The following is a 56,308-nucleotide window of genomic DNA, read 5'->3' as shown; positions in this document are numbered from 1 at the left end:
TTTCTTTGATTATGCCGACTGGATGCAGCACCTGTCGGAACTGGGCTTTAATATGCTGCTGAATGGCCATGCGGTCATTACAAGGGGAGAGACCGGACTGGTCATTGCTGGCGTCACCGACCGGTCAGCACCCGGTCATGGGCAGGCTGGCCCGGATCTGGCGGCAGCCCTTGCAGGCTGTCCCGCCGGGGTGCCGGTCATACTGCTCGATCATCAACCCGGTGAGGCGCGTGCCGCTGCAGCACAGGGTGTCGCCCTTCAACTATCGGGGCATACACATGGCGGGATGATTTCAGGCCTCGACCGTCTCGTTGCACGTGGCAATAGCGGATTTGTCTCCGGGCGCTACGATGTGGGGAGCATGACGCTTTACGTCAGTAATGGCACCGGGCTATGGCCGGGCTTCGCACTCCGGTTGGGCAGGCCGTCCGAAATCACCCGTTTCAGCCTGCGTGCGGGATAAGACCAGTGTCTTACCCTGATCCGGGACATTTCAATATTCCGATGCGTTTTCAACATGCAAGGTACCGGCCAGTTGCGCTGGCTTTCCCGTCTCTTTCGGGTGATTGCTCCCATCCAGACAGGCCACGTTTACGGTATGTCGGTTCAGGTCAGCACGATGTTGGTGATGCGTATGTAACGGCCCGGGTTCGTTATGGTTCAGGATATCCGCTATATCCTATTTTCTGTCCAATGGCCGACCGCGCACCAGCCCGCCGAGTACGAGATTTAATAATTACCTCCAGCAGAAGCATTTACCATTGTTAGGGCATTATCGGGCAGGGGACGTTGCAGTTGAAGGGCTTCCTCCAAGGGCGCCTTCATCCACAGTTCCAGTTCTTCCGGCCGGATCAGGATGACTGGCATGGCTTTCGGGTGAAGGGCACCTACTTCCTGATTGGCGGAGGTGGTCAGGAAGCCGAACAGATCATCCGTGGTCTCACCATCCGCCAGCTTCCGCACCGATGTCCACTGGCACCAGATTCCTGCAAAGAAAGCCAGCGGCTCACCATCGCTACGGGCAAACCAAACGGGCCTGCTGGTGCCATCCGGCAGGCGCTCCGGTTCGGAAAAAGCCGTAAGTGGCACCAGACAGCGATGCGCCACATCTTCCCAGCGTTTCCACCACGTCGAGGTCGGATTGCGGATATTGGTCACGCCCCGATCGACCCTGTGGCCTTTCAGGTATCCCGGCGGCGTGGGCATGCCCCAACGCGCCATGACCAGTTCCCGTCCATCCGGCACGTTCCGTACGATGGGCGCCATGGTGTTGGGCCAGATCTCGGGTAGCGGCCGGAGATTGCCGGTGCGGTCTATCATGACCCTAGCCGCCTCCCAGATCGCCTGCTGGCTACTGGTCATCGCATAGAGGTTGCACATCACATCTTCCTGTCGCAAGTCCAGATATGGGTTCCATGCCTGATGGTATCTACCTTGTAGGAAAATAACGATTAAACCCCTCGAATTCAGAGGTTTTCTACCCTGCGCTGAAGACGCTGAAAGCGCTGCCCGGCCAAATCGAAGAACAAACCGTCGCGGGTGGACGCTGGAACAAGGAGTAGCAACCGACTTGCTCCACACGAGCAGCACCACGGGCAGGCCGTTCGCCAATTTCTCATCCAACCACATCCAGATCATGCGGCGCTTCAAGGTGCATGGCCTGCGGCATGCCTTTGCGGTGCGCTGGCTGAAGGAAGGGGGGAATATCTATCGTCTGTCCCGGCATCTCGGACACAGTTCCGTGAAGGTGACCGAGCAGAACTATCTGGGCTTCCTGATCGTGGAGGAACAGGAGCGTGTCCAGTTCCAGGCAGAGCAGATTTTCGAGGCAGGTACCACAATTTCTACCACACCAGCCTGAAAAACCATCCCAAAACGACCAAAGCGCCCCGTAGGGGGCTTAGTAATTTCTTCTTATTTTTCAATAAGTTCTGGCGGAAGAGGAAGGCATAAATCGCTCATCCGAGATGACGAACGGCCACGAACGCACGCGGACATAAAAAATTGATTTGGGGCTGTGTCTGGGGCCAGAAATACCTCTGCCCAATAAGTTATAGTTAAAACAATAACTTATTTGGTTTAATTGGCGGAGGGGAAGAGATTCGAACTCTCGATACGACTTGACATCGTATAACGGTTTAGCAATTCCCCCTAAGCTACGGATTTCCTGTATTTGTTGTCTTTTTTTTTGTATTTGTTGTTAGAATGTTAATTATAGGGGCAACAACAACCAAAAACAGGCGGATTCCATGAAACAGATTCAGAAACGCGGGAAAGTAGGAGCCTGGAAATATACGGGGACCGTCAGGCTTAATGGTCATTCAGTTTCGCTTACGTTCCCAGTTAGGTCGCAGGCGAAGGAATGGACGGAACGAGTTGAACGCGCAATTAAGGACGAACTGGCAACGGGCAAGCCGTTTGATAAATACGACTACATTCCGAAAAAGACCGCACCCGCAAAATCTAAGAAGGCACAGCGTGAAGACGAACGACTGCAAGACGCAACGCCGTCAATCGACTGGACGCTATCACGCGCAATCCAAGAATATAAGCTAACTGAACTGGATAAGCTGAAAGGTTTCAAGCAAGCATTATTAAGATTGAACGCATGGCAACAATCAAGATTTTCAGAAATGAAACTTTGCGAAATAACACCGCACATGATAGCCGAATGGGTTAAAGAACGGTCAAGAACAAAGTCACCGTCAACCGTCAGAAATGATATATATAGGATTTCAGCAATCTATGAAATTGCTGGAAAACCAGTGACAAAACACGGCTGGGGGCTTGATATTTCAAACCCCGTCAAAGACGTTGCGTTACCCGCAGTTCACGGAAACAGACAAAGACGACTTAACAAATATGAAGAAGAAGTTTTAATGGATGCCATCGCAGACGGTATGTATGCCGACCAGATGACGCCATTTATGACATTATCCATCGAAACAGGAATGCGAAAATCCGAAATCCTTAGCATCACAAAAGACGAAATCAGCCGAACAAAGCGAGGCTGGTCAGTCACGAAAAAAGACACGAAAAACGGGCACAGACGCGTCGTATATCTATCATCACGGGCAGTTCAAGCAGTCCAGCCATTATATGATGGCATCAAGGCAAAACCAGACAACACACCGCTGTTTTCGATTTCATCACATACGGTCGAAAACTGGTTTGTCAGGGCGCGTGACAAAGCAGGACTGAAAGACCTACGCCTTCATGATTTGCGTCACGAAGCAGTCAGCAGGCTTGCAGACAAAGGGCTATCGGTCGGGGCTATCGCAAACCAGTCAGGTCACAAATCGATGCAAACGCTGTTGCGGTATGTGAACGCCAGCGAAAAAGACATCCGCGCCAAATTGGAACAAGACATATAAAATCGTTGATTTTTTGTGATATAACACATATTTTTTTGGGGAAATATATTCCCTTCAATAAGGCACATTTTTATGGCTAAACCGCGTATTTTTGTTAGTTCTACTTTTTATGATTTACGGCTGGCTCGTGGGGAACTCGAACACTTTATAAGAGATATGGGTTATGAGCCAGTATTAAACGAAAGAGGACAAATACCCTACGGAAAAGAATCTGCCCTGGAAGATTACTGCTACAATGAAATTAATAAAGTACATATCTTAATATCAATTATTGGGGGACGGTTTGGTTCACAATCCAAAGCATCAGATAAATATTCCATATCAAATATAGAATTAAAAACTGCACAAAAGCAGGGTAAGCAGGTTTATATATTTATAGAATCTGGTGTCATGTCTGAGTATTTTACATACGTAAAAAACAAGGATGTCAAGGGCATACAATATTCACATGTTGATGATGTTAGAGTATATAAATTCATAGATGAAATATATGCCATGAGCGCGAATAATCAAATATTCCCGTTTGATAGCATGCCACAACTTATTACGTACTTAAGAGAACAATGGGCTGGATTATTTGAAAGATTTCTTGACGGAGAAGCGCAGGTTCGACTTGTTGATATGATGAATAAAATGGAACAGGTCACATCCACTTTAGAAGGATTAGCAGAACTTTACCGCACAACATCAACAAGTGGCGATTCAGACGATAAGAACCGCATGATGGATGAAATCCTTATCCAAAATCATCCTTTATTTTCAGCAATGCGGAAACTTTTACGTGTGAGATATCGACTATTTTTTACCAACGAACATGAAATGGACGAATGGCTTCGCTATGCTCGCGCAGGCAAAAAATTAGTTTCTTCACCCAAATTATGGGATGAAGAAGATAGAGACGATTTTACCGTTTACAATGTCAGTATGGGTAAAGATACACATTATATATTCCAAGTGTCAAAATCACTATTTGATGAAAATAAATCTTTAAAGCCGATGCTTCCCGGCGACTGGGATGATTCTTTAATAAGTTTAGTAGAATTAAATACGCCTGGCGACGATGATGAAATACCGTTCTAAATATATAAAATAATAAATGACATCAGTCGTACTTTTGAAATCCATTTAGAAGGTGGGTGGCATCAAACACAAGCATCACGCTTGACGTGATGCTTGTCGTGGCGCTTCGGGACATAGTTGATTTTTCACAAAATCAACGTGCCACACCATGATGCCGAAAGAATTACATTTTAAGGGCGTTTATGCTAATGACCTGAACATAAAGGTCAATAATTTTCTTTGCTTTTTCATAAAAATCTGGTTTCATAATAGAAAAGGCACCACCATAAAATGGTGATGCCCCAAACTAATTAACCCGTTCCCGCAATCCCCCCAGACAAAAGGAACATTCGCACCAAAATAGCACGAGGTCTATAACTATGAATGTAATAAACAAATGTGAAAACATCAAGAAAAAAAATCAATCACATGCAAAAAAGTTTAAGCCCGTCAGCATGTGGCAGATGGCTGAACAGGAATCAAAACCCGTCATCAAGCCACCAGCCCCGTCATATACGCCGTTATCAATGTGGCAAATGGCAAAGGCACAGCCCGTTATCAAACAACAGGTCACACGGCTAAGACGCGAACACATACCAAACATATCAATGTTATCCGATACCGACCCTGTGGACGTAATCAGGGATGACGGAACACCTGAAAGGTGGACAATCGGGGAACTGAAGGCATGCCTGATTTCACACCTGAATGAATACAAAAAACAAGGAAACGACTGGGCTTCACGTGTCTTGTCACAGTTTCCTGATTTCAATGAAATCGAACCGATAACAGGCCAGGAACCGATAACAGATGATGACAGCAAACAGCCCACCAACTGGTATCATTTTGGAAAAAATGAATACGGAAAACAGGAAACCATTAAGCCAATATATGACCTATCCGATAACGACCGCGCCAAGCGTTCCAGATTGTACAGAAATCGCGCATTGCTTGGTGGCTTGGAAGAGTTCGCACAACGTCACGACTACAAGGGCACGTTCCTAACAATAACATGCGACCGCAATAACATCAGACAATCAAAGCAATGCATCACAGACATATGGAACGGATTGCAGAAAGCCCTACATGACCGAAATATCAAAAACTTCGGCATGAAATCCATGGAACAACGGCCATCTGGAATATGGCACATGCATGCCATCATATTTACACCATCAGACATAATCGATGAAATGGAACTTAACTTATACAAAAAGTACGCAAATCATCCTTTTGGTGAAGGAAAATGCATCCAACGAATAACCGAAGGAACAGCAAAACACGTGGCACGATACATCACCAAAGTTGATGTCATCAATGACCACCACAAACAGGAATCAAAGTTCGTCGTGTCATCAGAAACCCGCTTTTTCGGAATACCAAAGGGCGTCATCAAATCATACGACCGAATGTTCAGAATCCCGCACGAAGTGAATGTTTTCGATAATAACAAGTTGTCAAAGGCTGGACGCAAAAGGCTTGCATCAATCAAAGCAGGGATGACAACGGAACAAAAAAAACAATTCAACAGGGAACGATATATCAAGCTTCACATAGAGCGAAGAAACATGATGACCGTTCTTGATAACCTTGGCGCTTTCAAAGATTTAAAAAAATGTTGTTGTTCGTGGTTGTCGTCAGAAACGTCGAAGATTCAAGCCGTCAGTTTTTGTATTCCAAGTGGTCATTCCAAAAATGGCGGAAACTGTAGTGTAGTCGATAAGGTATACAATATTAATAAAAAAGAACGGGTGCGCGTAAGAGGTCCAACAATAGCACAAATACAAAAATACGCAATCATGTCAATAGAAAAAAGGAGTCAAAATATGGAAACAAACACGTCACACAAACACATAACGGGGATACCGCCACCATGCAGACAGCACCAGTATGCCCGATACGTCACAGATGCCCGTAGAAGGCTGTGAAGGCACCGGAAGGGGACGCCCTTCCTTCGCCTTTCCATGAGCAAAAAGCAGGCGCACACGGCAAAATATCGGCGGTCATCAGGATGACGATGAGCAATCGTCAGGCGTAGCCCGCGCAGCGTCATGATGCTGATGAAAAGGGGTTCAACAGGGGATTTTATCCCCTTTGCCAGTTGGTGAATGTGTTAACATTCGCCATGCCTGGCAATATAGACAACAATACACGATTTTCTTGAGTATTAAGAATATATCTGTTTACATAGATGTATGAAGTTCATGAATACACATGAATAAATTGCAAGGAGATACATCAATGTCAAACACGTCAATATTAATCAACAAGTTAAATGAAATTATCAATATTTTTGAAAATGCCGAACTGAACAATCAGGGCAACCGCTACACAATAACACACATCAATAGTTTGCAGAAAATTAAAACAGACTTGATGAAAATACACAAATCAGAAAACAAAAAAGAAGAAATCAAGACCGATGAAGAAGTAAAGAAACCAGAAATCAAAACACCTGAAAAACCTAATTTCACACAAAATATTAACGAAAGAAACAAGATATAAAAGGGGAAAAGATATGATTGATTACAATTATTTAGCATCAATGACGGAAACCGTCGGTATGCCTATCATCGGTGGCAAATCTTTGTTTTCAGTCTATCAAATACATAAAACGCCGACGCAATTTATTACGAAAGACATGATATTTTTTGATGATATAAAACTGAAAAAGATAGCACAGGAGACGGTTAATTTTTCTATAAAAATAAGACCGTTTGAAAAACAAGGAAGAAATGCAAAAATAAACGCAATTATGAAATCAGTAAATCAATATTATGGTTTCAAAATGTTCGGTGTCACAATGTCTGGAAAATGTTACAGCACAACATTATCAAAAGAAATGAAAGAATATATATGTGAAAAATGGAAAGAATTACAACCAAACTATGTATATATGTCAAAAGGATGGTGGTCTGCTTTTTCAAGAACATTGCAGACAAAAAAAACGACACGAATAGCAAAAAATACAATTCTAAAAAAGTTAGCAGAATATAATAAATAAGGGGGAATGATAATGAAAAAGGAAAATAATACATCACATGATGACATAACATATTTTGATATGAGGGTATCACATTTATCAAGACAAGAAAAAAAAGAATTATTGAAATATATTGAATTCAATAAAGATGACGCAAGCAATATAGACGTGTGGCTTGCACATTATACGCACGGCATAAAACTGTGATTTGCAAAAATGATACGCGAATCAACATTGCATATCCGTATGACCGACAACGAAAAAGCAAAAGCGCAGTCATACGCAAAATCAATAAAAAAAAGCCTTTCTGTTCTTGTCCGTGAGCATATTACGCAAGCCATTGTAACCAACACAAAAGGCGACGAAATACGCACGGAATTACAAGCGATTAGGCGCGAATTATCAGCACAGGGCAACAATCTGAATCAGATTGCAAAGCGCGTGAACGGTGGCGAACAAATAGGAAACATAAACGACGAATTGAAAGAAATAACACGCTTACGCAAGCAGTTAGCAAAACTAACGGCATCAATGCGGGGGCGGTTGTCATGATTATAAAAGGCGGGCAAATATTGGCATCAGCGGGGCACCAAAAGACCGCAAAACACATATTCAGCGGACCCGCAAACGAACAAATTACACCATTGCAGGGTTGTCCCGAAACAATGGAAGACATGATGCAAGATGCACACAATGCGGGGCTAAAGTATGGCTTTCATCATTTTAAGATTTCCCCCGATAAAGAAATATCAAGAGAGCAAGCGCAAGAAGATTTTAAAGCGATATCAAAAGAGTATGGCTTTGAATTAAATGATTGCGTGATTGTTGAACACCGCAAAAAACGCGCAACCGCAAGCAACAGCCCGATACATTGGCATTTAATTGCCCCGCATCTAAACCCGCAGACAGGCAAAGCCTTAAATATGCGGAATAATTACAAAAGAAACGAGAAACTTAGCCGTTTGTCCGAAATCCGAACAGGTCAGAAAATCTTAACAGGCAAGCACAACAAAGCCGTTTTTAAACAGTTGCTTGATGAGGGGAAAACAGCACAAGCGAAAGCCATACAGCACACAACAAGCGCACCGTTACCGCACGCATCATATGGTGAAGAAACCCGCAGAATAGCAGAGCGCCAGGGCTTATCACTACCAGATGAGAAGGCCCGCATATCAGCGATATGGAAACAATGCGACGGCATAAAAGCGTTTATCAGCGCATTAAATGAAAACGGATTTTTACTAAAAAAAGGAATCAAAAAGGACACGTTCATAATTGAGCGGGACGGTGTCTTGGTTGGTTCAGCCAGCCGACTTTTGAAAATTAAGAAACAAGATTTTGCAAAAATGTTTAATGATTACAAGGAGCAGACCAATGAAATTATGGCCGAACAAAACGAAAACGGAAGAAAAAAAGAAACCGACACCAACACCAAAAAAGCCGATTCAGCAAAAACCAAAAACGACCACACGACCACAAGAAAACCCGACATTGATGAAGGTGAAAGCGGACACAGGACAGATTTTGGATTTGCTAACAGACAAACCAGAAAACGACCAGCCAGACCCGATTCAGCAGATTTTAGACCTGTTGAACACGATAGCGGAACAGAACAACGAGATTATAAAAAACCAGTCGCACATTCTAAAAATGTCATCGCATCAGCAAAAATAAGAAAGCGCGGGGATTTCAAAAAAAGGGAAAAGTTTGCGATTATCACGCCTGAATATTTACAAAATATAAAAGATAAATTAGCAAAAGAAAAAACGGGCAATCGTGATTTTTATAGAGAACAATACAAAAATATAAAAGACCAAGAGTATCATATAGATACATATAATAAATCTATAGATGCAAATGTATCTTTGTTACTTGTTGATATGTTCCTGCGCTTATTCGGATATTCAATAAGAAAAAATAAGCCAACACCTATTATTAAAAAACCAGATGTTCAGCCACCCGTGTCACGTGAAGACTTTGATTTAATGACCGAACAAGAAAAGAAAACGGTGACATATAAAGCACTTGGTTTATATCGTTCGGCATATATGACATATTCGAATTTATGCAAAAAACATGACGTGCCACATGCAGGATTTCAGGAATGGTTAAACGACCTTGGAAACGACTACATGAGTGAACAAATAGCGAATCTGTTCCCTGAGTTATATATGAAGGAATTAGATAAATCGGCAAACGAATACGACAAATTGACATTAATTGAATTAAGGAAGATTTGGAACGGTGAAACATCAAAATATGAGTCACAATTCGCAGATATAGACGGGTTAAAAACGCATATCACGCACGCGCACGGTGAAATCCGCGAACACATACGCATTGAAGATGAAAACAAGACGCTGGATAAACTGATTGCACAACAAGCGCAGGAATATCATCAGCAGGTTTCAGGCCATCAGACAGACCAAAATCAGACGCCTGAACAAGATGCATCCGAAGGCTTGCGAATCAGGTGACAACACGACGAATCCACCAACAGCAGGGCAGGGGGATTCTGTTGTTGTTGTTGAATTGTTGTTAGATATCAGGTGATTTTTTTGGCTTGACAGCACGCTAAAAAAATGCAGAAAAACCGCCGATTATTTCGGGTTTTTTACAACATTGTTCATTGGTGTCAATAGATTAGGCTTGTTGGCGGAGGGGAAGGGATTCGAACCCTCGATACGACTTGACATCGTATAACGGTTTAGCAAACCGCCGCCTTCAGCCACTCGGCCACCCCTCCGCCGAAGAGCGCGCATTATAAGTAACACGGCGTTTGCAGGGCTGCTTCTAGCGTGTTGCGGCAACCCTGCAAAGCCCTAAAATGCGTTAAAGCCCGTTTTTACAAAACTTTTTTCAGGGCTTCGTTCACCATGGCCGGATTGGCCTTGCCCGCCATGGCTTTCATCACCTGACCAACGAAAAAGCCAAACAGCCGATCCTTGCCGCCACGGTATTCTTCCACCTTGTCAGCATTACGGGCCATCACATCGGCCACAGCAGCATCGATCGCGCCCGTATCCGTTACCTGCTTCAGGCCCTTGCGGTCGACAATGGCGGCAGCGCTGTCGCCTGTCTCGAGCATGTCCTCGAACACTTCCTTGGCAATCTTGCCATTGATGGTCTTGTCCGACACCAGATCGAGCATGCCGCCAAGTGCAGCGGCCGAAATGGGGCTGTCGGCAATGGTGCGACCGGTGCGGTTGAGCGCGCCAAACAGGTCGCCCGTCACCCAGTTGGCGGCAAGGCGGGCATCGCGGCCTTTGGCCACTTCCTCATAATAATCGGCAATGGCCTGCTCGGCCACCAGCACGCTGGCATCATAGCGGGGGATGCCATATTCCTTGACGAAGCGGTCGCGCTTGTCATCCGGCAGTTCGGGCAGGCCACGCTCCAGTTCGTCCACCCATGCCTGTTCCACTACCAGCGGCAGCAGGTCAGGGTCGGGGAAGTAACGGTAATCGTGGGCATCTTCCTTGCTGCGCAGCGAGCGGGTCTCGTTGCGGGCAGGGTCGAACAGGCGGGTTTCCTGATCCACCTCGCCACCGTCTTCCCACACCTCGATCTGGCGCGTGGCCTCGACCTCGATGGCGTGCATGACATAGCGGATCGAGTTGACGTTCTTGATCTCGCAGCGCGTGCGAAACGGCTCACCCGCCTTGCGCACCGACACGTTCACGTCGGCACGCATGGAGCCTTCTTCCATGTTGCCATCGCATGTGCCCAGATAACGCAGGATCTGGCGCAGCTTGCGCAGGTAGGCGCCTGCTTCCTCCGGGCAGCGGATATCGGGTTCGCTCACGATCTCCATCAGTGCCACGCCGGCGCGATTGAGGTCGATGAAGGAGCGGGCAGGGTCCTGGTCATGCAGGGACTTGCCCGCATCCTGCTCCATGTGCAGGCGCGTGATGCCGATATGGCGCACGGTGCCATCGCTCAGTTCGATCTCGACCGTGCCTTCACCCACGATCGGATGGGTAAACTGGCTGATCTGGTAACCCGTGGGCAGATCGGCATAGAAGTAGTTCTTGCGGTCGAACCGGCTTTCCAGATTGATGCGCGCACGCAGGCCAAGCCCCGTGCGGATGGCCTGGGCCACGCATTCCTGGTTCAGCACCGGCAGCATGCCCGGAAAGCCTGCATCGACCAGGCTCACATGCGTGTTCGGCTCACCGCCATAGGAGGCCGATGCACCGGAAAACAGCTTGGAATGGCTGATGACCTGGGCATGGACCTCAAGACCCACCACGATTTCCCACGCGCCGGTCTTGCCTTCGATCGTGTAGGTCATTTCGCGGCCTCCGCACGGATGGCAGGACGGTGAGTGAAGCCTGCGGCCTGTTCCAGCGCGCTGCCGGTGGCCAGCAGGGTTTCCTCGTCAAACGGGCGGCCAATAAGCTGCAGGCCCAGCGGCAGGCCGGTTGCACCTAGCCCCACAGGCACGGACATGGCGGGCATGCCGGCCATGGAGGCAGGCACGGTGAAAATATCGTTCAGGTACATCTGGACCGGATCATCACTCTGTTCACCCTGCGCGAAGGCAGGAGTGGGCGCGGTGGGGGTGAGCAGGACATCCACCTTCTGGAAAGCTTCGGTAAAGTCACGACGGATGAGGGTGCGGACCTTCTGGGCCTTCAGGTAATAGGCATCGTAATAGCCCGCCGAGAGCACATAGGTGCCCATCATGATACGGCGGCGCACCTCGGGGCCGAAGCCCGCGCGGCGCGTTGCTTCATACATGGCATCGAGTGTGTCGCCCGGCACGCGCTCGCCAAAGCGCAGGCCATCGTAGCGGGCAAGGTTGGACGAACACTCGGCGGGCGCCACGATATAGTAGGTGGCAAGGCCATATTTGGTGTGCGGCAGGGACACATCCACAATCTCGCAGCCTGCCGCCTTGAGCCAGTCGATACCCTGCTGCCATGCCGCCGCAATCTCGGCGGAGAGACCCTCGGCGCGGTATTCGGCCGGGATGCCAACCTTAAGCCCCTTCAGGCTGCGGCCTATGGCTGCGGAATAATCCGGCACGTCGCAGTTGACGCTGGTGCTGTCACGCTCGTCAAAACCGGCCATGGACTGGAGCATGATGGCGCAGTCACGCACGCTGCGCGCCATCGGCCCTGCCTGATCGAGCGACGAGGCATAGGCAATGGTGCCAAACCGGCTGCACCTTCCATAGGTCGGCTTGAGCCCCACAATGCCGCAATAGGCGGCAGGCTGGCGGATGGACCCGCCGGTATCGGTGCCGGTCGCCCCCATGGCCAGCCCTGCCGCCACGGCGGCAGCCGACCCGCCCGATGAGCCACCGGGCACCAGCGCCACATCATCGCCATTGCGCTTCCACGGGTTTTCAACCGGACCGAAGGCAGAGGTGATATTGGCCGACCCCATGGCGAATTCATCAAGGTTGGTCTTGCCCACGAACACCGCGCCATCGCGCAGCAGGTTGGCCGTGACCGTGCTTTCATAGGGGGGCACGAAATTCCTGAGGATATTGCTCGCGGCCGTGGTCCGCACGCCATTGGTGCAGAACAGGTCCTTGATGCCCAGCGGGATGCCGGTCAGGCTGCGGGCCTCACCTTTTGCCAGCGCTTCATCCGCCTGCTGCGCCGCCTTGAGCGCTGCATCCTTGGTGGGGGTGATGTAGGCGTTCAGGCGCGGGTTCAGGGCATCGATGGCGTCGGTATGCGCGCGCACCAGCTCCACGGCGCTGAATTTGCGCGCACGCAGGCCTTGGGCGGCATCGGCGATTGTCAGTTCGGTCAGGCTCATCTTATTCAACAACCTTGGGCACGGTATAGAAGGGGCCAACGCCGTCAGGCGCGTTGGACAGCACGGCATCGCGGCAGTTGCCATCGGTCACCACGTCCGGGCGCGTGCGCAGGGCGGCATGGCCCGTGCCGACCATGGGGGTCACCCCCTCGACATCGACCTCATTCAACTGCTCGACCCAGCCGAGGATCCCGTTAAGCTCCCCTTGCAGGGCGGGAACATCAGACTCGTCAATACCAATCCGTGCCAGTCTGGCAATGCGGCGGACGGTCGCGGGATCAAGCGACATGAAGCAATAACTTTCCATCAGAACAGGGGCAGAATATCCTGCAACGCAGGACCGCTGAGGAACATACCCCCGACCATGCCCCTGTTCAACATATCCGATCTCCGCGCAGGCCTGCGCCGCGACCAGCGCCTGCTTGGCCTTGACCCCGGCAAAAAAACGATCGGCATCGCCCTGTCCGATGTCGGCCTGATGCTCGCCTCCCCGCACATGGCGCTCAGGCGCGCAAAACTGTCGGTCAATGCGGCCGAAATCGGCAAGATCGCCCGCGCGCAGGATGTGGGCGGCCTGGTGGTAGGCCTGCCGCTGTCGCTTGATGGCAGCTTTGGCCCCGCCGCCCAGGCGGCGCGGGACTGGACAATGAACCTGTCTGCCATGACCGGCCTGCCTGCGGCGATGTGGGATGAACGGCTTTCTTCCTCCGCCGTAAACCGCTTCCTGATTTCCGAGGCGGACATGACGCGCCAGCGCCGGGGCGAGGTGGTGGACCAGATGGCGGCGGCCTACATATTACAGGCCGCCCTTGATGCCTCGATCCCGCAAGGGTAGGGGCGCTTTCGAATTCGTGATGGCATGACTGGATTGTGCCAAAACCGGACCCCGGTGGTGCGGGGGCTGCTATGGTGGCCTCCACCACCGGCGCGCACCGGGACGTGACCCCTCCCACACGCTTCTTTCGCCGGACCCATGTTGCATAAACAAGGATGCCCGGCCATGCGCCTGCCACACCTGCCGTACCTTCACATCCACGTGCATGACCGCCCGCTGGCAGGCGACCCGCACCCGCACAACCTGTTTCACTGGAAGCTGTATTTCTGCGAGGCGATCGCCACCGCCATCCTCATGATCCTCGGCCTGAGCGCGGTCATCCTGCTGACCGCGCCCGGCAGCCCGTTCTCGGCCCCGCTCATGCATCACCCCTATGTCCAGACCGCGCTGTGCGGCCTGTGCTTTGGCCTGTCAGGCACGGCGGCCGCCATGACGCCGTTCGGCAAGGTCAGCGGGGCGCATATCAACCCTTCCGTCACCCTGGCGTTCTCGCTGGCCAGGCGCATCGGCGGGGTGGATGCGCTCAATTACATGATAGCGCAGGTCATCGGCGCCTTTGTGGGCACGGCCGTAGTGTATGAAGCAGGCAGGCTGATCGCATGGTGGGGCAACATGGCCGTGGCAGTGCATTATGGCGCCACCGTGCCGTATGGCCAGATCTCGATCTGGTGGGCCATGTGGTCGGAAATGTTCGTGACCGCCGCCCTGATCGCCATGCTGTACTGGCTGGCCGCCCACCCGCGATGGAAGTTCATCACGCCGTGGTCGGGCGGGCTGTTCTTTCTCGTGCTCAACCCGATTACGGCATGGCTTTCGGGCAATAGCGTCAATTTCGCACGCACGCTGGCTCCGGCACTGTTTGCCGGACAATGGTCGGGGCTGTGGATTTACGTGGTAGGGCCTTTTGCCGGAGCGTCACTTGCGGTCATGGCCATTCGCATGAACCTGCTGGGCAAGCTGCACCTGCTTGAGGCGCGTCTGGTCAATTTTGGCCACCATGGCCGCGTACCGGGGCTGGATGACCCGCATCGCAAGCTCAACCACCCCGATGACCCCGACCACGTGCCCCCCGGCGCGGGACCGGCCTGAACAGGCAGGCCCGCGCAAGGCGCAACCCACACGTGACATATTCCGTTATTTTGCTACGGGGGAATTAGCGGCCATAGTGCCGCGCCGCCATGCCTGCCATGGGCGGCCGAGGGAGAGTGCATAAGAATGAAGCGTTTTTTCAACACGCGCGAAACTGTTGTAACCGAAGCACTGGACGGGTTTCTGCGCTCAAGCGCGGGCCATCACCTGTGCCGCCTGGATGGCTACCCCGATACCTGCGTAATCATGCGCCGCGAGATCGACCGCCGCGAGGTTTCGGTCATTTCGGGTGGTGGTTCGGGGCATGAGCCTGCGCATGCGGGCTTTGTGGGGCATGGCATGCTGACGGCCGCAGTATGTGGCGCGCTGTTCGCATCTCCCTGCGTCGATGCAATCCTGGCTGCTATCCTGGCCACGACAGGGGAGGCAGGCTGCCTTCTGGTGGTCAAGAACTATACCGGCGACCGGCTGAACTTCGGCCTCGCCGCCGAGCGCGCCCGCGCGCTGGGCAAGAAGGTGGAAATGGTGACCGTGGGCGATGACATCGCCCTGCCAGGCTCGGCCACCCCGCGCGGCGTTGCGGGCACGGTGCTGGCGCACAAGCTGGCGGGCTATGGTGCGGCACAGGGCTGGTCCCTTGAGCATGTGACCGAATTCGTGCGCGACGGCACGAAGCGCATGCGCACCATCGGCCTGGCGCTGGAGGACTGCAACCCCTATGAACCCGCCCGCGCCAGCCGCCTTGCCGCTGACCAGGCCGAGCTTGGCCTTGGCATTCATGGCGAACCGGGCGCGCAGCGCATTGCCGTGGCAGGTGCGAATGACCTGATGGCGCTCGCCGCACGCACGCTGGAGGCCAGCCTGCCCACCACCGTGCGCAACACCCGCTTTGCCCTTGTGCTCAACAACCTTGGCACCGTGCCTGAGGTGGAGATGGCGCTGCTGCTCGAGGCCTTCAGCCAAACGCCGCTCGCCCGCCGCATTTCGCACGTGATCGGCCCGGCACCGCTCATGACGGCGCTGGACATGAACGGCTTCTCGCTCACCCTGATCGAGCTTGACGAGGCCATCACCACCGCCCTGCAGGCCCCCGCCCAGCCGCACGCATGGCCCGGCATCACCACGTTTGGCAGCCCCAGCGTGGCCCCCATGCCCACCATGCCCGATGCCTTTCCCTTCACGCCCGGCCATGACCCGGCGGTAGCCAGCCTGCTGGCGCGGGGTGCTGACGTGCTGGTGGCCAACGAGGCCGCGCTGAACGAACTCGATGGCAAGATCGGCGATGGCGATGCGGGCTCCACCTTCGCCAGCGCCGCGCGTGACATCACCGCCGTGCGCGACCGCCTGCCCATGAATGACCCGCACCAGCTCATGACCACCATCGGCAATATCCTGACCCAGCATGCCGGTGGCTCAAGCGGGGTGCTGTTCGCCATCATGTTTTCGGCGGCAGGACGCAGCAAGCAGCCCTGGCAGCAGGCCCTGCGCGAAGGGCTGGCCCATATGATGGAATGCGGCGGCGCGAAACCGGGCGACCGCACCATGATCGATGCACTCTACCCCGCCCTTGAGGCGCTGGCTGCAGGGAAAGACCTGAAACAGGCTGCCCTGGCCGCGCGCAGGGGGGCCGATGCCACCACCACCATGGACAGCGCCCGCGCGGGCCGCGCCGCCTACGTGCCCAGCGAGCATGTGCGCAACGTGCCCGACCCCGGCGCGGAGGCCGTGGCCCGCCTGCTTGAAGGGCTTGCGGCTGGCTGAACGGGGGCAGGGGACGAAGTGCCCTGAAAGGCGATGAAAGCGTTTTCCGATGAAGCATTGACCAGAACGCTTCATCGGAACGCGGTCGTTCAATTCAATCAGGAACTGCCAGAAAAATCAGTTCATGATCGTGCTTTAAATTTAAAGAACGTCTTGGGCGAATCTGTTTTCAGGAAGCCTGGGAAACGTCGCCTTTCACGCTGCCAGCGCTGCCCTGACATCGGCTTCATCCAGCACCACATCGGCCTGCAGGATGCCCATTGTTTCACGGTTGAAGGGCATGGCCGTCTCGATCAGGGCACTGACCAGTCCCGGACCCTGTGGCTCATACAGGTCGAAGCCCTCATGAGCCGCATGGCCTGCCTGCTGCATCACGGTGCTGAAATAATCCCAGCTGACACAGCCAAAGCGCCGTTCGCCCTCATGCACCTGCGCCACAAGCACGTAATCTACCTGTGGCAGCACGGCAGCCACGCCATCACCCCATATGATGGCGGTCCGGGCCTGTCCTTCAATGAGCAGATAGATCATCCGGGGAATGAACTGATCACGCTCAAGCTGTTCCCTGCGCGCGACCAGCGTGACATTCCACTCCCAGCTCCGTACCAGCACATCATGCGGTATTGTGCGCATGGCGCATTCGGCCGGGCTGGCAGATTCCATTACCCCAATGGCAAGGATATTGCCTGCCTGCCACCCGGTCAGAAATTCATCAGCAGAATAGGGATTACCCTGCGTGTCGTTACCCTGCGGGTTTCTGATCGTGGGGGAGAAACGGGCCACGATTGCCGCAATCTCCCCTTCGGCTTCAGGACCGAAGAAACTGGGGCGGCAATAGTTTATGTGACAGACAACCTGCGCCAGGACATCACGACCTGATGAATATTCAAGATTGATACCAAAATAAACGCCAGTATTCTCGTTTTTATATACGCACTGTGCATCACCAATGACGTAATTTTTGCGAATGGACAGAAAATCCACGAAATCTGCTTTTTCTAATGCCGGTCTGAAAACAAGGGTCAGGTCATAACTCATAATGGCTCCCTAACAGGTAAAGGATAAAAATCCGCAACAGGGTCGCGCATGCAGGTCCTGAGCATATTACGGAAAAAATATCAGATACAGCTAACAGGACCCCAAAAAAAAACGGGAGAAGGCAATCCTCACCCCGTTTTTTGTTCAATATGGCCGGAACAGAAAATAAATCAGGATTTTTTTACGAATTCCGACTTCAGGTTGATCGCGCCAATACCAGAAATCTTACAGGCAATATCATGCCCGTCCGTGCCATCGACCAGACGGATGCCCTTGACCTTGGTGCCGCCCTTGATAACGGAGGATGCCCCCTTGATCTTGAGGTCCTTGATTACCGTAACACTATCGCCATCGGCCAGGACATTGCCATTGGCATCGCGTATTTCGCGCGTGCCTTCCGCCGCACCACCGGCATTATCCGCCGGGTTCCATTCACACCCACATTCAGGGCAGGTCCACAGGCTGCCATCGGGGTAGACATGCGCGCACCCGCATTCGGGGCATTTGAGATCGTTTTCCATGATTATCCTTACTGTCTGGGCCCATGCCCGTAAAGCACGCCTGGCCTGACAGGAAGGATATGGATCATGCACAGGAGATTTTTCACGCACCCCGATAAAAACCCATACCGGGAAACACATGGCAACCCGGACACCGTGCCGGACGGAGGCGAACCATCACCCCCGGCACATCCCCCGCGACTGATGCGGCGGCAAAAGGGCAGCGGCAAAAGGGCAGTTGCCCTTCGCCACCATGCATCAGCAGGTGCGCTGTGAAGAAGGAGAGGGGAGCTACGCCTTTTTACTGCTGGGGCGCCGTGCCGCCATGGGTGCTGACACCGGGTCCACCCCCACCATCCGAGCCGCCACCGGCGGGCTTGGGTTTGTCGCACCCGGCAAGGCAGGTCAGAACGGCAGCCGCCATCATCATCCGCGCAAGGTTTCGCATTGGTTTTCTCCTCTCCAGCTATTCTGGCTTTCAAGAGGGGTAAACCGCCGGACCGCGCCACGGTTGCGTATGAAAACAGGGCAGCGCTGCGCCAGCATGCCTGCGGCGCACATTTCGCGCATGCGCATGCAGCAACGATGGCGGGGCTGGAAGGAAGGATGTTCCATCCGGTGCCTGTCCGTCCGTCTGTTCGGGGCTGCCCTAGCGGACAGCCTGCTTGCGGAAAAAACGCTCGACAGCCAGCATGCCAAGCAACAGCGCAACGCCAAAGCCTTCGCGCGTATGGTCGATGAGGTAACGCATAACGGCCTCCTCCATTTGGCTTGTCAGTTTCATACTGGCGCATCATTCATGCCAGCGGAAGTAAAAACGCCTGCCCTGCTCTTCACGATATCAAACCCATCGCACGGATGAGCCGATTGTTGCGTATTTTTTGAAAAAATCTGCCCCCTTCGAACAGGGGGAAGGGCGGAATGCGCATGGGCTGACTGACTGGGCACTGAAAGACGTTTTTTGAGGAAGTATTATGGCCTTCCCTTGCCAGCGCCCTGCCCGACGGCATAGGAAAAAGCCATGCCATGCTCCCTGCCGCACAGCCCCGCCCGTTCCATGCACCCGCCCGCCCGCGAGGGAAAAGGAGACATGCCATGACCCGCATCTTCATTGATGCCGATGCCTGCCCGGTGCGCGACGAGACCTACCGCGTGGCGCAACGCTACGGGCTGCATACCTTTGTCGTGTCAAACAGCCTGCTTGCCGTGCCAGCCTCGCCGCTGATCGAACGCGTGGTGGTGACACAGGGCATGGACGTGGCTGATGACTGGATTGCCGAGCATGCAGCCGCGCATGACATCGTCATATCAGCCGATATTCCGCTGGCCGCGCGCTGTGTCGCGCGCGGGGCCTGCGTGCTCGACCCCAAGGGCCGCATTCTTGATGATAACGCCATCGGCATGGCGCTGGCCGTACGCAACCTCATGACCGACCTGCGTGATACCGGGGTCGTGACCCAGAGCAATCGCGGCTTTACCCGCGCCGACCGCTCCACGTTTCTTTCAGCGCTTGATACCGCCGTGGTCAAAGCCCGCAAACGCGCGGCAGGGCACGGGCGGCCGCTGCCTGTCGTGCCGCCAGCGGCATGATTGCGGCGGGCGCGTAAAACAGTGCGCCCCCTCATATAAAAATGCCGCCCGCTCCATGGGAAGCGGACGGCACGAAGGCTGTGAACACCGCCTTTTTGAAAAAAGGCGGCACCCAAAAACTTTTACCTGGCCTTACTTCTGCGCCGCCTTGGCAAACAGGGCGGAAATCGCATCCTGCGCCTCGGTCTGGATGGTCTTGAGGTGGGCCTCGCTCTTGAAGCTTTCGGCATAGATTTTATAGACATTTTCGGTGCCGGAGGGGCGGGCGGCAAACCAGCCATCCCTGGCCGAAACCTTCAGCCCGCCAATGGCCGCGCCATTGCCCGGCGCATTGGTCAGCGTGCTGACAATCGGCTCGCCCGCGAGTTCGCTCATGCCGATCTGCTCGGACGAGAGATTTTTGAGGATGGCTTTCTGCGCCGGGTCGGCCGGCGCGTCGATCCGGGCGTAATACGGCGTGCCAAGGCGCTTGGTCATGGCCTCGTATGCCGCGCCGGGGGTCTGCCTGGTGCGGGCCGTGATCTCGGCTGCCAGCAGGCCAAGGATGATGCCGTCCTTGTCCGTGCTCCACACCGTGCCATCGCGGCGCAGGAAGGAAGCGCCAGCACTTTCCTCGCCACCAAAGCCAAGCGTGCCGTTATACAGGCCATCGACAAACCACTTGAAGCCAACCGGCACTTCCACCAGCTTGCGACCGATTTCCTTGGCCACGCGGTCGATCATGCTGCTGCTGACCACCGTCTTGCCAACCCCTGCGGCGGGGTTCCAGTTGGCGCGGTTGTTGAACAGGAACTCAATGGCTGTGGCGAGGTAATGGTTGGGGTTCATCAGCCCGTACTTGCCCGATACGATGCCGTGACGGTCGGCATCGGTATCATTGGCGAAGGCGATGTCAAAGCGGTCCTTCATCTGCACCAGGCGCGCCATGGCGTAGGGGGAGGAACAGTCCATGCGGATCTGTCCATCCCAGTCGGCGGTCATGAAACGGAAGGTGGGATCGACTTCCTTGCTCACAATGGTGGCGTTGATGCCGTATTTGTCAATGATCGGCTGCCAGTAATCCACCGCCGCCCCGCCAAGCGGGTCGATGCCGATGGAAATGCCGGATTCACGGATGATGTCCATGTCCACCACAGCGGCGAGATCATCCACATACGGGTTGATGTAGTCGTGCCGCCGGGTGGTGGGAGCGGCCAGCGCCTGCTCGAACGATACGCGGGCCACACCCTGCATGCCCTTGGCCATGTAGTCGTTCGCCGCGTTCTCGATCACCTTGGTGATGTCGGTATCGGCGGGGCCGCCATGGGGCGGGTTGTATTTGAAACCGCCATCCTCGGGCGGGTTGTGCGATGGCGTAATCACCACGCCATCGGCAAGGTCGCTGCTGCGGCCGCGGTTGCACGTCAGGATGGCGTGCGAGATGACGGGGGTGGGGGTGTAGCCGTCCTTGTCATCAATGCGCACTTCAATGCCGTTGGCGGCAAAGACTTCGAGTGCGGATTTCAGCGCCGGGCGCGAGAGCGCATGCGTGTCAATGCCGATGAACAGCGGCCCGGTAATGCCCGCGTTCTTGCGGTAGTCGGCAATGGCCTGGCTGATCGAGAGGATATGGTTTTCATTGAAGCTGGTATGCAGCGATGAGCCCCGGTGCCCCGAGGTGCCGAACGCCACCCGCTGTGTTGCAATGGAGGGATCAGGCTTGCGGGTATAATAGGCATCAAGCAGGGCATCGATATTGACAAGACGGTCCGGATCGACCGGCTTGCCGGCAAAAGGGCTTACGCTGGGCATTGACTGCTCCCGAAATACATTATGAAAAAGCGCATATTCCAACAAATTTCCTTACAGCCCGCCCCGGCAGCCGTCCAGCCATGCAAGGCAGGAAAATGAAACCGGGGAGGTAAGGAAACGCATCATGCCACGACACTGGCGCGTGCTTTGCGGGAATGACATTGAATTATATCAAAATTCGGACCTTTTCCGTTTCCTTGCCGTCCGTCATGTTCCCGCGCCATCACGTTCCCGCGTAAATGTGTTGCATGGGGCAGGGAGCATGCCCATCCTCAAGGCATGAACACACCATCATCCTCCGATCACGCCGAACATTTGCGCCGCGACCGGCTCGAGCGCCTGCTCCGGCGCCTGCCCGCGCGCGGCGAACAGGCCATGCGCTGGCTGCTTCAGCCCGAGAGGGTTGTATTACGCGGCATCATGGGAGGGCTGCTGATAATGGGGGGCGTGCTCGGCTTCCTGCCCGTGCTGGGGTTATGGATGCTTCCGCTCGGCATTGTACTGCTGGCGGAGGATGTGCCTTTCCTGCGCAGGCTGAGCGCACGCATGCTGGAATGGATCGAACGCCGCCACCCTTCCTGGCTTGCGCCCGCCATCCCACCGGGAAATGATAAAGACAGGGAGAATGCAGGTTAACGCGGGCAAGACCGCCCCTGTAGGCATGCAGCCGCCACGATCAGGGCATTTGCCGCAAGCCCGATCAGGCCGGGATTGACCCCGGCAGGCATGAGCCCCGCCCAGTATAGACCCACCGCCAGCCCGTCACCCGCCACAAGCCCTGCCGCAATCCCCAGGGGCGGAATACGCCACCCGCACAGCGCTGCCAGCAGCCCGGGTGCTATCTGGATCATGCCCAGATAATACAGGTTATTGAGCGTGACCATGACACTGCCCAGCCCCGCAGCGCCAGCGGCTGACACAAGCAGATACACACCGATCACGACCTGCGCGCCCACACGCTGCCCACGGTCCGACAGGCCATGCAGCATGTTGCGCGAGACCAGCGGCCCGATGGCAAGGCACACGCCGGCGAGGATGACCAGCGCCGAGACCGCGCACCCACCCGCAACGATACCCTGCATCCACGGTGGCAGGGTGGTGGTGACGCCCAGCATGAACACATCATTGGCGGATGAAACGGCCAGTCCACGCTTCCGCACGAATTCCGCGATCATGTACAGAAAGGGAAACATGAGCATGTAAAGTGGCATGAGGATCTGGTTACGGCGCACCATCCGCGCCGAGCGTGCGGTAAACACGAAGGCCACCGCCTGCGGCGTAATACACAGCCCCAGCGACTGGAGCAGGATGGTGGAGACCACGAACATGTCCTGCCGCACGGGCACGGCGGCGGCGGGCATGGGCAGGTACGCAACGGGCAGGCCCGTGGCCAGCAGCGCGGCACTCCCTCCGGCCACGATGGCCAGCACCAGCAGCACATCCTTCAGCACAGATACATAGGCAGGGGCCCGCACACCCGCCAGCGCCACCCAGCCAAAGGTCATGCCAGCACCCGCCCCGGCCAGCACGGCGGGCGTGACATGCCAGTGCAGGCTCCGCATGACCGAGATCAGACCGGTGAACTGCATCTGCCCCAATGGCAGCAGGAAGGTCACGGCGTTGGCCGCCACTACTATTTCCAGCAGGCGGCTGCCAAAATGCGCACGAAAAATATCGGCCAGCGTCATGCTGCCTGTCCTGCGCCCCAACTGCCACAACAGTGGCGCAAGCACGAACCCCACAGGGTAGGATAGCAGGATATACCCCATGAACCACCCGGCAAACGCCGCGCCATGGAGGTAGACGCCGGTAGAAAAGCCCAGCACGCTGCCGATGCTGTAGGTCTCGCCAATGGTCAGGAAAAAGACCAGCACCCCCCCAAGCTGCCCGGACGCGACAAAGAAATCACGCGCATTGTCACTGCCGCGCCGCACCCGCGCGTACACCGCCAGAGCAACGGAGGCAGCAATGACCAGACCAAAGCTGAGGAATTCCATTCAGGTCGCCCGTACCCGGCCCAGCCACCACGCCACCGCCATGCAGCCCGGCACCAGCACCATGCAGGCAAACAGCCACGCCACCGCCGGTGGGAAGCCAAAGACCGCGCCATCAACATGCTCAAACAGCATGAAGCCGCCAATAACCAGCCCATAAGGCAGCCCCAGCCCCACACCCAGTATAAGCGGTGTGGTGGCAGGCAGCGGCTCAGGAGTGCTATCGGGGTTGTCAGACACGCGCGTCAGGCCAGGCGGCCAGAAGAAGGACGCAAGCGGGCAAAAGGCCGCTTTCAGCCATTGCCGCGCGGCTTGGTCTTCCTGCGGCCCACAACGGAGAGGCGGGTGGTGACAAGGTCATACCCCATCTCACGCACGATATTTTCGAGCAGGGCATCAAGTTCAGGGTTTTCGAATTCGATCACCTTGCCGCTATCCGCGTCGATCAGGTGGTAATGATCGCCATGATCGCCATCGGCCACTTCATAGCGGGCCCGACCACCACCAAAATCACGGCGCTGGAGAATGCCGTTTTCCTCGAACAGGCGTACCGTACGGTACACCGTGGCGATGGAAATGCGCGGATCGACTTCCACCGCGCGGCGGTACAGCTCCTCCACATCCGGGTGGTCATCACTGTCCGACAGGACAAAGGCAATCGTCCTGCGCTGGCCTGTCAGTTTCAGGCCGCGTTCACGGCACAGGTCGGCCAGCGGAGAATCGGGAAAAGTCGGCTCTTTCATCACCTCATAGCATAATGCATACAGACCGCCCCGGTCCAGTAGGGATAAGCAGTTCGGGGCGTCGATTTTAATTGCAAATGATAATCTTTCTCATTAATAAGGTCTCACCAACACATTCAGGGAGCGGGTCACGCCATGGCCCGAGCGGATGATGACCAACACCACAGTTTTCATGAATGATCTTTCATCCAGCGAACGCCTGCTGGTCTGGTGCGTGCGCCGCCTGAGCGGGCAGGGCGATGCCACGCGGGGCACGCCGGGGCTGGCGCTGCCGTGTTTCAGGGCTGATTTCGCTGCCGTGATCGAGGCTTTCCACATGGCCATGAACCGCCTGCGTGCCTACCAGCGCGCCCCGGTGGACGTGGCGATCTGCTCGGCCACGCACCTGACCGGCACGGAAAACCGCTTTCTGCTCGCCGCCACAGCCGCACAGGAAGGGCGCGAGGGCGAGGTACGGCGCATGCTGCGGCCCATCTTCGTTCACCATCATGTGCTCTCACCCTTTGCCGCCGCCATTACGCAACTTGGCGCGTGCCTTGCAGGGGCGGGCTACTGGCTGCCACGGCGGGGCAACATGCTGGCGGCATCCAGCCGGGAGCCCGTAGCACAGCCGCGCCAGATGAGGGCGGCTACGGCGCAGCCCGCACCCGCGCCCCATGCGCCGCAGGCCCAGCCCGTGGGGGCAGGGTGCCTTGCAGCCATGCGCTGGCACCATGCTGACATGGGGCGCGCGCAGGTCATGTGGCCCAGCCCCGCCGCCGCGCAGACGGGTGGCCTGTAAAAAACCAAAGGGGCCGCACTTTACGTGCAGCCCCAGTATGGCGGGATGACAGGAATGCCACCCATCGTATCGATCCGGCAGGCGCGCCGGTTCATGGAAAACGCTTTCCTCGACCTGCTCGACATCCTTGCCTGGCAGGAAGGCGCGCCGCCCGCCACCGGCCATGAACGACCGGTGGACCCGCACGGTAGCGAGATTATTCCTGATCAGGGGCAGGGGCGGAGTTGAGCTTGATGTACTGCGGCAGGCCCAGCTGCTTGATGAGGTCGAACTGACGGTCGAGGAAGTCTTCGTGCTCTTCCTCGTTCACCAGAATGCGCAGCAGCAGGTCGCGCGATACATAGTCACGCACGCTCTCGCAATAGGCGATGCCTTCACGCAGGTCGCCAATCGCCTTTTCTTCCAGCTTCAGGTCGCATTTGAGGATTTCCTCAACGTCCTGGCCCACGAGGATGGTGTTGTAGCGCTGTACGTTGGGCAGGCCGCCGAGGTAGAGGATGCGCTCGATCAGCCAGTCGGCGTGCTTCATCTCCTCGATGGATTCCTCGTATTCCTTCTTGCCCAGCAGGGTCACGCCCCAGTGGCGCAGCGTGCGGGCATGCAGGTAATACTGGTTGATCGCCGTCAGCTCGTTGGTCAGCTGGGTGTTCAGGTGCTCGATGACCTTGGGGTCCTTGATGGGCATGTCCGTACTTCCTGTCCTGTCGAATATATTATACCCCTCACGGGTTACTGCCTGACAGGCCACAACGCAATTACAAAAAAGCGTTGCATAACCATGCCCTGCGCGCGACCCTGCGGCCGGGCCACACGCCAGGGCACGGCCACCACGCAGGGCAGGGGGTAAGCCACATGGACCAGACCAGCTACCGCACACTTGATGCAGGCGGCATCCGCGCGTTCCTCGCCGATCTGTCCGCCATTGCCACCCGCCTCGGCGGCCCGCCCGGACAGTGGCAGGTGCGTGAGGTCAGTGATGGCAACCTCAACAACGTGTTTCTCGTCACCGGGCCTGCGGGGGAGGTGTGCCTCAAGCAGTCATTGCCCCATGTGCGCGTGGACCCGAGCTGGAAGATGCCGCTCGACCGCACGTATTTCGAGGCCGCCTGGCTTGCCGCCGTCGGCCCGCTGGTGGGCGGACTGACCACCGAATACCTGCATTTTGACCCGGTGCTCTATGTGCTGGTGGTCGAGAGCCTGTCAGGCCACACCGTACTGCGCACGGCGCTGATGCAGGGTGCGGACTGGCCGGAGGTGGCCCCGCGCATTGGCATGTTCGTGGCCCGGGCCTGTTTTGGCACTTCGCTGCTTGCCCGCCCGTTCGAGGATGTGTTTGACGCCCGCCGACTCTTTGCCGCCAACCAGGCCCTGACCCGCATCACGCTTGACCTGGTGTTTGACGACCCGTACCGCGACCACCCGCGCAACCACTGGCATGACCCGGCCCTGAGCCCCATCGTGCAGGACATCCGTACTAGCGCCGCAGCGCTTCTGGCGGTGGAAAACCTGCGGCGGCGCTTCCTGTCGCAACCGCAGGCGCTGCTGCATGGCGATCTGCATACCGGCTCGATCATGAGCACGGCGGAAGATACGCGCGTGATCGATGGCGAGTTCGCGCTTTATGGGCCTATCGGATTTGACTGCGGCATGTTCGTGGGCAATCTGGTGCTGCATTTCTTCGCAACACCCGACCTTGCGGCCCGGCAGGCGGTGCTGCGCGATATCGCCAGTTTCTGGCACAGCTTTCATGAGCAGTTCATGGCGCTGTGGAACGCCAGTGACGCCCCGCCGCCCGGCACCCTGCGCCCGCTGGCCTATGGCCCGGCGGCCCATGTGGCGCAGCAGGCCTTCATGGATGAGGTAATGGGCGACACCATCGGCTTTGCCGCCATCGAGATCATCCGCCGCCTCATCGGCTATGCCCATACAGCGGATTTCGACACCATCACCGATCTCCGCCTGCGGGCCACCTGCCGCGCAGGGGCGCTGGCCTTCGCCTATTACGTGCTCGACCACCTTGCGGACATGCGCACGATTGCGGATTTTCTGTCCTGCCTGGGCGAGAACGAGAGGAAGGGCATATAAACGTTTTCAGGTGCCCCATCAGGACATGAGGCCCATCAGCCGGGTCATGGCGGCATGCAACGCAACAGGCCTGCAAGCGCCATATGACCGCGGCTGACAGCAGGTTTAACGGGCGCGTTCTTCTGCCGCCGCCGTGCGCCACAGCGACAGCGCGACCGCAATGACCGCGGGCCCGATAAACAGCCCGAGCAGGCCAAAGACATGCAGGCCGCCCAGAATGGCCGTCAGCACCGCAAGGAAGGGAATGCTGGTGCTGCCACTGATCAGCTTGGGCCGCACGAAATGGTCGCCTGCGCCATAGGCGATGGCGCCGATCACGCCCACGATCACCGCCTGCATCACGCCATTGGCCGCGAAGGTCATGAGCGTGGTCACACAGAGCAGGATCGGCCCGCAGAACGGGATGACGCTGACCACTGCCGTCACCAGCGTGAGCAGGGCAGGGTGCGGCGTGTCGGCAATGAAGTAGCCAATGCCCACCAGCACGCCCTGACCCAGCCCCACCAGCACCAGCCCCGCGACCGTGCCACGCACGGCGCCCACGGTGTTGCGGATCACATCACGCGCGCGCCCACCCAGGAAATGCTGCCCGACCGCACGGATATCGGCAATGAGCGTTTGCGAGGCATGAAGATAGAAATAGACCGACAGCGTGGCGATGACGAAGGTTTCGGTCATTCCCATGAGGCGATGCGGCAGTTCGCGGCCATCGCCGGTGGCCACCATGCGCGACACCACGCCAGTCCAGTGCCGCAGTTCATCGGGGTCGGACAGGTAGCGCCGCCACAGCCCGGCCAGCCTTGGGCCAATGCGCGGAATTTCATCAATCTGCGGCGAGACGGGAATGCCATCATGCAACGCGGTCCGCCCCCATGCCATGAGCGAGGGAATTTCCAGCCCGGCCCGCACGGCCATGGCGATCATGGGCACGGCCAGCAGCGCAAAAATGCCCGTCGCGATCAGCCCTGCCGCCACCCCACGGCCCATGCCCCGCCCGACCAGCCGGTTATAGAGCGGGAAGGTGGTGATGGTGAGAATTCCCCCCCACACGAAGGCAAACAGGAATGACTGCTCGATCCATGCGGAAAACAGCAGGACTGCACATACAAATATGAAGGTGCCAATATACTGGGTCCGGTTCCGGTTTTCTTCCATATGGTGTGTTCTATCCTGCTGGGGTTCATAAAAGGTTGCCATATAACGCCATGACGGGACAGGCCGCGCGTTGTGGCAGATGGCTGGCCTACATCCTTGCGGTCATAGCAGCGCAGGGTTAAAGACCCGGTTTACAACAGGACACGATCCATCTTGCTCCTGCGCGCGCAAACTGGTCCTTTAACCGCTCATTCTCCTTACTGTTCCGACGCGACATGCCCCGCCCTCCAAAGACCTTTTTTACCGCCGACACCCATTTCGGCCATGCCAATATCATCCGCTACAGCAAGCGCCCCTTTGAAACGGTTGCCGAGATGGATGCAACCCTGGTCAGCAACTGGAACGCCACCATCGGCCCGGATGATGACGTGTGGCACCTTGGCGACGTGGCGCACGGCACACAGCGGGCCGAAGCGATTCTGGCCCGGCTGAATGGCCGCAAGCACCTGATCTGGGGCAACCACGACAGCGGGACCGTGCGGACCTGGCCAGGCTGGGCTTCCTCACAGGCCTATGCCGAACTCAAGCTCGATGGCCGCAGGGTGGTGCTGTTTCATTACCCCATTGCCGAATGGAATGGCTTCTGGCACGACAGCCTGCATTTTTACGGTCATGTTCATGATAAGTTCACACCTACCAGCCTGTCCTGTGATGTGGGAGTGGACGTATGGGATTACCGGCCCGTGGAATTCAGTGACATCGTGCAAACCATCAGCGGCCTGACCCCGCCCGCACGCCCCGCCGCGCGCGGCTGAACGGCACGCGCCCGGCATCAAGGCACCAGCGATCATGGGAGGCAAGCTGTCATCGCACGCCATGCCTTCTCCTTGTCGTGGCTGGGCCGTCATATAAAAAAATACATTATGACAGGCCTCTGCGCCGCATGGCTGCTGGCCGTGCGCCGTGGGGTCGTATAAACCCCACCCCAGCACCATACCCGGCGGGGCCATGAGTGAAGCAGGGGGTTCATGACGCGTCCAAACACATCCTTTGGGGCGGAGTTCCGCTCCATCCTTGCCATTGCCGGACCGATGGGCCTGTCTCAGTTCGCCCAGATGTTGATGGGGCTGACCGATGACCTGCTGCTCGGCAGCCTCGGCGCCGCGGCACTTGCCATTGGCGGGCTGGCCACAGGCACGTTCTTCACGCTCAACGCCATCCTCGCCGCCATGATCGAAGCTGGCGGCATCCTGCTTTCGCAGGCACGCGGGCGGCAGGATCATGCAAGCCTTGGCACCACAATCACCTCCATGCTCGTGGTTGCCATCGTGCTATGCGGGCCGGAACTGTTCTGCCTGTACCATATCGATACGCTGCTGGCATGGCTGCATGAGCCCGAGACCATCCGTGCGCCGGTAACCGGTTTCGTGCATATCCTGATGTGGGCGGTGCCGCCTGCGCTGCTAGGCCAGGGCGTGCTGACCACGGCGCTGCCGGTCATGGGGGCTCAGGGCATTCTCATGCGGGTAATGCCGTGCATCACGGTAGTGAACGGGGTGTTGAACGCAACACTCATCCATGGCTGGCTTGGCCTGCCCGCGCTGGGGCTGCACGGCTCGGCGGTAGCGACGGTCATCACCCTGTGGTGCATGCCCGCCATCCTGCTTGCGTTCATGGCGCGCAGGCCCGAACTGCGCACCGCGCTGCGCCCGCGCGCGCATGACTGGGGGCATACGGCCGCCCTGCTGCGCACGGGCCTGCCCATGCTGGCGGCCGCGATGGCGGAGGTCACGCTGTTCCAGGCCAACAGCTTCGAGGCCGCCAGACTGGGCAATGCCGGACTTGCCGCATTCCAGATCATGCTGGGCATCGGCATGCAGTGCTTCGTGCTGTATCTGGCCATGGCGCAGGCGAGCAACATACGCGTGGGGTACTGGACGGGCCGCAACGACCCGACCATGGTGCGCCGTACTGCCGGGGCGGGCATGGTGCTGGGCCTGATGGTGGCCTGTGTGGTCACCCTCATCCTGGCGCTGGGGCGGCAGACCATCATCGGCTTCTATCTCGACGCCACCCTGCCGGAAAACGCACAGGCGGTGCATCTGGCGCTTGCACTGCTACTGGTCGGCGCGGCCTTTCAGGTGCCTGACGCCCTGCAGGCCATCGCCACGGGCGTCCTGCGCGGGCAGGGGGATACCACCATCCCCATGGTGCTGGCCATTATCGGCTACTGGGGGCTTGGCTTTCCTGCCGGGATATTCCTCGCCTTTGATGAGGGCATGGGCGTGCAGGGGCTGTGGTATGGCATTGGCACCGGGCTGGTGGCGGTCTTCGTATTCCATGGCACCCGCATCCTGTGGCGCATGAAGCGGGCAGAGCGAAAAGAGTAGGAACGCCCGCCCCCGCCATCCCGCGCCGGGCTGCCTGTCCCATCGCGCCAGCCAGATTGTGGGCTGGCAGGACATGGCGCAATGGGCGTCTTACAGGCGCTTGTGCATTTCCTCACGGATGGAATTGCATTTCTTGGTAAACACGCCTGCCTGCGACGCGGTCATGAAATTGATCAGGAACGCACCAAGCAGCGAACAGAAGGACAGGATAATCAGCACCCGCCCCATGAGCGAGATCACCCCGCTGTAATGCACGGCCGAATACCACAGCAGCCCCAGGCTCAGCACGGCGCCAAACACGCCGAGCACACCGGTGGAGCGGATGAGGGATTCCTCCTCGCGGATGAAGGTGGAGGATTCCTGCCATAACATGAAAAGCTTGCGGTCCATTTCCTGCACGGCGGCGGCGTAGTCCTCGGCATCGTCGGGATGCTGGTGGTCGGTGCCGCTGCGGTGGAGTTCGAGTTCCTGCCGGGCCTTGGCAAAGACGCGCCTGCGTTCCTTTATCGCGGGCAGGCTGATATCGACAAAGCTGAGAATGGCCACGTTCAGCCCAGCCGATAGCTGGATTACCGCTTGGAAATCACCCCAGATCACAGGTTACCCCCTGAGGGTCCACATAACCGTGCACTGTAGCAAACCCCGACAAATACAAAGCCGTCCAACATGCAAGGGCTGCATGCCAGTTCCCAACGTACCATGCGATATGGCGGCACGCCTGCCTTTAGGGTTAGCATGAAGCGTGATGAATATCCATGTTCCCTCCACCTATGAGGTCTACCGTGGCTGGCAGTCCATACAGGGTACCGGGCTCGAGATCGGCACGACCCTGCTGGTCGGCGCCGGGCTGATGCTGGCCTGCGGCATGGTGCTGTTCCTGCTGCCGACCTTCATCGCGTGCCGCCGCAAGGTGCATAATGCGGCAGTCGTGGCGGTGGTGAACTGCACCCTGGGCATGACCGGGGCAGGGTGGGTGATTGCGTTACTCATGGCCTGCCTGCTCGAGACCGATACAAGCCGCCATGCGCGCCTGCGCCGGAGCGAAGCGGCCACGTTCCTGACCGCGCCATAATTCACGCAGGCGAGAGGGCCGTCCTTTCCTGCCGCCCTATTATTCTGTATTGTATATATTAACTTCGATACAGGAGAGAATAAGAAAATGTCTTCCAACACGCAGGCCGTCATCATTACGCTGAACAATAATGGTCTGCCGCCGGAGGTCTATGAAGAATATGACCTCTGCACCCTTGAAGATGAAATAGAAGACGTGCTTGGCGATGCGGGCGTTCTGGACGGGCATGAATTTGGCCCCGAAGCCGCGCAGATCTTTCTTTATGGACCGGATGCCGAGGCCATCTTCCGCCTGATCGAGCCTGTGGTGAAGGCTTACCCGCTCTGTGCGAAGGGCAGTGTTGAAATCAGGCCGGGTGATGAAAACACCGAGAGTCGCATCGTCCAGCTCCCCTGAGCTCAGGTCGCCTGAGTTGCTGCATCAAACAGTCAGGCCCAATAATACCGTGAAATAATAAAGGATTCACCTTAATAAAAAAGGGAGCATGTCGTCTGGCATGCTCCCTTTAACTGAAGGAATTCGTAAAAACTGCCTGGAGAACACCCTGCAATCATAAGGGTATCTGCAGCAGAATGCCGCCTTTTTTGAAAAAAGGCGGCACCCGGGCACTTTATTCTTTTATCAACGCGTTCTCGGCAAACGCGTTTTTACTGCTGCTTGTACAGCAGGCGGGCGCGCAGCGTGCCCTTGAGCGCGCGCAGGCGGTCAAGGATGCGGTTGTCCTTTTCCACATCGCGGCCGGTATCAGCCTCGACCACCACGTAACCCAGCTCACCCGCCGTCTGCAGGTACTGCGCGGTGACGTTGCAGGACTCCCTGGAGAAGATCTCGTTGATCTGCAGCATGATGCCCGGCACGTTGTGGTGCACATGCATGAAGCGCGTGCCATGCGGGTTTTCAGGCAGTTGTACGGTGGGGAAGTTCACCGCACCCAGCGTGGAACCGATATCGGAGTATTCCACCAGCTTGCGCGCCACTTCCACACCGATGCGCTCCTGCGCTTCCGCCGTGGAGCCACCGATATGCGGCGTCAGGATCACGTTATCGAGCCCGCGCAGCGGGGTTTCCAGCGGCTCGCCAGCCTGCTTGGGCTCCTTGGGGAACACGTCGATGGCCGCACCAAGCAGGTGGCCGTCCTTCAGGGCTGCGGCCAGCGCATCGAGGTCCACCACGTTGCCGCGCGCGTTGTTGATGAGGAAGGAGCCCTTCTTCATCGCGCGGATCTGCGCTTCGCCAATCATGCCTGCAGTCTCGGGGGTCTGGGGCACATGCAGGCTGACCACGTCGCTCTGGGCCAGCAGGGTTTCGAGCGTATCGACCGGCGTTGCGTTGCCGTGCACCAGCTTGTCGATCACGTCGTAATAGAACACGCGCATGCCGAAGGCTTCGGCCAGCACGGAAAGCTGCGAACCGATGGAACCATAACCCACGATGCCCAGCGTCTTGCCGCGTACTTCCCAGCTATTGGTGGCGGATTTTTTCCAGATACCGGCATTGCATTCTTCCGACTTGGGGAAGATGCGGCGCATCAGCATCACGATCTCGCCCATGACCAGTTCGGCCACCGAACGGGTGTTGCTGTAGGGAGCGTTGAATACGGGAATACCACCCTCACGCGCGGCGTTGAGGTCGACCTGGTTGGTGCCGATGCAAAAGCAGCCGATGGCGATCAGGCGGTCGGCCTTCTCGATCACCTCGCGCGTCAGCTGCGTGCGCGAGCGGATGCCCACGATATGCACGCCTTCCAGCGCCTTCTGCAGGGCTTCGCCTTCCAGCGCCGTCTTGAGGCGGGTGACGTTCTCGTATCCGTTTTCCTTCAGCAGATTGACGGCACTGTCATGAATGCCCTCAAGCAGCAGGATACGGATCTTGTCCTTGGGAAGGGAAAGGTGGCCGGTGGATGGGCTGGTCATATCGCATGCTCCCGCTCTGATACGGTCAAGAAGGTAGGTCGTCCCTATCCGATTGGCCGCGCCATCGCTAGGGGGAAAGATGAATTCGTGCCGTCAGCCTGCGTGCGCGCCCGGCACAAGCAGACTGCGCGCATGCGGCAGGAGGCCAGCATCACCCAGTGCAAGCACCGTGCCGTCACCATCGGCGCGCAGGGGCTGGCCTGCCCAGTCGGTCATGCAGCCGCCAGCGCCTTCCACCACCGGCACGAGGGCGGCCCAGTCCCATATCTTCATGGTGCATTCGGCAATGATGTCGATCTGCCCCAGCGCCAGCAGGCCATAGGCGTAGCAGTCGCCACCCCAGCTTGTGCGCCGGACGGCTGCCGCCAGCGCGTCAAAGCCGGGACGGTGCGGGGCATCAAGGATTTCAGGCGCGGTGCAGGAGAGTTCGGCCTGCTCCACGGCGGCGCAGGCTCGCGTGCGCGGCCGGCCGGGCAGGGTGGAAAGGAAGCGCGTCGCCTCGCCCCGCAGGCCAATCCAGCGCTCGTCCGTTACCGGCTGGTCGATTATGCCAAGCAGCGGCACATCGTTGTGCAGCAGCGCGATGAGCGTGCCGAAGGTCGGCCGACCGGTCAGGAAGGCACGGGTGCCATCAATCGGGTCGATAACCCAGCGATACGGGCTTTCGCTCCCTTCAAGGCCGAATTCCTCGCCCATAATGCCAAAACCGGGCAGGCGCTCGGACAGTACCGCCCGAATCGCGCGCTCCGCCGTGCGGTCGGCAATGGTGACGGGGCTGGCATCGGCCTTGTCATGGGCCATGACCCCACGGCGAAAGAAGGGCAGCACCACGCTGCGCGCTACATCGGCAGCGGCAAGGGCTGCTTCCAGCACCGCATCACGCGGGAAACCGGCGGGCAGGGCGCTCATCAGGGGGTCTCCGGCCTGAGCGAGCGCAGATAGGCGATCACGTCCGCGCGGTCGGTTTCCGATGCGATTCCGGGGAAGGACATCTTGGTGCCCGATGCGTAATCGGCAGGGCCCTTGAGCCAGGCCGAAAGGGTGGCGTTGGTCCAGGTCTCGTCCCTGTGCGCCCTGAGCGCGTCCGAGAAATCATAGCCGGGAATATCGCCCACATGCGTGCCAAATACGCCAAACAGGTCCGGGCCAATGATGGAGGGGCCATTTGGCGCCATGCTGTGGCACATGGCGCACTGCCTGTCGGCCAGGGCATGGCCCTTTTCCACGCTGGCCTTTGCCACCAGGTCATCAATGGAGGCGCCCGGCGCAGGGACCGCCGGGTGCGGTATGGCCACGCCAGCCTTTGCGGGCAGGGGCTCGGGCACGGCCGTGTGGGCAATACCCCAGCTTGCGCCCAGCACCCCCACGGCAATGAGGCAGGCAACCCCGATCTGGTTAAGGCGTGTACTGTCCATAAAGTCGGGCGTCCTTCCCACGGTTGCATGTAAACCGCTCCTTACCTAGACTGCCGCGCGCCCTGTGTGAAGCATGCACGGGCGGCGGGCGGCCCGTGCCGCCGCGACAGATTACGGATGGCCCAGACCCAGACCCCATGAACCCTATTGTCCTGATTCCGGCCCGGATGGCCTCGACCCGTCTGCCGGGCAAACCGCTTGCCGATATCGCGGGCCGCCCCATGATCGTGCATGTGCTCGAGCGCGCGCAGGCCGCAGGCATCGGCCCTGTGGCCGTCGCCACGGCCGACCGCGCGATTGCCGATGTGGTGGCGCACGCAGGTGGCACCGCCATCCTGACCGACCCGGATCTCCCCTCCGGCTCGGACCGCATCTGGCAGGCGCTCGGCACGCTTGACCCGACCGGCAGGCATGACACCGTCATCAACCTGCAGGGCGACCTGCCGGGCATTGATTCCAACTGCCTGCACGCAGTGCTGCGCCCACTGGCCGACAGCACGGTGGATATCGCAACCCTTGTTGCACCCGTGTGCGATGATGCGGAAGCGAAAGCGGCCTCGGTGGTGAAGGTGGCCTGCGCCTTTGGCAGCGACGCACCAGAAGCCGTGACTCGCGCGCTATATTTCTCACGCATGCCCATACCATGGGGGTACGGGCCGTTGTGGCACCATGTGGGGCTGTACGCCTATCGCCGCGCCGCACTCGCCCGTTTTGTCAGCCTGCCCGAAAGCGGGCTGGAACAGCGCGAAAAACTTGAACAGCTCCGCGCGCTTGAGGCTGGCATGACCATCGGCTGCACCCGTGTCCCCACAGCACCCTTTGGGGTTGATACCCCCGCCGATCTTGAACGCGCGCGCCAGATGCTGGGAGCAGTGGCATGAGCGGGGAACATATCATCGCCTTCCAGGGTCGGCCTGGCGCCTATTCCGACCTTGCCTGCCGCACGGCCCGACCGGGCTGGGCCACGCTGCCGTGCCAGACCTTTGCCCAGACCATCGCCGCCGTGCATGACGGGCAGGCCGAACTGGCCATGCTGGCCTGCGAGAACAGCCTTGCGGGCCGTGTGCCCGACATTCACGCCCTGTTGCCGCAGGCAGACCTGTTCATCGTGGGCGAGCATTTCCAGCGCGTGGAGCATTGCCTGCTGGGCATTCCCGGCACAGAACTGGGCGATGCAAGGCGGCTGCACACCCATCCGGTCGCCATGGCGCAGGTGCGCGGCGTGATTGGCGAGTTGGGGCTGGAGCCGGTTGTGGAGTTCGATACCGCCGGCGCCGCCGAGATGGTACGCGCGTGGGGCCGCAAGGAAGACGTGGCCGTGGCATCCGAACTGGCGGCCGAACTCAACGGGCTTGAAATCCTGCGCCGCAACGTGGAGGACGCCGCCCACAACACCACGCGCTTCTACATCGCATCCCGCAGGCCGGACACGCTGCCGCAACCGGGTCCCGATTTCATGACCACGCTGCTGTTCAGGGTCAACAACCAGCCCGGCGCGCTGTACAAGGCGCTTGGCGGCCTGGCCACGACGGGCGTGAATCTGACCCGGCTGGAGAGCTACATGCTGGAAGGCTCGTTCTCGGCCACGCAGTTCCTGATGGATGTGGAGGGCCACCCCGAAGCGCCTCCGCTGGCCGAGGCGCTGCGCGAGCTTTCATTCTTTTCGGAACGACAGGAAATTCTGGGCGTCTATCCCGCGTCTCCCTTCCGGCGGGGGGCGTGAGGGGCAGGGCAGGCGGGCATATTTTGCCCCTCATGCCGCATTGCCTGTATGATACCCTGCCCGCCCGCGCCGGGGCAGGGCCCATGAAAACGATGGTGCCGGACACACCGGCGCACGCATAGCCACGACACAGGATCCAGGTGGAAACAACCATGTTCAAGGGTTCCATGACCGCCCTTATTACCCCCATGAATACGGATGGGTCGCTTGACCTGCCTTCCATGGGCCGCTTCATCGACTGGCAGATCCAGCAGGGCACATCCGCACTGATACCGGTCGGCACCACGGGCGAAAGCCCGACACTGACGCATGATGAACATGCCAAAGTCGTTGAATTCACCATAAAATCCGCTGGCGGCCGTGTGCCGGTCATTGCCGGAGCCGGCTCCAACAGCACGGCCGAGGCCGTGGGCATGGCCCAGCAGGCGCAAAAGGCCGGGGCCTCGGCCGTGCTGGTGGTCACACCCTATTACAACAAGCCCACGCAGGAAGGGGTGTACCGCCACTTCATGGCCGTGGCCGATGCCATCAGCATTCCCGTCATCCTGTACAATATTCCGGGCCGCTCCATTATCGACATCTCGGTCGAGACCATGGCACGGCTGGCGCTCCACCCCAACATCATCGGGGTCAAGGATTCCACCGGTGACCTGCTGCGCCCGCTGCTCGTGCGCCGCGCGGTAAAGAAGCAGTTCAACCAGATCTCGGGCGAGGACGGCACCGCGGTCTCGTTCCTCGCGGCGGGCGGCGATGGCTGCATCAGCGTAACCGCCAATGTCGCCCCCGCGCTCTGTGCGCAGGTGCAGCAGAGCTGGAATGATGGCAACGTGATGGATGCGATGGAACTGCAGGACCGGCTGCTGCCGCTGCATGATTCCCTGTTCTGTGAAAGCAATCCCGTGCCGGTCAAGTTCGCCGCAAGCGTATTGGGGCTGATGGGCGAGACCTGCCGCCTGCCTCTGGCCCCGCTGGCCGATGCCAGCCGCGCCAGGGTGAAGGCAGCACTCGACGCCGTCGGACTGCTGGACTGAACCATGGCATCCAAGAACAAGGGCAGCGGCATGATCTCGACCGGGATCGCCGCGCAGAACCGCAAGGGCCGCTTCAACTACTCCATTCTTGAAACGGTGGAAGCGGGGCTGGTGCTCAAGGGGCCGGAAGTCAAAAGCCTGCGCATGGGGCGTGCCACCATCAACGAGGCCTATGCCGGTGAGCGCAATGGGGAGTTGTGGCTGATAAACAGCTACATCCCTGAATATCAGGGCGGCGTATTATCACGCTTCGAACCGCGCGCCCCGCGCAAGCTGCTGCTGCACAAGAAACAGGTGGACAAGCTGCTTGGCGAGACCGCGCGGAACGGCGTGACGCTGGTGCCGCTGGACATTCACTTCAACAGCCGTGGCCTTGCCAAACTAACACTGGGCATAGGCGAGGGGCGCAAGAAGGAAGACAAGCGCCACGCCATAGCCGAGCGCGACTGGGCCCGCGACAAGGCCCGCCTGCTGCGCAACAAGGGCCGTGAAGACTAAAAAAGCCGTTTCCATAAAAAATCAGAAATTTTTGGTGAAGCTTTTTTAAAAAACGGCAGCCTTCAAAGACTTTCAACACGGCACGCAGGGTGTCGAGCAAGGCACCCCTATCCGCTACGACCCATCGGCACCAAGACTGAACACACTGGCATGACAGCCAACAAAAACAGGGCCATCCCGCAAGGGATGGCCCTGTTTTTTATCCATTCACCCAACCATGCCAGCCAAGAGACTGGCATGGAGCAGGGGGAAAGTATTCAGTCGACCGACAGGGCGGCTGCTTCGGGGCCTTTCTGGCCTTCAACAACCTGCACGTTTGCCGTCTGGCCTTCCGTCAGGCCGGACAGGCCCGAACGCTCAAGGGCGGAAGCGTGAACAAAGATGTCCTTGCCACCATTCTCGGGCGTGATGAAGCCGAAGCCCTTGGTCGCGTTGTACCACTTGACCGTGCCGCGCATATCCTGCGCATGCGACAGGTCAGGGGCAGGGCGACCGGAGCGCGAGAAGCCAGCGCGTGCGCCAGGAGCCGCGCCAAAGCCAGGGCTACGGGGGCGCTCGGGCTGTGCCGTGCTTTCATCAACGGAAAGGACGCTGGCGACCTGACGGCCCTTGGGGCCCTGACCGATCTGCACAACCAGCGTGGTGCCCGGCGCAACCGTGGCATGCCCGGTGGGGTTCAGGGCATTGGCGTGCAGGAACACGTCACCCGAACCATCGGACAGCTCAACGAAGCCGAAGCCCTTTTCGCTATTGAACCACTTTACAGTGGCGCTGATCTCCGGCCCGGATGCGACGATCTGGGGACCACCACCTCCACCACCAAAGGAGCGGCGCGGCGGCGGAGCGCCGCGATCACCAAATGAAGGCGACGACATGAAATCATCGTCAAACCCGCCGCGGCGCGGGGAGCGGGAGCTGCGGTCGGTCCTGTTACTTCTCAACGGTCGTAATCCCGAGGTCTAGGTGGCGGATGTTCCGTTGTGGAACACCACCGAATGAAAGCACGTTTGCAGGATGGAGGCTGGCCTGTCTGACCTTGGGCCGGGGTTTAGGCGGCATGCGGCTCAGGAAAACTTTTTCCATCCTACGGTGACCCTAGCATAAATCGCATCGGCATCAACAACACCAAAGCATATTCCCGCCTTTGGTTGCCACACGAATTTTCATCCTGACCTGTTTGTGAGGGACAGGAATGCAAAAAGGGGGGAACGAAAAGATATAAATTAAATGCACAATTGTCCTTGATTTCTAGACGCAGTCGCACATTATCGAGGCATATCCCTGATTCATTTGCCCCCCTTGCAGAGATAAGAAAAAACGCCATGCCCGATATACCTCCCCCCCGGCGCGGTCGGGGCCGACCGCCCAAGACCGCCCGCGCACCCGAGGGCACACGCGCCATGCTGGTGCGCGCAGGTGTTGATTTACTGAAAGAAAAAGGCTTTTCCGCCACCTGCGTGGATGACGTGCTGCACGCCACGGGCATCTCGAAGGGATCGTTCTATTACTGCTTCAGCAGCAAGGAGGATTTCGGGCAGGTCCTGATCGAGGACTACGCCACGTCCTTCAACGCCCGGCTTGACCTGTGGCTGCTCGAGCCAGATACGCCCCCGCTGCAGCGCCTGCTCAACTTCGTGCATGATGGGCGCGCCAGCATGCAGCATCATGGTTTCCGCCGTGGCTGCCTGGTCGGCAACCTCGGGCAGGAAATCGACATGCTGCCCGATTCGTTCCACGGGCTCCTGCTCACGATCATGAACGGGTGGGAAAAGCGCGTGAATGCCTGCCTGCTCGCAGGTTTTGGCACGCGGGCCACCGCCGCGCAGAAGCGTACCTGCGCGCAACTCGCCCGCTATTTCTGGATTGGGTGGGAAGGGGCAGTGCTGCGCTCGCGCATGGAACATGCGCCCGAGCCGCTGGACCTGTTCACCACGTTCTACATGGCGCAGGCGGCAACCTCTCTGGGGGTCAGGCCGCCTGCGTGCCAGCCGCCCGCTACCCCGCGCGTATCGCCCGCACAGCCTGCGCCCGGGCAAACAGCTCAAGCAGCAAACTGACAGCCTGCCTGCGCCCGCGCAGGGCGGGGGGGGCGCTGTCAGGGGGGGTATCGACCAGCCTGCGGGCATCCTGCGCGGCAAGCCTGAGCAGCATGTCGACATGAAGCGGGCTGGCCAACCGCAGGTCGGGCAGGCCGGACTGCCGCCTGCCGGTCAGGTCGCCGCCGCCACGCAGGCGGAAATCTTCATCGGCGATCAGGAATCCGTCTTCCGTCTCGCGCAGCAGCGCCAGCCTGCGCCGCGCGGTCTGGCCGAGCGCGCTGTCATGGAGCAAAAGGCAATAGGATTCCGCCTGCCCGCGCCCCACGCGCCCGCGCAACTGGTGCAGTTGCGCCAGGCCAAACCGCTCGGCATGCTCGATCACCATCACCGTCGCATCGGGAATATCCACCCCAACCTCGATCACGGTCGTCGCGACAAGGATACGCGTGCGTCCGGCCGCAAAATCGGCAATGGCCTGCTCGCGCAGCGCAATATCCTGCTGGCCGTGCGCCAGCCCCACGGCATCACCGCCAAAATGGGCGGCAAGGGCATGGTGGCGGGCCTCGGCTGCGGCAATATCAACGGTTTCACTCTCGCTCACCAGCGGACAGACCCAGAAGATCCGCGCATCGCGCGCCAAAGCCCGTTCAAGGCCCGCGAGCAGGTCATCCATGGCCGAGAGCGCATGTAGCGAGGTGCGCACCGGCTTGCGGCCCGCGGGTTTCACGTCAAGCCGGCTGACCAGCATGTCGCCCCACTGGGTCAGCAGCAGCGAACGGGGAATAGGGGTGGCAGTCATGACCAGCACATCGGTCTGATTGCCTTTTTCGCCCAGCATGGCGCGCTGCTCCACGCCAAAACGGTGCTGCTCGTCAATTACGGCCAGCGCAAGATCCTCAAACACCACGCTTTCCTGAAACAGGGCATGCGTGCCGATCACCAGCCGGGCCGTGCCATCGGCAATGCTGGCCAGGGCTTCGCGCCGGGCCTTGCCCTTTACGCTGCCGCTGAGGAACGCCACCGGCACGGGGGAAAGTTTTTCAAACGTAGCCAGATGCTGGCGGGCCAGAATTTCGGTCGGCGCCATAAGGGCCGCCTGATGGCCTGCCTCAACCGCGCCCAGCATGGCCAGCAGCGCCACCAGCGTCTTGCCTGCGCCCACATCCCCCTGCAAAAGGCGCGTCATCTGGCGGGGGGCGGCAAGGTCGGCGTCTATTTCCGCCAGCGTGCGGATCTGCGCCGTGGTGGGTTCATGGCCAAAGCGCGACAGCGCCACCATGCGCAGGCTGCCATCACCCACAATGCTGCGCCCTGGCCGCAGCCGGTTAAGCCTGCGCGCCTGCGCCATGGAAACCTGCTGGGCCAGCAGGTCATCGCACGCAAGCCGTGCCCGCGCCCGCTCGGACGCCCCGATCAGCGCCTCGCCCTCCATCAGTTCGGGAAAGTCACACGGGCGGTGCAGCGTGCGCAGCGCCTGCTCGAAGCCGGGCCATTTGCGCTGCGCCAGCACGCAGGCATCCTGCCATTCCGGCAGGGTGGGAAACACATCGAACGCCGCCCGGATGGCGCTGCGCACCTGACTGGGAAACAGCCCCGCCGTCAGCGGCCAGACCGGGTCGAGCAGCGGAATTTCAGCCAGTCGCGCCTGGGGTACCAGATAATCGGGGTGGGCCATGCTCAGCCGCTCCCCAAAACGCTCCAGCGTGCCCGATACGGCAATGTCCTGCCCGGACGCCAGCCTGCGCACCTGATGGGGGGAGAAGAACACCAGCTCTGCCTCCGCCGTGCCATCGCTCACCACCACGCGCCACGGCCGCCTGCCGCGCCCGCCGCCGGGGGCAGGGGGCACCACGCGCGCGATCGTGACCAGCAGCGTGCACACCCGCCCGGTTTCCGCCTGGCGCAGGGCAGGGCGGTAACGCCGGTCCACCACCGATTCCGGCAGGTGAAACAGCAGGTCAATCACCCGCCCGCCCCCGGCCACCCGCGCCAGAAGCTTCGCCGTTGCCGGTTTCACGCCCTGCAGGCTTTCAATCCCCGCAAGCAGCGGGGCGAGAAGGGAATTGGCGGGAAGGGTCGTGGTATCGGACACGCGGCGATTCATCCTGCGGGGTGGCATGCTTGTCATGCGGGCTGACATATGCCCGCATGAGGGCTATAGGACACCTGCGTTACGGAACAAAACACAACCATACAGGGGTGGAACGCAATGGAAGCCAGAACGCCTGATCTCTCCCGCCTCGATACGCGGCGGCGCAAGATCTATTACCGCGCCACACATCGCGGCACGCATGAAACCGACGTGCTGATCGGCGGGTTCGTCGCCCCCCGGCTCGAGAGCATGACCGAAGCCGAGCTTGACGCGCTCGAAGCCGTGATGGACCTGCCCGATGCCGACCTGGCAGACTGGCTGAGCGGCCGCCGCCCGGTGCCGCCCGAACTCAACACGCCCATGATGCGCGAAATCATGGCCGATGCCACCGATCCCGCCCGCCTTGCCGCGATCCGGGGCGGAAAATGAACGATACGGCAGGTTTCTCGCTCGCACCCGGCGCCCCCGTTCCCGTATGGGGCGTGCCGGATGGGTATGACGCCTTCCTGCTCGCCCGCCGCCTGGGCGAGAACGAAGGCCCCGTGCTGCATGTGTGCCGTGATGATGCCTCCATGGCGCGCATTGCGGACCAGCTGGCCTTTGTCGCACCGAAGGCGGAAATCCTCCGCTTTCCGGGCTGGGACTGCCTGCCGTATGACCGTGTCTCCCCCAACCCCGCCATCATCGCGGAGCGGGTGGCGACACTGACCCGACTGCTGGAAAAGGCAACCACGCCCCGCATCGTGCTGACCACGGTCATGGGCGCCATCCAGCGCGTGGCCCCGCGCGCGGCCTTTTCCGGGCAGTCGATCACCATAAAGACCGGCGAAAGCCTTGACGCACCGTTCCTGATGGAACTGCTCATCGCCCACGGCTACAACCGCACCGACACGGTGATGGAACAGGGCGAGTTCGCCACCCGTGGCGGTATTTTTGATATTTTCCCCGCGGGCGAGGCCGAACCCGTGCGCCTCGACCTGTTTGGCGACGAGGTGGAGAACATCCGCCGCTTCGACCCCGGCACCCAGCGCTCGACAGCGAAGATCGACAGCCTGACCATGCGCCCGGTGGCCGATTTCAGCCTCGATCCCGCCTCCATCTCGCGCTTTCGCACCGGCTGGCGCGACCTGTTTGGCCCTGCTGCCGCCAATGACCCGCTCTACCAGCACGTATCGGATGGCAGGCGGCACGCGGGCATGGAGCACTGGCTGCCCCTGTTCCATGAACACATGGAAACACTGGTGGACTACCTGCCTGGTGTCACCATCTCGCTGGCCAATCAGGCCGGAGAGGTACTGGCCACCCGGCTGGAAATGATCGCGGATCATTACGACGCCCGCAAGCAGCCCACGCGTGAGGGAGAAGTACCCTACCGCCCGCTGCCGCCGCACCTGATGTATCTCGACCGCAAGGGGTGGGATGCGATGATCGCGGGCAAGAAGGCCGTCGTGTTCATGCCCTTCGCCCAGCCCGATGGCGCGCCGGGCATGGATGCAGGCGGCAGGCCGGGCCAGATGTTCGCCAAGACCGTGACCGAAGGGCGCGAGAACGTCTTCCCCATGCTGCATGCACGCGTTGAGGAATGGGCGCAGACCGGCAGGCGGGCCTATGTCACGGCCTGGACGCGCGGCTCATGCGAGCGCATTGGCGTGCTGCTGCGCGAATACCGCCTGCCGGTACAGACTTTCGCCACATGGAAAGAGGCGCAGAAGCTCAAGCCCGGCACGGTGGGGCTGCTGACACTGGGGCTGGAGCGCGGATTTGTTGCCGATAACTTCGCCTTCATATCCGAGCAGGACCTGCTCGGCGAGCGGATCTCGCGCCCGCCCCGGCGGCGCAAGAAGGCGGATCAGTTCATCTCCGAAGCCTCCGAAATCGCGGAAGGCGACCTGATCGTTCATCAGGATTACGGCATTGGCCGTTATGACGGGCTGGAGACCATCGGCGTGGGCACCGCGCCTCATGACTGCCTGCGCCTGATCTATGATGGCAACGAGAAGCTGTTCCTGCCGGTCGAGAACATCGAACTGCTCAGCCGCTTTGGCTCCGACCAGGCGCATGTGGCGCTCGACAGGCTTGGTGGCGTGTCGTGGCAGTCGCGCAAGGCGAAGATGAAGCAGCGCATCCGCGACATGGCGGGCGAGCTCATCCGCACTGCCGCCGCGCGCGCCCTGCGTGAAGCCCCGGCGCTTACGCCAGAAGAGGGGCTGTGGGATGAATTCTGCGCCCGCTTCCCCTTTATCGAGACAGAGGACCAGTCCCGCGCCATTGCCGATGTGCTCGATGACATGGCATCAGGCAAGCCGATGGACCGGCTCGTGTGTGGCGACGTGGGCTTTGGCAAGACCGAGGTGGCCCTGCGTGCCGCCTTCGTTGCCGCCATGTCGGGCGCTCAGGTGGCGGTGGTCGTGCCCACCACGCTGCTGGCCCGCCAGCATTACCGCACGTTCTCCGCCCGCTTTGCCGGGCTGCCGGTCAATGTGGCGCAGCTTTCGCGCATGGTTACGGGCAAGGAGGCCAGCGCCGTGCGCAAGGGGCTGGCCGATGGCACGGTCAATATCGTGATCGGCACCCATGCCCTGCTGGCCAAAACGGTCAGGTTCGCTGACCTTGGCCTGCTGATCGTGGATGAGGAGCAGCATTTTGGCGTGGCCCACAAGGAAAAGCTCAAGGCCCTGCGCGAGGACGTGCATGTGCTCACGCTTTCTGCAACACCACTGCCGCGCACGCTGCAACTCGCCCTGACCGGCGTGCGCGAGATGAGCCTGATCGCAACACCTCCGACCGACCGGCTGGCGGTGCGCACCTTCATCATGCCATTCGACAGCGTGGTCATCCGCGAGGCCATCCAGCGCGAGCGCTTCCGTGGCGGACAGGTGTTCTGCGTGGTGCCGCGCATCGAGGATCTCGACCGCATAGCCGCCCGCCTGCACGAGATCGTGCCCGACGCAAGGCTGGTGCAGGCCCATGGTCGCCTGACGCCAACCGAGCTGGAACGGGTGATGACCGAGTTCAGCGATGGCAAATATGACATCCTGCTCTCCACCAACATTGTGGAAAGCGGGCTGGACATGCCTGCGGTCAACACGCTCATCATCCACCGCGCCGACATGTTTGGCCTCGGCCAGCTTTACCAGCTGCGCGGGCGCGTGGGCCGTGGCAAGCAGCGTGGCTATGCCTACCTGACCTGGCCGCAGACACATGTGCTCTCGGCCGCAGCGCAGAAGCGGCTGGAAGTCATGCAGACGCTGGACACGCTGGGCGCAGGCTTCACGCTGGCCTCGCACGACCTCGACCTGCGCGGAGCGGGCAACCTGCTGGGTGATGAGCAGTCGGGGCATATCCGCGAAGTCGGCATCGAGCTGTACCAGCAGATGCTTGAAGACGCCGTGGCCGACCTGCGCACCGAAAAGGGGCGGCGCAAACTGCAGGACCGGGACTGGACGCCCAACATCATCCTTGGGCTGCCGGTGCTCATACCCGACAGCTACGTGACCGACCTGCCGGTGCGCCTTGGCCTGTACCGCCGCATTGCAGCCCTGGCCAATGATGCCGAGGTCGAGGCCATGGAAGCCGAACTGGTTGACCGCTTCGGCACGCTGCCCGATGAGGTTCGCAACCTGCTTGATGTCGTGACGCTCAAGCGCCTGTGCCGCGAGGCCGGGGTGGAACGGCTCGAAGCTGGCCCCAAGGGCATGGTCATCCAGTTCCGGGGCAACACCTTCGCCAACCCGGCGGGGCTGGTGGCATGGATTGCAAGGCAGAAGGAAGCCAATGTACGCCTGCGGCCTGACCACAAGCTTGCGATCATACGCGAAATGACCAACGCCCAGCGCATTACGCAGGCCCGCAAGGTGCTCGGCGCGCTGGTGCGGATGGTGCATGACGAAGCAGGCGTTCCGGCGTGAGGGCGGGTGCGGAAATAACGCACTGACAAAAGCTTCCGGGTGCGGCCTTTTTCTTCACAAAGGCTGCACCCCTTGACGCTTTTTGGAAAAACTTCACCAAAACCTTTTATGATTTCAGAGTATTATCGAGCCTGTTTTTTCAAACAGCCTCCAGGCCATCACCCCGCCACGCCTCAGTGAATGGGCAGCGGAATGTGATTGACGGTCATGACGCCGCCCTGCCAGCTCACATCCCACCCCGTGCCGCCGGAGGCCGATTTGTGGCCAAACAGCTTGGCCAGGACCAGCGTCGCGCTGGCACGGGTCTGGCCCGCATTACGCAGGGTTTCGATCACGGCATCGAGGTTCTGTACCTGAATATGACCATTGGCGGATGATGCATCGGTATTGCCCGTCAGGCTGGCGTCACCATTGCCGGTAATCTGCATGGCGCCGCGCTGGGCGGTGAGCGATGAGACATGCAGCGGCACCACGACGGTCTCGGTCGGGTGGCCGGTAATGGCTGCGGCGAGAGGCACGAGTGATGCGCTGGGCACAGAGGCATTGGCCGTGGCCTGCTGGGGCAGGGCATTGACCAGAAGCGTGTTGTGCGAGCCGGCGATGCCGAGGCCCTGCGTATCGAGCGTAAGGGTGACGGGAACGGTATCGCCTTTGGCACCGGCAAGGTGCAGATGCGCGCGATGGAAGGAGAGCTTCGTCTCCCCGCTGTTCAGCAACCCGTCCTGCCAGACCAGATCATAACTGCGGCCCGCGCGCAGCCCATCCATGATGGGGGTTGCGGCGGACACGAAATAATCCTGCGCGCACCCCTGCGAGTGGTGGCCGGTCAGGGTGGCGAGCAGCACGAGCGAGGCCACGTCCTCCATATCGCGCAGGGCCTGCGGACCCAGCCCCGTGCCGCTGGCTGCAATGTCGCCCGCGTGAAAGGTCTGGTGCACATTCCCTGCCAGGGCCAGATCATAGTTGTGGCCTGCAAGCGCACTGTCGCCATGTGGCTGGCTGCTGGCAAGCTGTGCGCTGGCGCAGGTATCGGGCAGGGCCGCCGCCTGCGCCGAACCCGCGCATGACAGGGCGGCGAGGACCGTAGTGATGAATATTTTCTTCATGTGCAGTACAAGTTGGCGTGAATAGGCAACGAATGCAATCCGGTATAATCTGCGCATCATCCCTTTAGCATCAGGCCATCTCCTTCACCATGCTCCGCAGACTTGATTCCTTTCTGGTATGCCTGGTGGCCACCGTTGGCATCGCCAGCGTGCTTCCGTGCCGGGGGGAAGGGGTGAGGGTCTTCAATATCCTCGCCATCATCATGATTGCGAACATGTTTTTCCTTCAGGGCGCGCGCCTGTCGCGCCGGGCGGTAGTGGAGGGGGTGACCGGATGGCGCATCCATCTCGCCATCCTGCTCTGCACGTTCGTCATGTTCCCGCTCCTTGGCGCGGGCCTGCATGCCGCATTTCCCGGCCTGCTTGATGCCCCGATGTGGGCCGGCATGCTGTTCCTGTGCTGCCTGCCTTCCACCGTGCAGTCCTCCATCGCGTTTACCTCGATTGCCCGCGGCAACGTGGCGGCGGCCATCTGCTCGGCCACACTGTCCAACATACTGGGCATTTTCATCACACCCGTGCTGGTGGGCATCGTGTTCAGCCGCCATGCCAGCGGGGGCGGCGGCGGGATCATGCCCATCGTGCTGCAACTGCTCGTGCCCTTTATTGCGGGGCAGGTCCTTCAGCCGTGGATCGGCGGCTGGGCGCACCGGCACAAGAAGCTGCTTTCCTTTTCCGACCGGGGGTCGATCCTGGTGGTCGTCTATACCGCCTTCAGCGAGGCGGTGACGCAGGGGCTGTGGCACCGCCTGCCAGCCACCCAGCTTGGCCGCGTGGCGCTGGCCGATGCAGGGCTGCTGGCGCTTGTGCTGGGGCTGACCCTGCTGGTCGGGCGCGCGGGCGGCTTTGCCCGGCCTGACCGGATTGCCATCGTGTTCTGTGGCTCCAAGAAGTCACTGGCCTCGGGCGTGCCGATTGCCAGCGTGCTGTTTGCACCCACCGATGTGGGGCTGATCGTGCTGCCGCTCATGATCTACCACCAGATCCAGCTTTTCGCCTGCGCCACTCTGGCGCGGCGCTTTGGCGCGGAGAAGGCGGATTGATCCCATCTTCCCCCTCGCGCATGGCGGCACGGCCCGGTATGTAGGCAGGCCGATAATGCCCGCCGGGCATGACAACCACACAAAATGGTGGAGAGAGATGACAGGACTGGACCCGGATAACTGGGATGCGCTACGGGCCTTGGGCCACCAGATGGTTGATGACATGATGGACCGCCTGTCCACCCTGCGCGAGCGCCCGGTGTGGCAGCCCATGCCGACCGCCCTGCGCGAACGGCTGCACACTGGCCTGCCGCACGCGCCCACCCCGCCGGAAGAACTTTACGCCCGCTTTCGCGAACTGGTCGAACCCTATTCCACCGGCAACGTGCATCCCGGCTTCATGGGCTGGGTGCATGGCGGCGGCACGGCGGTGGGCATGCTGTCGGAGCTGCTGGTGGGCGGGCTGAACGCCAATTGCGGTGGTCGCGACCATGCGCCCATCGAGGTCGAGCGCGAAGTGATCCGCTGGGCCGCCGAGATGTGCGGCTTCCCTGCCGAGACGACGGGGCTGCTGGTCACCGGCTCCTCCATGGCCAACATGATTGCCGTCATCACCGCCAGCCGCGCCGTGCCCGATGGGCTGAAGATGCGCGCCGCGGGCGTGGGCAGCCGCAGGCTGGTGGGATATGCCGGCGCAACCGCGCATGGCTGCATTGCACGCGCTTTCGACCTGACCGGGCTGGGCACGGACAGCCTGCGCGTGATCCCGGTTGATGAACACAACCGCATGGTGCTGTCCGAACTGGAACGCGCGATTGCGCGCGACCGGGCGGCGGGTCTTGAGCCGTTTATGGTGATCGGCACGGCAGGCACGGTCGATACCGGCGCGATTGACGACCTGAACACGCTTGCCGACATCGCCGCGCGCGAAGACATCTGGTTCCATGTCGATGGCGCATTCGGCGCCCTCGCCATGCTGTCCGACACGCTGCGGCCCATGCTGCGCGGGCTGGAACGGGCCGATAGCGTGGCATTCGACTTCCATAAATGGGCGCAGGTGCAGTACGATGCGGGCTGCATCCTCGTCCGCCGTCCTGGCGCTCAGGTTGACGCCTTTGCCCAGTCCCGCGCCTATCTTGCGCGCGAGGACCGGGGCCTTGCCACCAATGGCCCGTGGTACTGCGACCTTGGCCCCGACCTGTCACGCGGGTTCAGGGCGCTCAAAGTATGGATGACGCTGGGCACCTATGGGGCTGATGGCATGGGCGACATGATCGCCAACTGCTGCGCCATCGCCCGCCATCTTGCCGCCCGCGTGGAGGCCAATCCCCGACTGGAACTGCTGGCTCCCGTGACCCTGAACATCGTGTGCTTCCGCATCATCGCACCCGTGGAGGATCTGGACCACTTCAATGGCGAGGTGGTGAAAGACCTGCATGAAAGCGGGATCGCAGCCCCCTCGACCACCATCATCAACGGGCACAAGGCCGTGCGGGCGGCCATCGTCAACCACCGCACCACCAATGCGGATGTCGACCGCATGCTCGAAGCCCTGCTCGAACTCGCCGACCGCAGGCTGGTCGCGGCCTGAAAAAAGCCCCGCGCCAGACATGGCGCGGGGCAGGGGAGCCGGGAGCCTTCAGCGGCTGCGGCACGCGCCCCGGGCAGATTCCTCGCCAAACAGCTCGGACAGCTTCTTCATCATCGTGCCACCAAGTTCCTCGGGGTCGGTAATGGTCACGGCGCGACGGTAATAACGCGTCACGTCATGACCGATGCCGATGGCCAGCAGTTCGGTGCTGGTGCGCGTCTCGATATGGGCAATGACCTCGCGCAGGTGATTCTCGAGGTAGGAGCCGGGATTGGCGGAGAGCGTGCTGTCATCCACCGGCGCGCCATCGGAGATCACCATCAGGATGCGCCTGCCTTCCGGGCGGGCGGCAAGGCGGCGCTGGGCCCAGAGCAGGGCCTCGCCATCAATGTTTTCCTTGAGCAGCCCCTCGCGCAGCATCAGGCCAAGGTTGCGCCGCGCGCGCCGCCACGGCATGTCGGCCGCCTTGTAGATGATATGGCGCAGGTCATTCAGCCGCCCAGGGTTTTCAGGCTTGCCCGCCTGCACCCATGCCTCGCGGCTGCGGCCACCTTTCCACGCACGGGTGGTAAAGCCGAGCACCTCCACCTTTACCGCGCAGCGCTCGAGCGTGCGGGCCAGAATATCGCCACACATGGCAGCCACCGAGATGGGGCGACCGCGCATGGAGCCCGAATTATCAATCAGGAGCGTGACCACCGTATCGCGGAAATCCATATCACGCTCGCGCTTGTAGGACAGCGAGAGCATGGGATTGACCACGATGCGCGAAAGCCGCCCGGCATCGAGCATGCCTTCCTCAAGGTCGAACTCCCACGCGCGGGTCTGCTGCGCCATAAGCTTGCGCTGCAGGCGATTGGCCAGCTTGGAAACCACGCCCTGCATGCTGACAAGCTGCTGGTCGAGCGTCTGGCGCAGGCGGAACAGTTCTTCCGCGTCGCACAGATCCTCGGCGGCAATTTCCTCGTCATAAACGGTAGTGAAGGCATGGTAGCCACGTTGTGGTTCCGCTTCACCGGCCTCATCCTCGGCAGGGCCACCAGCCTCTTCCGACCCGCTGGCCGAGCCACCCTGTTCGCCATCATCGGGTTCATCATCGCTGGCGCCCGTACCTTGCGACATCTGCATGGGCTGGCTGTTGTCATCCTCCTCCGGGCCTTCCTCCTGGGCATCGGGGGTGGTGTCGTCGGCCGGTTCCTCATCATCGCTACTGGCGGCTTCGGCCTCGCTCGTGCCGTCATCCGCCTCTTCCTCGGGCGTGGTTTCCTGCTGGAGCAGATCGCATGCCATGAGCAGCCTGCGCGCGGCCTGCGCAAATTCCTGCTGGCTGTCCTGCCGCGCCGCCATCTCGTCAAGGGCGCGGCGGGCAGCAGGTGGCAGGTCATCGGCCCAATGCGCCATGAGTTCACGCATGGATTGCGGCACCGGATGGCCAGACATGCGCTCACGCGCCAGCAGCCCCAGCGCGAAGGGGGTGGGCAGCCTGGTGTGGCTGGGCAGGCGGTCAAGGCCCATATCGGCGCATTCCTGCGCCAGGCGGGCATCGAGATTGGCGGCAACGCCAGCCATGTGGCGGGCGCCAAGGCTTTCCACCCGGGCCTGCTCGAGCATGTCATATACTTCACGCGCCTCACCGGCGGGCGGGCGCGCGCTTTCATGCACGGGGGCGTTGTGATGGCGCAGGCGCAGGGCGGCGGCATCGGCGGCACCGCGCATGCGGGTCATTTCCGCCTCGGTCATGCGACGCGAGGGGTGGGGCAGGCGCACATGCGTGCCGGTAACCGACACGCCGGAAGGCACGGGACCGTTGAGGAACGAGACCTCGGTCTGGGTCTGTCCGCCCACGGCCCGCACGGCGCCAACCGTGGCGCGCTTGAAGCGCTCGGCGGTGCGGGCCTCATCCTCGGCCTGCGGGGTGGGGGTCTTTTTCCGGTTCTCGCGCATGCGTGCCTGCCCTGTCATCAGCCCCGTGGCGCCAGCGGGCTGGCGTTAAAGCAGCGCTGGTAATACTCCGCCACCGTGGGGCGCTCCGCCTCATCGCACTTGTTGAGGAACGTAACGCGGAAAGCGAAAGCAAGATCGTTGAAAATACGGAAATTTTCCGCCCAGCTGATGACCGTGCGCGGCGACATGACCGTGGAAATGTCACCCGCGATGAAGCCCGAGCGCGTGAGGTCGGCCAGCGCCACCATGCTTTCCACCCGCTTGCGGCCCGCTTCGTCCTTTTTGGGGTCGATGCCCATCTTGGCCAGCACGATGGCGGTTTCCTGCGCATGGGGCAGGTAGTTGAGCGTGGTCACGATGTTCCAGCGGTCCATCTGGCCCTGGTTGATCTGCTGCGTGCCATGATACAGGCCCGTCGTATCGCCCAGGCCCACCGTGTTGGCCGTGGCGAACAGGCGGAAGAAGGGGTGCGGGCGGATCACACGGTTCTGGTCGAGCAGCGTCAGGTGGCCTTCCACCTCAAGCACGCGCTGGATCACGAACATCACGTCAGGCCGGCCGGCATCATATTCATCAAACACCAGAGCGCAGGGGTGCTGCAGGCCCCATGGCAGCAGGCCTTCGCGGAATTCCGTAATCTGCTGGCCGTCCTTCAGCACGATCGCGTCCTTGCCGATCAGGTCGATGCGCGAGATGTGACTGTCAAGGTTGATGCGCACGCTCGGCCAGTTGAGCCGGGCGGCGACCTGCTCGATATGCGATGACTTGCCGGTGCCATGATAGCCCTGCACCATGACGCGGCGGTTGAAGGCAAACCCCGCCAGGATGGCCAGCGTGGTGTCATGGTCGAATTTATACGACGGGTCGATATCAGGCACGTGATCCGTACGCACCGAGAAGGCAGGCACCTTCATGTCGCTGTCAATGCCGAACACATCGCGCGCCGTAACCTGCAGGTCTGGCGCATTGACGCTCGAAATGGCGGGAAGGGGCGTGCCGTTGGCATCCACGGCGGCAGTTGTCAGGTCTGCTGGTTCGTTCATCTGCTTTATCTCGTCCGTCACTTCGTCTGTTAGGGCCCACCATGACAGCGCAGGGCGGCATATCGGGCTTTAAGTATAAACATATCTGTAACAGATCGGCCATATGATGGCGCGGCCCGTTTCAGGCGCGCCGGGCCACGTCCTCGCGCCCGCTGGTGGCGATCAGATGCGCACGCACAGTGGTGTAGGCGATATTGATGCCCTTGAAGCGCTCTTCGGCCTTGCGGTCGCCGCCATTCGCATCGGGATGATGCTGGCGGGCGAGCAGCTTGTAGCGGGTCTTGAGTTCCTCCATCGACACGGGCCAGCCCAGGTCGAGCACGCCAAGCGGGTAGCGCAGCGCCTGGGGTGCGTCGGCCCGGCGGTCCTCATCGTGCTGGCGGCGGGTACGGGTGCGTGCGCGCGCCCGGGCCGCCCCCTTGAGCAGGTCGAGCGGGTCGATCACGTCATCCTCGCTGAACGCGCGGGCGGCGCTGCCCTGGCCAAGCTTCCACGAAGGACGGTCCCATGAGGCATCAGCGCGTATATGCGCCTCGATCTGGCCGGGTGACATGCCGCGATAATAGTCCCACCGTGAATTGTATTCACGCACATGTTCAAGGCAGAACCAGAAATACTTGTTCAGTGCATCACGCGAGCGCGGGGCCCGGTAGCCTGCGGGCTGGTCGCAGTCATGCATGTCGCAGCAGCGGTCCGGCGCATCGGGATCGGGGTCAAAGGCGCGGTGCCGGGTGTTCCTTCTCTTCATCATTCCCGTTATGTGCGCCTGTCCATGCTTCGTGCAAGAGCGAAGCTGTGCAATGAATGATCCCGCTATCATGGAGCCGCCAATGGAACAGCACGCAACCGGCCGGGCCGGACGGATCGACCGCATCATACGCGAACACCTCGCCCCGGTGGAACTCACCATCCACGATGACAGTGCCCGCCACGCCCACCACGTGCATGTGCGCGACAACGGCGTGCAGGCGGGGGAAAGTCACTATAACGTGCTGATCGTGAGCCCCGCCTTCGAGGGTGTGGGCCGCGTGCAGCGCTCGCGCCTGGTGCATGACCTGCTGGCGGGTGAATTTGCAGGCGGCATGCATGCGCTCTCGCTCGTGCTGCGCACGCCAGACGAGCAGGCACGGATGGCCACGGCATGAAGCCCGCCTTTCCCTTCACCACGCGGCGGCTGATGATGGGTGGCCTGCTCACGCTGCTCGCCGCCTGCGCGGGCACGCCTGCCACCACAACACCCAATCAGGCCGATGACATCGCCCGCGTCGAGACCTACCTCAACACCTCACACGGGCTACAGGCCAATTTCGTGCAGACATGGCCCGATGGCGGCAAGGGGCAGGGGATCATGCATTACGACCCCGGCCGCCTGCGGCTGGATTATGCCACGCCGGGCAGCATGAAGCTGGTGGCGGCGGATGGCCACCTGCTTTTTGTCGACCACCGGCGCGAATCGGTCACCCGCATGTCGCTTGGGCGGCAGCCGCTCGGCCTGCTGCTCGACCAGCCGGTGCACCTGTCTGGCCAGATTTCGGTAACGGCGGTGCAGCACGGCCAGAACAGCCTGCAGGTCTCGCTGGGGCGCCGTGACAGCGAATCGCAGGGCATCCTGACCCTCGGATTCGCCGATATCGGGGGCAAGCTGTCGCTGCTGGTCATTGAAATGACGGATGTGGAACGCCAGCACATCCGCCTCGACCTGACCGATACCACGGTCAGCGGCCAGGCCTGGCCTGACACAATGTTTACCCTCAGCTCCAGCAATTAAACGCAGGACGGCGCGCGGCCTTACTCCCGCGCGCCACGAATCGGGCCGAGACAGGATTCCCATGTCTCGGCCAGCGCCGCATCCACGTCCTCCATGCGCACCTGCCTGCCCAGCTTCGCCAGGCTGGTCACACCGTATTCGCTGATGCCACAGGGCACGATTCCCCCAAAATCACTCAGCTCGGGGTCAACATTGATCGCGATTCCGTGCCAGCTCACCCAGCGCGAGACCCGCACGCCAATCGCCGCGACCTTTTCCTCCCGCCCCGTGGCAGGATCGACCACCCACACGCCAATACGATCCGCGCGCCGCTCTCCCGTTACGTCAAAGCGGGCGAGGGTGCGGATGATCCATTCCTCCAGCGCATGGACATAGGCCCGCAGGTCGCGCGGCGGCACCATGGCGCGCGGGCGGGTCAGGTCGAGCATGGCATAGGCCACGCGCTGGCCAGGACCGTGATAGGTCCACTGCCCGCCGCGCCCGGCAGGGTAGGTAGGGTAGCCGCGCGGGTTGAACAGGTCCGAATCCTTCGCCGAGGTTCCGGCGGTGTATGTGGGAGGATGTTCGAGCAGCCACACGCGCTCGGGGTGCGTGCCAGCCCGAATTCCGCGCGCCTGGGCCTCCATTTGAGCCAATGCGGTGGGGTAGGACACCTGTTCTGGCGATTTATCCCATAAAAAGTTGTTTTCGGTCATTGCCCGTTCGTCTTCCATCGGTTATACGCCCTTTCATCGTCATGACGGTATCGCTCACTCGATGCTCGTTGTCACGTTGCGGCCATGGCGGAATGGTAGACGCGCAAGCTTGAGGTGCTTGTGGGGGCAACCCCGTGGAAGTTCGAGTCTTCTTGGCCGCACCACTGATTTTTTTCTGAAAATTGATGCGAGATAAAACACATCACCCCACCGGGGGCAGGTGTGTTTTTGCATATCCGCCATCAAAGCCGAATTTAAATCGCGCGCCCTGCGCAACCCGCGGGCGGAATGAGCGTTAAAGGCTCATGTCATAAAAAAGTCACAATTATTCCTCATTGAATGCCTCTATATACCGCAGGGTGACACTCCCCGCAGAACAGCATTCCAGGCTGGCTGGCACGTTACAAATTATGTCGATCGCGGCATCATTTGCGATGAGGCATGGAAATAGTGATTTAACAGCCTGTCGGGTTGGGCATTTTGCGGCTGATAACGCCGAGGCTGACCGGCTTATGCTGCCTGAAGCCGTGCCATTCTTTTGCAGTTGTATGCGAGAGCGACGAGGGTCCATTCAGTCGTGACTTTTGCAAGGCCACGCAGACTG

56 protein-coding genes and 2 tRNA genes (1 of these 58 cut by a window edge) are annotated in these 56,308 nt (G+C 59.7%); 33 read left to right on the top strand and 25 right to left on the bottom strand.

What is annotated here, in order from left to right; all coding sequences use genetic code 11:
* Positions 1-463 carry the final stretch of a metallophosphoesterase gene (locus CDI09_RS11545; protein ID WP_078527602.1) on the top strand. It extends 653 nt beyond the left edge of the window, so only the last 463 of its 1,116 coding nucleotides appear in the window; its start codon lies off the left edge, out of view; it ends in the stop codon at positions 461-463.
* A gap of 266 nt (positions 464-729) precedes the next feature.
* On the opposite strand, the gene CDI09_RS11540 is transcribed toward CDI09_RS11545, so the two are convergent.
* Positions 730-1,380, bottom strand: a complete 651-nt coding sequence (locus CDI09_RS11540; protein ID WP_078523949.1) for an SOS response-associated peptidase — start codon at positions 1,378-1,380, stop codon at positions 730-732.
* A gap of 190 nt (positions 1,381-1,570) precedes the next feature.
* Here CDI09_RS11540 and CDI09_RS11535 point away from each other — a divergent pair, with 190 nt between their 5' ends.
* The 8 genes from CDI09_RS11535 to CDI09_RS17765 all read left to right on the top strand — a co-directional run bounded on the left by CDI09_RS11535 (position 1,571) and on the right by CDI09_RS17765 (position 9,893).
* Positions 1,571-1,861: a tyrosine-type recombinase/integrase gene (locus CDI09_RS11535; RefSeq protein ID WP_236944582.1), complete on the top strand. Its 291-nt coding sequence runs from the start codon at positions 1,571-1,573 to the stop codon at positions 1,859-1,861.
* A 388-nt stretch (positions 1,862-2,249) separates the two neighbouring features.
* Positions 2,250-3,374, top strand: a complete 1,125-nt coding sequence (locus tag CDI09_RS11530; RefSeq protein WP_078523955.1) for a tyrosine-type recombinase/integrase — start codon at positions 2,250-2,252, stop codon at positions 3,372-3,374.
* Between the two features lie 72 nt (positions 3,375-3,446).
* Positions 3,447-4,454: a DUF4062 domain-containing protein gene (locus tag CDI09_RS11525; protein WP_078523956.1), complete on the top strand. Its 1,008-nt coding sequence runs from the start codon at positions 3,447-3,449 to the stop codon at positions 4,452-4,454.
* Positions 4,455-4,813: 359 nt separating this feature from the next.
* Entirely contained in the window at positions 4,814-6,361 is a 1,548-nt protein-coding gene (locus tag CDI09_RS11520; protein ID WP_110571333.1) for a rolling circle replication-associated protein, read from the top strand.
* A gap of 313 nt (positions 6,362-6,674) precedes the next feature.
* Complete coding sequence (locus CDI09_RS11515; RefSeq protein WP_078523958.1) at positions 6,675-6,938, top strand: hypothetical protein; 264 nt, start codon at positions 6,675-6,677, stop codon at positions 6,936-6,938.
* Between the two features lie 13 nt (positions 6,939-6,951).
* Positions 6,952-7,437, top strand: coding sequence for a hypothetical protein (locus CDI09_RS17770; protein ID WP_146220875.1), 486 nt, complete (start codon positions 6,952-6,954; stop codon positions 7,435-7,437).
* A 195-nt stretch (positions 7,438-7,632) separates the two neighbouring features.
* Positions 7,633-7,968: a plasmid mobilization protein gene (locus CDI09_RS11505; protein WP_078523961.1), complete on the top strand. Its 336-nt coding sequence runs from the start codon at positions 7,633-7,635 to the stop codon at positions 7,966-7,968.
* Positions 7,965-9,893, top strand: a complete 1,929-nt coding sequence (locus CDI09_RS17765) for a relaxase/mobilization nuclease domain-containing protein (protein WP_146220196.1) — start codon at positions 7,965-7,967, stop codon at positions 9,891-9,893. The genes CDI09_RS11505 and CDI09_RS17765 overlap by 4 nt, the downstream gene beginning before the upstream one ends.
* Before the next feature lie 176 nt (positions 9,894-10,069).
* On the opposite strand, the gene CDI09_RS11495 is transcribed toward CDI09_RS17765, so the two are convergent.
* The 4 genes from CDI09_RS11495 to gatC all read right to left on the bottom strand — a co-directional run bounded on the left by CDI09_RS11495 (position 10,070) and on the right by gatC (position 13,480).
* A tRNA-Ser gene (locus CDI09_RS11495) sits at positions 10,070-10,162 on the bottom strand.
* A gap of 99 nt (positions 10,163-10,261) precedes the next feature.
* Positions 10,262-11,710 carry an Asp-tRNA(Asn)/Glu-tRNA(Gln) amidotransferase subunit GatB gene (gene gatB, locus CDI09_RS11490; protein WP_078523965.1) on the bottom strand — a complete coding sequence of 483 codons (1,449 nt, stop codon included), beginning with the start codon at positions 11,708-11,710 and terminating at the stop codon, positions 10,262-10,264.
* Positions 11,707-13,191 (bottom strand): Asp-tRNA(Asn)/Glu-tRNA(Gln) amidotransferase subunit GatA, encoded by a 1,485-nt coding sequence (gene gatA / locus CDI09_RS11485; RefSeq protein WP_078523967.1) that lies wholly within the window; start codon positions 13,189-13,191, stop codon positions 11,707-11,709. Before gatA ends, gatB begins: the two co-directional genes overlap by 4 nt.
* 1 nt (position 13,192) lies before the next feature.
* Positions 13,193-13,480 carry an Asp-tRNA(Asn)/Glu-tRNA(Gln) amidotransferase subunit GatC gene (gene gatC / locus CDI09_RS11480; protein ID WP_078527604.1) on the bottom strand — a complete coding sequence of 96 codons (288 nt, stop codon included), beginning with the start codon at positions 13,478-13,480 and terminating at the stop codon, positions 13,193-13,195.
* Between the two features lie 75 nt (positions 13,481-13,555).
* Between gatC and ruvX the strand changes: the two genes are divergently transcribed.
* The 3 genes from ruvX (at position 13,556) to CDI09_RS11465 (ending at position 16,876) form a co-directional block, all read left to right on the top strand.
* A complete protein-coding gene (gene ruvX / locus CDI09_RS11475; protein WP_078523969.1) occupies positions 13,556-14,026 on the top strand; it encodes a Holliday junction resolvase RuvX in 471 nt (156 codons plus the stop codon).
* Positions 14,027-14,191: 165 nt separating this feature from the next.
* Positions 14,192-15,115: an MIP/aquaporin family protein gene (locus tag CDI09_RS11470; RefSeq protein WP_078523971.1), complete on the top strand. Its 924-nt coding sequence runs from the start codon at positions 14,192-14,194 to the stop codon at positions 15,113-15,115.
* A gap of 126 nt (positions 15,116-15,241) precedes the next feature.
* Positions 15,242-16,876, top strand: coding sequence for a dihydroxyacetone kinase subunit DhaK (locus CDI09_RS11465; RefSeq protein ID WP_078523973.1), 1,635 nt, complete (start codon positions 15,242-15,244; stop codon positions 16,874-16,876).
* 195 nt (positions 16,877-17,071) lie between these two features.
* Here the strand turns inward: CDI09_RS11465 and CDI09_RS11460 are convergent, their stop codons facing one another.
* The 3 genes from CDI09_RS11460 to CDI09_RS18190 all read right to left on the bottom strand — a co-directional run bounded on the left by CDI09_RS11460 (position 17,072) and on the right by CDI09_RS18190 (position 18,862).
* Complete coding sequence (locus CDI09_RS11460; RefSeq protein ID WP_146220874.1) at positions 17,072-17,659, bottom strand: hypothetical protein; 588 nt, start codon at positions 17,657-17,659, stop codon at positions 17,072-17,074.
* Positions 17,660-18,084: 425 nt separating this feature from the next.
* The gene (locus CDI09_RS11455) at positions 18,085-18,435 is read right to left on the bottom strand and encodes a zinc ribbon domain-containing protein YjdM (RefSeq protein ID WP_078523977.1); all 351 of its coding nucleotides are present in this window, start codon (positions 18,433-18,435) and stop codon (positions 18,085-18,087) included.
* 280 nt (positions 18,436-18,715) lie between these two features.
* On the bottom strand, positions 18,716-18,862 hold the full coding sequence (locus tag CDI09_RS18190) for a hypothetical protein (RefSeq protein WP_167370158.1): 147 nt from the start codon (positions 18,860-18,862) through the stop codon (positions 18,716-18,718).
* A gap of 647 nt (positions 18,863-19,509) precedes the next feature.
* On the opposite strand from CDI09_RS18190, the gene CDI09_RS11450 reads away from it, so the two are divergent.
* Positions 19,510-20,004: a YaiI/YqxD family protein gene (locus CDI09_RS11450; protein ID WP_078523979.1), complete on the top strand. Its 495-nt coding sequence runs from the start codon at positions 19,510-19,512 to the stop codon at positions 20,002-20,004.
* Between the two features lie 132 nt (positions 20,005-20,136).
* Here CDI09_RS11450 and pgm read toward each other — a convergent pair whose 3' ends face one another.
* Complete coding sequence (gene pgm, locus CDI09_RS11445) at positions 20,137-21,795, bottom strand: phosphoglucomutase (alpha-D-glucose-1,6-bisphosphate-dependent) (protein ID WP_110571332.1); 1,659 nt, start codon at positions 21,793-21,795, stop codon at positions 20,137-20,139.
* 279 nt (positions 21,796-22,074) lie between these two features.
* Between pgm and CDI09_RS11440 the strand changes: the two genes are divergently transcribed.
* Positions 22,075-22,431, top strand: a complete 357-nt coding sequence (locus CDI09_RS11440) for a hypothetical protein (RefSeq protein WP_078523980.1) — start codon at positions 22,075-22,077, stop codon at positions 22,429-22,431.
* On the opposite strand, the gene CDI09_RS11435 is transcribed toward CDI09_RS11440, so the two are convergent.
* Genes CDI09_RS11435 through CDI09_RS11425 form a run of 3 tightly spaced genes read right to left on the bottom strand, consistent with a single transcriptional unit; the run spans position 22,428 to position 24,532 of the window.
* Complete coding sequence (locus tag CDI09_RS11435) at positions 22,428-23,792, bottom strand: sodium:solute symporter family protein (RefSeq protein WP_078523981.1); 1,365 nt, start codon at positions 23,790-23,792, stop codon at positions 22,428-22,430. The genes CDI09_RS11440 and CDI09_RS11435 overlap by 4 nt on opposite strands.
* A complete protein-coding gene (locus tag CDI09_RS11430) occupies positions 23,793-24,029 on the bottom strand; it encodes a hypothetical protein (protein WP_078523982.1) in 237 nt (78 codons plus the stop codon).
* Between the two features lie 53 nt (positions 24,030-24,082).
* Positions 24,083-24,532, bottom strand: coding sequence for a Fur family transcriptional regulator (locus tag CDI09_RS11425; protein WP_078523983.1), 450 nt, complete (start codon positions 24,530-24,532; stop codon positions 24,083-24,085).
* Positions 24,533-24,680: 148 nt separating this feature from the next.
* Here CDI09_RS11425 and CDI09_RS11420 point away from each other — a divergent pair, with 148 nt between their 5' ends.
* A complete protein-coding gene (locus CDI09_RS11420) occupies positions 24,681-25,313 on the top strand; it encodes a hypothetical protein (RefSeq protein WP_078523984.1) in 633 nt (210 codons plus the stop codon).
* 54 nt (positions 25,314-25,367) lie between these two features.
* Entirely contained in the window at positions 25,368-25,541 is a 174-nt protein-coding gene (locus tag CDI09_RS18185) for a hypothetical protein (protein WP_167370159.1), read from the top strand.
* On the opposite strand, the gene bfr is transcribed toward CDI09_RS18185, so the two are convergent.
* Positions 25,510-25,998, bottom strand: a complete 489-nt coding sequence (gene bfr / locus CDI09_RS11415; protein ID WP_078523985.1) for a bacterioferritin — start codon at positions 25,996-25,998, stop codon at positions 25,510-25,512. The two genes, CDI09_RS18185 and bfr, sit on opposite strands and share 32 nt — an antisense overlap.
* Before the next feature lie 83 nt (positions 25,999-26,081).
* Here bfr and mtnK point away from each other — a divergent pair, with 83 nt between their 5' ends.
* Entirely contained in the window at positions 26,082-27,398 is a 1,317-nt protein-coding gene (gene mtnK / locus CDI09_RS11410) for an S-methyl-5-thioribose kinase (protein ID WP_236944584.1), read from the top strand.
* A 105-nt stretch (positions 27,399-27,503) separates the two neighbouring features.
* Here mtnK and CDI09_RS11405 read toward each other — a convergent pair whose 3' ends face one another.
* The gene (locus tag CDI09_RS11405) at positions 27,504-28,553 is read right to left on the bottom strand and encodes an AI-2E family transporter (protein ID WP_078523987.1); all 1,050 of its coding nucleotides are present in this window, start codon (positions 28,551-28,553) and stop codon (positions 27,504-27,506) included.
* 215 nt (positions 28,554-28,768) lie between these two features.
* Between CDI09_RS11405 and CDI09_RS11400 the strand changes: the two genes are divergently transcribed.
* Entirely contained in the window at positions 28,769-29,308 is a 540-nt protein-coding gene (locus CDI09_RS11400) for a metallophosphoesterase family protein (protein ID WP_078523990.1), read from the top strand.
* A gap of 213 nt (positions 29,309-29,521) precedes the next feature.
* On the top strand, positions 29,522-30,883 hold the full coding sequence (locus CDI09_RS11395) for an MATE family efflux transporter (protein ID WP_078523992.1): 1,362 nt from the start codon (positions 29,522-29,524) through the stop codon (positions 30,881-30,883).
* A gap of 90 nt (positions 30,884-30,973) precedes the next feature.
* Here the strand turns inward: CDI09_RS11395 and CDI09_RS11390 are convergent, their stop codons facing one another.
* On the bottom strand, positions 30,974-31,480 hold the full coding sequence (locus tag CDI09_RS11390) for a hypothetical protein (protein ID WP_078523993.1): 507 nt from the start codon (positions 31,478-31,480) through the stop codon (positions 30,974-30,976).
* Positions 31,481-31,628: 148 nt separating this feature from the next.
* On the opposite strand from CDI09_RS11390, the gene CDI09_RS11385 reads away from it, so the two are divergent.
* Both CDI09_RS11385 and CDI09_RS11380 read left to right on the top strand, forming a co-directional pair.
* Entirely contained in the window at positions 31,629-31,955 is a 327-nt protein-coding gene (locus CDI09_RS11385; RefSeq protein WP_078523995.1) for a superinfection immunity protein, read from the top strand.
* Positions 31,956-32,042: 87 nt separating this feature from the next.
* A complete protein-coding gene (locus CDI09_RS11380) occupies positions 32,043-32,351 on the top strand; it encodes a hypothetical protein (RefSeq protein WP_078523997.1) in 309 nt (102 codons plus the stop codon).
* Between the two features lie 251 nt (positions 32,352-32,602).
* On the opposite strand, the gene serA is transcribed toward CDI09_RS11380, so the two are convergent.
* The 3 genes from serA to CDI09_RS11365 form a co-directional block, all read right to left on the bottom strand.
* Complete coding sequence (gene serA, locus CDI09_RS11375; protein ID WP_078523998.1) at positions 32,603-33,868, bottom strand: phosphoglycerate dehydrogenase; 1,266 nt, start codon at positions 33,866-33,868, stop codon at positions 32,603-32,605.
* A gap of 93 nt (positions 33,869-33,961) precedes the next feature.
* Positions 33,962-34,777 carry an inositol monophosphatase family protein gene (locus CDI09_RS11370; RefSeq protein ID WP_078523999.1) on the bottom strand — a complete coding sequence of 272 codons (816 nt, stop codon included), beginning with the start codon at positions 34,775-34,777 and terminating at the stop codon, positions 33,962-33,964.
* On the bottom strand, positions 34,777-35,283 hold the full coding sequence (locus CDI09_RS11365; RefSeq protein ID WP_078524000.1) for a c-type cytochrome: 507 nt from the start codon (positions 35,281-35,283) through the stop codon (positions 34,777-34,779). Before CDI09_RS11365 ends, CDI09_RS11370 begins: the two co-directional genes overlap by 1 nt.
* A gap of 137 nt (positions 35,284-35,420) precedes the next feature.
* Between CDI09_RS11365 and CDI09_RS11360 the strand changes: the two genes are divergently transcribed.
* From CDI09_RS11360 to smpB, 4 genes are all read left to right on the top strand, one after another.
* The gene (locus CDI09_RS11360; protein ID WP_078524002.1) at positions 35,421-36,164 is read left to right on the top strand and encodes a 3-deoxy-manno-octulosonate cytidylyltransferase; all 744 of its coding nucleotides are present in this window, start codon (positions 35,421-35,423) and stop codon (positions 36,162-36,164) included.
* Positions 36,161-37,006 carry a prephenate dehydratase gene (locus CDI09_RS11355; protein WP_078524004.1) on the top strand — a complete coding sequence of 282 codons (846 nt, stop codon included), beginning with the start codon at positions 36,161-36,163 and terminating at the stop codon, positions 37,004-37,006. The genes CDI09_RS11360 and CDI09_RS11355 overlap by 4 nt, the downstream gene beginning before the upstream one ends.
* Positions 37,007-37,158: 152 nt before the next feature.
* Positions 37,159-38,037, top strand: coding sequence for a 4-hydroxy-tetrahydrodipicolinate synthase (gene dapA / locus CDI09_RS11350; protein WP_078527608.1), 879 nt, complete (start codon positions 37,159-37,161; stop codon positions 38,035-38,037).
* Positions 38,038-38,040: 3 nt separating this feature from the next.
* Positions 38,041-38,535 carry an SsrA-binding protein SmpB gene (smpB, locus tag CDI09_RS11345; RefSeq protein WP_078524005.1) on the top strand — a complete coding sequence of 165 codons (495 nt, stop codon included), beginning with the start codon at positions 38,041-38,043 and terminating at the stop codon, positions 38,533-38,535.
* 257 nt (positions 38,536-38,792) lie between these two features.
* Here the strand turns inward: smpB and CDI09_RS18845 are convergent, their stop codons facing one another.
* Positions 38,793-39,476 (bottom strand): cold-shock protein, encoded by a 684-nt coding sequence (locus CDI09_RS18845; RefSeq protein ID WP_110571331.1) that lies wholly within the window; start codon positions 39,474-39,476, stop codon positions 38,793-38,795.
* A gap of 381 nt (positions 39,477-39,857) precedes the next feature.
* On the opposite strand from CDI09_RS18845, the gene acuR reads away from it, so the two are divergent.
* On the top strand, positions 39,858-40,592 hold the full coding sequence (gene acuR / locus CDI09_RS11335) for an acrylate utilization transcriptional regulator AcuR (protein WP_236944585.1): 735 nt from the start codon (positions 39,858-39,860) through the stop codon (positions 40,590-40,592).
* Here acuR and recG read toward each other — a convergent pair.
* Positions 40,531-42,678, bottom strand: coding sequence for an ATP-dependent DNA helicase RecG (gene recG / locus CDI09_RS11330; RefSeq protein ID WP_078524009.1), 2,148 nt, complete (start codon positions 42,676-42,678; stop codon positions 40,531-40,533). The genes acuR and recG overlap by 62 nt on opposite strands.
* A gap of 105 nt (positions 42,679-42,783) precedes the next feature.
* On the opposite strand from recG, the gene CDI09_RS11325 reads away from it, so the two are divergent.
* Together CDI09_RS11325 and mfd are read left to right on the top strand one after the other, a co-directional pair.
* Positions 42,784-43,095 (top strand): succinate dehydrogenase assembly factor 2, encoded by a 312-nt coding sequence (locus tag CDI09_RS11325; protein WP_078524011.1) that lies wholly within the window; start codon positions 42,784-42,786, stop codon positions 43,093-43,095.
* Positions 43,092-46,574, top strand: coding sequence for a transcription-repair coupling factor (gene mfd, locus CDI09_RS11320; RefSeq protein WP_078524013.1), 3,483 nt, complete (start codon positions 43,092-43,094; stop codon positions 46,572-46,574). Before CDI09_RS11325 ends, mfd begins: the two co-directional genes overlap by 4 nt.
* Positions 46,575-46,747: 173 nt before the next feature.
* Here the strand turns inward: mfd and CDI09_RS11315 are convergent, their stop codons facing one another.
* Positions 46,748-47,680, bottom strand: a complete 933-nt coding sequence (locus CDI09_RS11315) for a hypothetical protein (RefSeq protein ID WP_078527610.1) — start codon at positions 47,678-47,680, stop codon at positions 46,748-46,750.
* Positions 47,681-47,769: 89 nt separating this feature from the next.
* Between CDI09_RS11315 and CDI09_RS11310 the strand changes: the two genes are divergently transcribed.
* Both CDI09_RS11310 and CDI09_RS11305 read left to right on the top strand, forming a co-directional pair.
* Positions 47,770-48,723, top strand: a complete 954-nt coding sequence (locus CDI09_RS11310) for a bile acid:sodium symporter family protein (protein WP_078524014.1) — start codon at positions 47,770-47,772, stop codon at positions 48,721-48,723.
* 97 nt (positions 48,724-48,820) lie between these two features.
* Positions 48,821-50,254, top strand: coding sequence for a pyridoxal phosphate-dependent decarboxylase family protein (locus tag CDI09_RS11305; RefSeq protein ID WP_078524016.1), 1,434 nt, complete (start codon positions 48,821-48,823; stop codon positions 50,252-50,254).
* 48 nt (positions 50,255-50,302) lie between these two features.
* On the opposite strand, the gene cobT is transcribed toward CDI09_RS11305, so the two are convergent.
* The 3 genes from cobT to CDI09_RS11290 all read right to left on the bottom strand — a co-directional run bounded on the left by cobT (position 50,303) and on the right by CDI09_RS11290 (position 53,992).
* Positions 50,303-52,198 (bottom strand): cobaltochelatase subunit CobT, encoded by a 1,896-nt coding sequence (cobT, locus tag CDI09_RS11300; protein ID WP_078527612.1) that lies wholly within the window; start codon positions 52,196-52,198, stop codon positions 50,303-50,305.
* Between the two features lie 17 nt (positions 52,199-52,215).
* Positions 52,216-53,241, bottom strand: coding sequence for a cobaltochelatase subunit CobS (cobS, locus tag CDI09_RS11295; protein WP_078524018.1), 1,026 nt, complete (start codon positions 53,239-53,241; stop codon positions 52,216-52,218).
* Between the two features lie 121 nt (positions 53,242-53,362).
* On the bottom strand, positions 53,363-53,992 hold the full coding sequence (locus CDI09_RS11290) for a J domain-containing protein (protein ID WP_078524020.1): 630 nt from the start codon (positions 53,990-53,992) through the stop codon (positions 53,363-53,365).
* A gap of 79 nt (positions 53,993-54,071) precedes the next feature.
* Here CDI09_RS11290 and CDI09_RS11285 point away from each other — a divergent pair, with 79 nt between their 5' ends.
* Both CDI09_RS11285 and CDI09_RS11280 read left to right on the top strand, forming a co-directional pair.
* A complete protein-coding gene (locus CDI09_RS11285) occupies positions 54,072-54,386 on the top strand; it encodes a BolA family protein (protein WP_078524021.1) in 315 nt (104 codons plus the stop codon).
* Positions 54,383-55,009, top strand: coding sequence for a LolA family protein (locus CDI09_RS11280; RefSeq protein ID WP_078524022.1), 627 nt, complete (start codon positions 54,383-54,385; stop codon positions 55,007-55,009). Before CDI09_RS11285 ends, CDI09_RS11280 begins: the two co-directional genes overlap by 4 nt.
* Positions 55,010-55,029: 20 nt before the next feature.
* Here the strand turns inward: CDI09_RS11280 and lipB are convergent, their stop codons facing one another.
* A complete protein-coding gene (gene lipB / locus CDI09_RS11275; RefSeq protein WP_078524023.1) occupies positions 55,030-55,722 on the bottom strand; it encodes a lipoyl(octanoyl) transferase LipB in 693 nt (230 codons plus the stop codon).
* Positions 55,723-55,782: 60 nt separating this feature from the next.
* Between lipB and CDI09_RS11270 the strand changes: the two genes are divergently transcribed.
* Positions 55,783-55,868: transfer RNA gene (locus CDI09_RS11270), tRNA-Leu, on the top strand.
* The last annotated feature ends 440 nt before the right edge of the window (positions 55,869-56,308 follow it).

It is taken from the genome of Komagataeibacter nataicola, assembly GCF_003207795.1.
GTDB classification, from domain to species: domain Bacteria; phylum Pseudomonadota; class Alphaproteobacteria; order Acetobacterales; family Acetobacteraceae; genus Komagataeibacter; species Komagataeibacter nataicola.
This window is presented reverse-complemented; position numbering and strand designations above follow the sequence as displayed.

Bases quoted from the DNA above. Each gene is read 5' to 3' on its own strand.
- gatC (WP_078527604.1), bottom strand. From the start codon at position 13,480: ATGTCGCTTGATCCCGCGACCGTCCGCCGCATTGCCAGACTGGCACGG.
- mfd (WP_078524013.1), top strand. From the start codon at position 43,092: ATGAACGATACGGCAGGTTTCTCGCTCGCACCCGGCGCCCCCGTTCCC.
- CDI09_RS11525 (WP_078523956.1), top strand. From the start codon at position 3,447: ATGGCTAAACCGCGTATTTTTGTTAGTTCTACTTTTTATGATTTACGG.
- CDI09_RS17770 (WP_146220875.1), top strand. From the start codon at position 6,952: ATGATTGATTACAATTATTTAGCATCAATGACGGAAACCGTCGGTATG.
- CDI09_RS11400 (WP_078523990.1), top strand. From the start codon at position 28,769: ATGCCCCGCCCTCCAAAGACCTTTTTTACCGCCGACACCCATTTCGGC.
- CDI09_RS18190 (WP_167370158.1), bottom strand. From the start codon at position 18,862: ATGCGAAACCTTGCGCGGATGATGATGGCGGCTGCCGTTCTGACCTGC.
- CDI09_RS11455 (WP_078523977.1), bottom strand. From the start codon at position 18,435: ATGGAAAACGATCTCAAATGCCCCGAATGCGGGTGCGCGCATGTCTAC.
- gatB (WP_078523965.1), bottom strand. From the start codon at position 11,710: ATGACCTACACGATCGAAGGCAAGACCGGCGCGTGGGAAATCGTGGTG.
- CDI09_RS11305 (WP_078524016.1), top strand. From the start codon at position 48,821: ATGACAGGACTGGACCCGGATAACTGGGATGCGCTACGGGCCTTGGGC.
- serA (WP_078523998.1), bottom strand. From the start codon at position 33,868: ATGACCAGCCCATCCACCGGCCACCTTTCCCTTCCCAAGGACAAGATC.
- CDI09_RS11530 (WP_078523955.1), top strand. From the start codon at position 2,250: ATGAAACAGATTCAGAAACGCGGGAAAGTAGGAGCCTGGAAATATACG.
- CDI09_RS11325 (WP_078524011.1), top strand. From the start codon at position 42,784: ATGGAAGCCAGAACGCCTGATCTCTCCCGCCTCGATACGCGGCGGCGC.
- CDI09_RS11285 (WP_078524021.1), top strand. From the start codon at position 54,072: ATGGAACAGCACGCAACCGGCCGGGCCGGACGGATCGACCGCATCATA.
- CDI09_RS11465 (WP_078523973.1), top strand. From the start codon at position 15,242: ATGAAGCGTTTTTTCAACACGCGCGAAACTGTTGTAACCGAAGCACTG.
- cobS (WP_078524018.1), bottom strand. From the start codon at position 53,241: ATGAACGAACCAGCAGACCTGACAACTGCCGCCGTGGATGCCAACGGC.
- CDI09_RS11540 (WP_078523949.1), bottom strand. From the start codon at position 1,380: ATGTGCAACCTCTATGCGATGACCAGTAGCCAGCAGGCGATCTGGGAG.
- CDI09_RS11420 (WP_078523984.1), top strand. From the start codon at position 24,681: ATGATGACCAACACCACAGTTTTCATGAATGATCTTTCATCCAGCGAA.
- CDI09_RS11380 (WP_078523997.1), top strand. From the start codon at position 32,043: ATGTCTTCCAACACGCAGGCCGTCATCATTACGCTGAACAATAATGGT.
- CDI09_RS11435 (WP_078523981.1), bottom strand. From the start codon at position 23,792: ATGGAATTCCTCAGCTTTGGTCTGGTCATTGCTGCCTCCGTTGCTCTG.
- CDI09_RS11315 (WP_078527610.1), bottom strand. From the start codon at position 47,680: ATGAAGAAAATATTCATCACTACGGTCCTCGCCGCCCTGTCATGCGCG.
- CDI09_RS17765 (WP_146220196.1), top strand. From the start codon at position 7,965: ATGATTATAAAAGGCGGGCAAATATTGGCATCAGCGGGGCACCAAAAG.
- ruvX (WP_078523969.1), top strand. From the start codon at position 13,556: ATGCCCCTGTTCAACATATCCGATCTCCGCGCAGGCCTGCGCCGCGAC.
- CDI09_RS11365 (WP_078524000.1), bottom strand. From the start codon at position 35,283: ATGGACAGTACACGCCTTAACCAGATCGGGGTTGCCTGCCTCATTGCC.
- CDI09_RS11355 (WP_078524004.1), top strand. From the start codon at position 36,161: ATGAGCGGGGAACATATCATCGCCTTCCAGGGTCGGCCTGGCGCCTAT.
- lipB (WP_078524023.1), bottom strand. From the start codon at position 55,722: ATGGAAGACGAACGGGCAATGACCGAAAACAACTTTTTATGGGATAAA.
- gatA (WP_078523967.1), bottom strand. From the start codon at position 13,191: ATGAGCCTGACCGAACTGACAATCGCCGATGCCGCCCAAGGCCTGCGT.
- CDI09_RS11425 (WP_078523983.1), bottom strand. From the start codon at position 24,532: ATGAAAGAGCCGACTTTTCCCGATTCTCCGCTGGCCGACCTGTGCCGT.
- cobT (WP_078527612.1), bottom strand. From the start codon at position 52,198: ATGCGCGAGAACCGGAAAAAGACCCCCACCCCGCAGGCCGAGGATGAG.
- CDI09_RS11370 (WP_078523999.1), bottom strand. From the start codon at position 34,777: ATGAGCGCCCTGCCCGCCGGTTTCCCGCGTGATGCGGTGCTGGAAGCA.
- acuR (WP_236944585.1), top strand. From the start codon at position 39,858: ATGCCCGATATACCTCCCCCCCGGCGCGGTCGGGGCCGACCGCCCAAG.
- pgm (WP_110571332.1), bottom strand. From the start codon at position 21,795: ATGCCCAGCGTAAGCCCTTTTGCCGGCAAGCCGGTCGATCCGGACCGT.
- smpB (WP_078524005.1), top strand. From the start codon at position 38,041: ATGGCATCCAAGAACAAGGGCAGCGGCATGATCTCGACCGGGATCGCC.
- CDI09_RS11515 (WP_078523958.1), top strand. From the start codon at position 6,675: ATGTCAAACACGTCAATATTAATCAACAAGTTAAATGAAATTATCAAT.
- CDI09_RS11470 (WP_078523971.1), top strand. From the start codon at position 14,192: ATGCGCCTGCCACACCTGCCGTACCTTCACATCCACGTGCATGACCGC.
- CDI09_RS11505 (WP_078523961.1), top strand. From the start codon at position 7,633: ATGATACGCGAATCAACATTGCATATCCGTATGACCGACAACGAAAAA.
- CDI09_RS11360 (WP_078524002.1), top strand. From the start codon at position 35,421: ATGAACCCTATTGTCCTGATTCCGGCCCGGATGGCCTCGACCCGTCTG.
- CDI09_RS11395 (WP_078523992.1), top strand. From the start codon at position 29,522: ATGACGCGTCCAAACACATCCTTTGGGGCGGAGTTCCGCTCCATCCTT.
- CDI09_RS11280 (WP_078524022.1), top strand. From the start codon at position 54,383: ATGAAGCCCGCCTTTCCCTTCACCACGCGGCGGCTGATGATGGGTGGC.
- recG (WP_078524009.1), bottom strand. From the start codon at position 42,678: ATGAATCGCCGCGTGTCCGATACCACGACCCTTCCCGCCAATTCCCTT.
- bfr (WP_078523985.1), bottom strand. From the start codon at position 25,998: ATGCCCATCAAGGACCCCAAGGTCATCGAGCACCTGAACACCCAGCTG.
- CDI09_RS11310 (WP_078524014.1), top strand. From the start codon at position 47,770: ATGCTCCGCAGACTTGATTCCTTTCTGGTATGCCTGGTGGCCACCGTT.
- CDI09_RS11405 (WP_078523987.1), bottom strand. From the start codon at position 28,553: ATGGAAGAAAACCGGAACCGGACCCAGTATATTGGCACCTTCATATTT.
- CDI09_RS11450 (WP_078523979.1), top strand. From the start codon at position 19,510: ATGACCCGCATCTTCATTGATGCCGATGCCTGCCCGGTGCGCGACGAG.
- CDI09_RS18185 (WP_167370159.1), top strand. From the start codon at position 25,368: ATGCCACCCATCGTATCGATCCGGCAGGCGCGCCGGTTCATGGAAAAC.
- CDI09_RS11290 (WP_078524020.1), bottom strand. From the start codon at position 53,992: ATGATGAAGAGAAGGAACACCCGGCACCGCGCCTTTGACCCCGATCCC.
- CDI09_RS11440 (WP_078523980.1), top strand. From the start codon at position 22,075: ATGAACACACCATCATCCTCCGATCACGCCGAACATTTGCGCCGCGAC.
- CDI09_RS11385 (WP_078523995.1), top strand. From the start codon at position 31,629: ATGAATATCCATGTTCCCTCCACCTATGAGGTCTACCGTGGCTGGCAG.
- CDI09_RS11520 (WP_110571333.1), top strand. From the start codon at position 4,814: ATGAATGTAATAAACAAATGTGAAAACATCAAGAAAAAAAATCAATCA.
- dapA (WP_078527608.1), top strand. From the start codon at position 37,159: ATGTTCAAGGGTTCCATGACCGCCCTTATTACCCCCATGAATACGGAT.